The organism is Amycolatopsis albidoflavus, from assembly GCF_039525725.1.
Taxonomy (GTDB): domain Bacteria; phylum Actinomycetota; class Actinomycetes; order Mycobacteriales; family Pseudonocardiaceae; genus Amycolatopsis; species Amycolatopsis albidoflava.
On the sequence record NZ_BAAAHV010000015.1, the window covers coordinates 233,356 to 291,026 of the forward strand.

The window sequence follows — 57,671 nt, forward strand, 5'->3', positions numbered from 1 at the left end:
TTCGCCACGCGAAAGCCGGTTACGGAGACCCTCCTCTATGACACGCCTCGCTACTTCGTGAAAGGCGCGGCCACTAATGCCGCGAAAAGCGCTGCCGAGCCCGGGGCCACACCGGCCAGCGTGGCGCGGCGCGCCCTCATCGGCGGCTCTACCAGCGCGCTGCGCGGCGCCCTCAACTCATTCGCCGACAACCTCGTCTACCCGAAGAGCGGCATCGAGGAGACCCTGTGGAAGCTCGGTCTCAAGGGCGTCGACAACTTTGTGTCCGCGAAGGTCAACCCGACCCCGAATCCGCCTGCCATCTCCTGATCGGCCCGTTCCGACGGAGTGCACTCGAACACCCGCACATGGTTCCCTACCGCGCCCTGAACATGCGCGCCGGGCGCATGACGGTCCGCGCCCCGTCTACCGTGCCGTTGAGCGGCCGACGGCGAAGGAGAACCCCGGTGCCCGACGACAACATCAAGGTCGAACCGCAAGCGCTCGGCCGGTGCGCCAAGGCGCTCAAGGAACAGGCCGGGCCAGTCGGATCCGCAGCTGACAATCTCCCCTCGGACTACCAGAACGACGGGCTCGGTCAGGGCGTCCTCGACGGCGCGGAGACCCTCCGAGCCGCCGTCGCGAAGTTGCTGACCGCGTTGAAAACGGATACAGCGACTCTCAAATCGATGCTGGAGGACAGCGAGCGAGCGCTCGACGACGCCTCGAGAAAGTACTCCAGCACATCGGACAAGATCGGCGACGACGCGAAAACAGTCAACTCCTCGGTGTCGGACAGCGGGGAGTGAGTCCATGGGCGAATCGTTTCCCTACGCCAACAACCCGAACTACCAGGAATACGACCAGGTCGCGAGCACTCTCGCCAGCGCCGATCCGAGCGTTCCGGGTTCGCTTTCCACCGCTCTCCAGAAGGCAGCGCACACCTTGGAGGACGTCGGCGGCCCGGTGAAGTCCGCGCTCGCCGACCTTGCGAACGACTGGACGGGCACCGCTGCGACGACGTTCCAGAAGTACGGCAGCCAGCTCGCGCCTGCCGCCGAAGTGCTCCGGCTGGCGTTTGCCGACTCCAGCATGACGCTTGACACGGTGAGCAAAGCCATGGACTACGGCAAACAGGCAACCGCCAGCCTGCAGAGTGAGATCGAGAGCATCTACCAGGACCTCTCCGCTCTGTCCAGCCAGGTGGACAAAGGCACGATCGACGACTCGGTGTCGCAGCTGTATCGGAACGCGACCGGCCTGGCCAAGCAAATCCAGTCGACTGTGAGCGGGCTGCTGACCAGTGCGACTGACAAGATCAACTCGATCCTCGGTGCAGTGGACAGCGCGTTCGGGGCGATGAAGACGATCGGCGGCGACGACCAGACCCTGAGTTCACCGGAACATCCCGCCCTACGTCAGCCCGACCATGCTGCCGACAGCAACGACGGATCCGGAGACTCGAAAGACGACGGCAACGACAAGTCCGCTAAGGACGGTGGCGACAACCACCACGACTCCGAGCACAGCCACGGCAATCATAGCGGCTCGGACACAGACACTGGCGACGGCAACGACAGCTCCGACGACGGCGAGAGTACCGGAGACCGTCGTGACGGCGCGGCGAAGACCGGTGCCGACAGCACTGGCAACCACCCGGATAGCGGCTCCGGGACTGGGAATTCCTCTGGTTCTGGCAGCGGTTCGCCGCATTCCGCCGCGCCGCCCACCGGAACTGGCGCAGTCCCGACTACCAGCACAAACGGAGCGCCGGCCACCGGACACGACACCGCTTCCCCGGCGACCGGAACCGACAAGCCGCCAAAGGCAGGGCGCGGGACGTCGTCCTCGTCGCAAGGCGCGGCTCCTGCGAACGGTTCAGCCGTTCCCGCACCGGGCGAGGCCGGCCACGGCGAGCCCGGCCGGGCGGGTGGTCCGGGCAACCAAGCCTCCGCGGGAGGCCACGCCGACACCAGCACTCCGCTCAAGCATTCCGGCGACACCGCCCACGGTGAATGCCACGATGGCTCCGCCGCCGCGACCCAGCCGGAACACGACGGATCGCACGGTGGTCGGCCGCCCGGTCCGGATGGACATCCGGCGACTCAGTCGGGGCACACGTCCGCAGTGGGCGACACCCGACCAGGTTCTAACTCCGACCCGCGCGGGACCCACGCCTGGACAGCCGATCAGACCAAGCACATCGCGCCCCCACCGAACAATCTTCACCAACTCCGGACGGAGACAGTGTCCGCGTCAGCCCCCTACCAGCCGCCGCAGGGAACGGTTGACGACTGGGTGGACAGTGCCCTGGACGTGCTGCGCCATCACGGCGTTCCGGTGGATCAGATCAACCGGGCAGACCTGACGACCATGCTCAACAGCGCATCTGCCAGCGGTCCTGCAGCCACCGGCCCGGGTGTGCCGACGACAGGATCCCCCGAAGGGCCGATGCAAACGCTTCCTCAGACGTTCGATCGCTACCACTTGCCCGGCTACGACAACATTCTGGACCCGGTCGACAACATCGTCGCCGGAGTTCGGTACGCCCTGGACACCTACGGCTCGCTCGCGGACGCGCCCCAGGTCGTCGCCGCCCACCAGCAGGCGGTTGCCGGAGACGTCTGATCCGGCGCCTCCAAGCGGCAATGCCGGGCATCCCATCGGATGCCCGGCATTGCCGCTCGTTGCGCCCTAGTCTTCCTGCTCAATCTCCACCTCCAGTTCGCCAGAGTTCGCGTTCTGGCTGAAGCGAGCCGGGAGCGCGGCAACCGTCGCGTCGTCGCCGAGGGCCGCCGAAAGTTGCTCAGCGAATGGCATGGCATGGTCGACTAGCAGGACCAGCGGCCTGTCCGGAGTCCAGCGACTGCCGTCCTGCGCCCGCAGCGCCCCGTCGGTGAGCAAGCGAGCTGTCTCAGCCGCGTCGATCGCGCGGTCGACGAATTCCTTGCCGTTCCAGAGGTTCGCGTGCACGCGGTCGTTGCCGGCAGGTGCGGCGTCGAGCAGGAAGATGTTCGAAGGCAGGTCCCAGTCGGGGTCGATGGCGATCGGCCTGAGGTAGTAGGGGTCTCGGCGCAGTGACACTCCGGGCAGCGAACCAGGAAGCACTGCACGGCCACCCGGCCGGATCGCCCGCCACCGATGGTCCACGCCGGGCCGTCCTTCGACGCCGACAGTTCCGTCGGGAACGATCACCGCTTTCGCCGAGGTGACCCAGTAGGACGCGCCCGGCAAGGCCAACTGCCCGGCAAGTTGTTCCCCGAGGTCGCCGGCACCGAGGTAGCAGCACATGAGGACGACGTTGAGGTCCGGATGCGACCGATGCAGTGCACGCACGGAAGGGCCTACGAGTTCTGCGAGATGATCGACCGTCGTCCTTCCTTGCCGGCCGTCGGCCGCCGCAATTACGACATGATCCGGCTGGCCGTGCACTACCACGTAGACGACTGGACCACGCCATGGCACGGCTTCGGTGCCGATGATGAGGCGCGCTGTCGTGGTGACGACATATCGCGCATCAGGTGCTGTGGTGTTCCGCAGCATGAGGTCCTTCACACGCCGAAGTTCGTCCGCAGCTGCGATGATGATCGCCGTGTTGCCGTCCGCGGTGCGCACTACGCTCCGGACGTCCTCGCCTGCGAGGCGTCGGGCCTCGCCCGCGCGCTGTCCGAATCGGATTCGAACGTAGTCGCCCAGATCGTCGCGCTGCACCGCGAGAGCATTCATCACCCGGTCGACAGCCGTCCGGTCCGGATGAGCGGCTCCGTTCTGTTTCGCGACATTCAGCAGATGCCGCCACGTGCGCAACACCAGGATGTCTCGTGCGTATCTGGCGCTTTCCAGATGTTGATGTTCGATGGTGACGACGATCGGGCGGTCGGAGAATTGAGCTGTCAGGTCCTCTGCAATTCGGTCCAGCAAATGGAATTCTGCCGGGTTGATTTTGCCGCCTGACACCGCTGCCGTCAGCAGGGCTTGCACCGTGGGGTCGGCCCCCTTGACCTCCGCCGGAACGTCGCGCCCGGCATGGATCGGCAGCATCGGCCGCCAGTTGACGGCGACGATCGTCTCGCTGGTCGCCGAGACAAGGCCAAGTTCTGCGGCGAGCAGGGTGTCGGTCGTCCGAATCACATCTTGCCACGCTGCCGGGATCGGTATCGCGAGCAGTTCGGAAGAAAGCGGGGTCGCTTCCGGCCCCAACACAGCTCGCAGGGCGTCGTCGATCGCGTCCCGCACTTTCTCTGCCAAAGGACCGTGCACCGCCGTCTGCGGCGCGTCCAGGCCCAGAGCACGATTGGTCCGCAGCGCGTTGATCAGCTTCCAGGCAATGGCTGTCAGCGCCCCTCGGTGCTGAACACCGAACGGGTCCGCGGCGTCCGGACGAATCGCTAACTCCACGGAGAACGCGTCACGAGGTCCCTTGCTGCTCCTGCTGAGTGCCCACTCCGAAGGATTGCCGTCGTCCTGTCGCACCTGAAGGCGCCCTCGTGAGTCCACGAAACTTCGGGTGCCAGGCGCGGCCAACTGCAGCCAGGAATCGGGCAGCCCATCACCCATCCAGTCTCCGATCGTCCTCAGCTTCTCAGCCTGTGCCGTCCACCCGTGAACGTGCACAGCCAAGCTGGGGCGCTCTCCTGGGGCAGTGCGTTCCTCGATCAGATCCTTCAATGCCTCGACAGGGAAGTGCTGTGGGTCGAAACTAACGTCACCGCTGGGCAGGCGCGGCACGAATCGGCCGTCCGCGACGGGCAGTATCACAACCACCAGCCGTCCATGTTCGCTCATGTCGAGCGAACGCGCTTCCCGGATCTGCTCGGCCATCAGCGCGGGATCGTTGTGCAGCACCAGGAACACATCGTTCACCACGGCCGACACGACCCGGTCCGACGGAACCCAACGGCCGGTCCAGTCAGTCGTGCCGAACACGCCTTGCCCGGTTTCCCTCCAGCGCGCGGTTCCGGTCACGACCGGGTCGCCGAAGTCCGGGTGCACCGTCCAGTCCGCCCCGATCGGCGGAAACGCCACCGGAACCGCCTTGGCCGCCGCGAACCGGGCAAGCGTCTCGGCCGTTGCCTCGGACATCAGACCCTCCGGCAGCACCTGCAGCGGGCCGCGCTCCCACTCTCCGTCGGCCAGCCACTCGGCGAACGCGTGTTCATCGACTACGGCCAACGAGTTGTCCACGAGTCCCTCGGACGTCGACTGGACGACCGTGATATCGGCGTAGGGGCTCAGTCGCATTTCGGCACTTCGACGGTCGTCCTGGAACAAGGGTTGCGAAGGAGCCAATGATTCGGTGTCGTCCGAACCAAATGAGATGGGAGACTCAAAAGGATCGTCCAGGCCCTCCAGATAGGCCTCCACGTCGGCGAACGCCTCCGCCGCGCGATCACCTTCCGAGTAGTACGGGTACTCGGCACCTGCGGTCTGGCCGATCTCAGCAGCCGCCCGGTACCCGGCATCCACATCTTCGAGCAGCACTGCCCGCGCGACGGCACCGAAAGCATCAGCCAGGCCATATTCGCCAACGATGTGGTTCGCGGAAGCAGCAACCCAGCTGAGCATCTCGTCGGCGTAGTCCACGCCCGACGTCACCACCCACGCCGCCACCCTGCTAACCATCTCGTGGTCGGTCGCGAGCAATCGATCTGCCAAGAGCGCTGCGGCAACATAGTTTGGCTGGCTCGCCTCGCGTTCGAGAAACGCAAGATGTGTACCTTGCTGCAGTTGAGCGGTCATAGCGTGGTCCAGGCTCGTCGGCCGGCTCTGTCCTTCAATCCACCGATCGGACCATCGCCTAACGTCTGAGGGCACTGTCGCGATCCCTCCCGCCTGCTGCGTACGCGGCGTGGCTCCGCGCTCTTTGCCGAACCTCGTGGCGAGCACCTCGGCTGCCCGGTAGCCGCCGTCGGACAACGCCTGGCGCACCGCACTAAATTCCGCGTCCCGTCTCGCGCGGTCCCCCTCCGGCAGGTCGGCTGGGTAGGGATTGAATCGGGTACTGATCCCGGAGGCGACGAAGTCCAGCAGCGAGGGTTCAACCGACCGCAGCGAGAAGTCGGGCACCGCCCTTGACGAACCTGGTACCCACCGGACCTGCACCATCGGCAGCCGAGCGGCGACCGCGTCGGCGAACGCACGCACCTGGCCGTGCGGGCCGGCCACTACAGTCGGCATCGGCAGGCGTTCAGGCCGGCCCTGTTGCTCGAGCACCGCGTTGAAGGCTGCCCGATGATTTGCCTCAATGTCGAGAAGGTGGGCGAACGCGGCCAAGTACGGAGTCCGCGATATTCGCAGACGAACCTCGATCTTGGCGGAGGCGGGCGTTCCGGCACCGTCATGAGCCGTCTTGAAACTGACCCGGCTGGCATTGACCCGGCCCGCGAGCGCACGCACGAGGTGGTCGACGAGCTGCCCCGCGTGCCAGCCCATCGCGGGCGAAACCCGGGCGACGACGGTCAGTTCAGCGGAGCCGGCCAGCTCTGCGATCAACGGGGCAAGGTCGTCCAACCGGTTTCGGGCATCGGCCGTGAGCTGGTCTCCCACCCATACACGCTCGACCACAGTCGACAGCAGCAGCCTCTCATGGGTTGGCAGCAAAGCCACCCCGCCGTCAAACGCGGCCGGTGCCTGCAGGTAGCCGTCGTCAGTCCACAACGCCCGATCGTGGTCGATGTTAATCGTCGCCGCGATTTCGTCCGGCACCACGAGCGGTTCCCGCCTCCACACGGAGTTGAGATGCACGGCCGTCACGAGGGAGCTCAGTTGCGGACGTTCTGCCAGAAAGCGCATCGCCGCGGTCAGCACCGCTTGAGCCACTTCAGGTTGCAGTCCGCGCATCGCTTCGCTCGCTTGGACGAGGTCGAGCGTGCCGTCCAGGTTGCTGATGCCGCGAATCAGCATGGCCACGACGCGCTTCGCCAGTTCGGTCAATTCCGCCTCGCCGCGCATCGCCCACGCGGCGTCCTGGGCAGGCAGCCCCGCCTCCGCGGCACCGCCTGGAACCCACGAGTTCGTGTGCCCGATCGTGATCGAACCCGGCTGGCGGGCGGACGGCCCGGACATCGCGAATCGTCGCGGCCGGGCGCGGAGGCTCGTGGAATAGCGATGAGTCGTGCCGGGAAACATCTCGTCGGCGTAGCGCCTGAGTTCGCCGCGGGACAGCTCGTAGCGGCCCCGCACCCTAGCGGCGACCAGATCCGCCGCGGGGTGTCCGAAAGCCATGATGTGCGCTGCGTTGGTGCCGCCGTAATAGGCGATTCCACCGTGATCTTCGGCGGTGATCACCAGGTCCTCGACCAGTCCAGGCCCGATCTCGTTGTCGAGATCGCTGTAGACGCCCGGCAGTTTGATCCGGAGATGGTCGCTTGCCGATGCGAGCTTGCGCGGGACGAGCTGATTCCATTCGGACAGGAATTCCGGAGTGAGCGCGGTGTTGAAGACTTCGAAAGGATTGACCAGCGTGAGCTGAAGCTGTTCTGCTTTCGCCAGCATCTCTCGCAAGTCGGCGTACCGATCGTCGTCTGCCTCCGCATTTACCACGTCCTCTCGAGAAACAGTCGTCCACAGAACCTGGGCGAATTCGTCGTAAAGCTCGTGCGTGCGAGCAATGTTTTGCCACGCAATCGCACCGGGCCCCGCAGCAGGCAAGGCATGGCGGAACCAGATGCGGTTGATGACGAGCGGAATTTCAAGGACCGAGGGCAAGGCGGGCAACCCCTTGGAACTCCATCCGATTTCGAAGGCCGTCGCGCGCGTGCGTTCGTACGAGACGACCGGGCCGGAAGCCAACGCCGCAGGCAAGATCTCGTCACGTGTTGGTACTGGCCGCCGGATGTCCATCCGATGCAGGAAGCCGGCCCACTTGTCCGCGGTCAGTTCGCCCCAGGGATAGTCGCGCAGGAATTCAGGTGCCGGCGGCGGTTCGAGGAGGCCGAAGACGTCCGGGCCGAGTTTGCGCAGCGACGGATCGTCGTGGAGCTTCAGTGGCCTCGCGACGCGGTTCAATCCGTCGAGCAAACGCTGCGCTGGGTCGAGTCCAAGGGCTCTGAACCAAGACGCGGACGGGCCGGGCACCGAGTGAGGTGTGACCGCGGCGGTCGACGACTCGCCGTCCTGCACCTGCTCGGCGAGATCAGCCTGACCGACGGCTGCGTCCGGCAAGGCCCCCCGGGCATCCCCAAGCTGACGAGCGACATGCAGTCCGCCGCGGATACCGTGCTGAGCGGCCGCCGCCGCGACCCGCCGGAGATCCTCGTCTGCTGCCTCCGACGCGGCACGCGGGTTCAGACGAGCGTTCAGGTTCGCTGAAATCTCTCGGAGGACATGGTCGTCGGTACGCAGGCGGAAGTCGGCACCGAGATGAATATCCCTACGCCCCGTCGAATGATGGTTGACGGCGAACTCGAATGGAATCGCAGTGCCGGTGTCGCCGAGCTGATCTCGTACCAGATTCTCGATGTTCGCGACTGCCAGGTCTCGCTGTTCCCGAGTGGCGCTATTCCAGGTCGCCGTCAGCTCGACGGCGGGCAGGTCGGCGGACACCACGTACTGGAACTCCTTGCGCAGGCGGATCTCCTCGGCCAACGAAGCGATGAAGTCGCGGTAGTCCGACGAGATTCCCATCTCGTCCGGGTCCAGGTACACGTGTGCCACTGCCGGGTAGGCGGAACTCAGCGTCGCATGGTTGGCCGCACCCGTGCCCGCTGCGCTCGGCCGCCACAACGGATCACGCTCAGCGAGCACAGAGTCGATCAGGTCGATCTGCGTCGTCCCCGCCGCTACCCGTTGTATAAGGACTTCGCGGAGCCACATGGGGACGTCGCCCGCTGCCCCGGCCGTTTCGCGATCGTCGTCGAGCACTCCGCGGAGTCGGGCCAGATGGTCGTCGGCGAGGTCGTCGAATCGAATCACCGGTCGAGTGACGCGATCCGTCAACTCCGCATAGGCAGTCTCGTCCGCGGCGTTCGCCGCGTTGGCCGCCCGCTTGCGCGCAATAGTTTCGATCCGGTCCCACGCCTGCCGCCAGAAGTCCCCGATCGCGGCGGGCGGGTCGAGCAGCCTGCCGTCCACGCTGTGCATCAGCGGGGTGCTGCCGTCCCGGCGCACGTGGAGCCAGCGACTGCCGTTGACCGGACGTACTCCGCTGAAGTCGGAACTTCGCGCATCGAGCTCCCATTTTCCGTCGCGTGGCAGGTAAATCCACTCCCGATGTTGCGACAGCAGACGAAGAACGGAGGACCCGTCGACGGCAAGATCTCCCATGGGCAGCACGACCGAGGGAAGCCCGCCTGAGTCGCCGAGCATCCGGCCGACCAACTCTCGTGGCAACCGCGCCAAACGCGTCAGCACGTCGGACGCCAGGGGCTGGCCGCTGCTGCCCAGGACGATGACCTCGCGTCCCGCAGGGGCCAGGTCGCGCAGATACGAGCGCAGCTGCGCCTCCTGCCACGGCCGAGAAGAGTCCGAGTTGCGAATCCACAGTGTCTGTCCGACCTTTTCTACGACGAAGCCCTCGCCAGCCGATTGCACAGCTACCGGCTGCGTAGCGAGTGACGGGAGCTGCGGCACGATCGCGGTGACCGGCAGCGCCCGCCACTGCCAGTTCAGGTTCCGCCGCTGTCGAACCGCCACCTCATGACTGATCTCCCGGCCGAACGAAGACACCGCGGCGAACTCGTCCTCGATATGGCGAGCCAGCCAGTCGCCAGAGGGATGCCGCGCAGCGCGTTCGCGCTCGGCCTCCAGGGCGGCTGCGTGCTGCGCGACTGCCTCGCCCAACTGGTGGAGCAGCCAATCCGGGTGATCAGCCGACGGAGGCCCGAATGGTGTGTCGGCGATCCGTTGCCGTTCTTCGGCCGCGTACCGGTCCGCTTCCCAGGTTGTCTCCTCGACGAGGCGGCTGCGCGACTCGCGCAAGCGAGACCAACGAGCGCGCCAGTCCGTGTATGCGCCGGCGACGCCCAGTTCCAGCAGCGAGCCACTGTTGAGCCGTAACCACGGAGTTGTCCCCGGACGCCGGTGCAGCATCCATTTCGCGCCGTCGGCACGGCCGAGTTGCCCTGGCCAGATCCGGTGGAAACCGGGATTGGCCGTTTCGTAATACCAGTCGCCTGTGTCCGACGCCACAGCCTGGGTATTCAGAGTGGATGCGACGAGGTCGGCGATCCACCCCACCTTGGCGGAGTCCAAGGCAAGCACGTAGACCGGTCCGCCACGCCATCCCGCCGCGTGCAGGTCGGAGGCGAGGCGTCCGCTCGTGATCCGCTCGGCGACTCCGCCGAACTGCGCGTCGGTCAACCGCCGATCGGTGCCCAGCAGCACGGTCGTCGCGTCCGGATGCGGAGCCATCATCCTCAGCCGTGCCAGCATCAGCTCTCTGTCCGACACCGGCTGCTCAGCAGGCGAGACCCACACGATGCGCGGGCCGACCTGGACGAACTCGACCTTCTGTCCACTGTCGACGACCGGTACCGCCCGTCGTGCTGCTGCGGCCCGTGACGTCTCCCCGGCCGCAGTCGGATCCGGCTGCACAGCGACCCCGCGCGAATGCTGGGCACGCAGGGCACGCAGTGTGGTGACGAACTCGCCGCGCGCCCGCTCGACCTCGCGCAGCCACGCATCGATGCCGTGCTCAGTCCGTTCGTGCCGTTTAAGGTCAAGCAATCGCTGATAGCCGGGATCTTGGAAGCTTTGGTTGCGCACCAGTCTCGCCCACGTTCTCTGGTGGATCTCCTGGCCGGGCCGGAGGCCGAGCGCGTTCGCAAAGGCGCCGCGCGCACGCAGGTGCATCGCCCGGTTGGCCACGACGTTCGGATGCAGATACCCCGGCAACACTTGATTCTCGTCTGACTGCAGAAGGTTGGCGGTCATCCGCGGCAGCGCCCGGACGCCAGGGAAGTGTTCGAGGATTTCGGCGTTGCCCAGCAACTGGTCCTTGCGCAGATGGTAAATCTTCGCCAGCTCTGCCGGGGTGAAATCAGACATCGGTGCCTGGAAACCGCCCTGGAGACGGGTGAAGGCACGTCGCTCGGGATTCAGCACCACGGTGTGGTCTGTCCTGCCCTCGACCGCCACCGCGTACGGGCGTTCGCTGCCGTCGTCATAGCGGAGGTGGGTGATCTGACCGCCGCTGTCCAACCTGAGCTGCGCAGGGAACCTGCCGTCGACGTCGCGATGGGCCAACACGATATGCGTGTCGTCGCCAGCGGCACCGATCTGCCGTTCCCACACGACGTCATCGTCGAGGACGGCTGCGACCGGCCTGCCGGTGCGGTCATAGTGCACCTCGTCCACCGCTGGAGTCTTCAACCGCGCCAACGGCGAGCTCATCGCGTCGTCGATTCCGTCGAGCACCGCGTCCGCCGCAGTCGGCGAGTCCTCAGCCGGGAGCCTCATGCCGTCGGAACGCACTACTCCGACGGCTTTCGGCCTTTCGACGTCGGTGACGGGCAAGTCCGGCAGTGTGCGCCCGCCGTCGAAGACTTCGACTTCGAAACCGCGGAAAAGATCGAGACTGCCCTGCTCAGCCAGCCGATCCCACATGAGGTCCACGAACCGGTCCCGTGCCTGTTCCGCCCGCCGGAACGCACGACGCGCACGCACGAACCGGTGCCCGTTGCTGACGCCGGTGAATTCGACGCGGAGCCGATGCTCCGGCTCGGGTCCGCGATGGACGAGCAGCCGCACGACATCGTCGGCGAAACGGTCCAGATCCGGCGAGCGCAGGTCGATCTCGCCGGATCCGGTGTCAACACCCAAAACCACCGGTGCCACGTACTCGGGCGTCACCTCCGGCTGCGTGGTGTCCTGCGGCTCTGCCTCGCCGTGTTCGCCCGGCAGCGCCAGGCTGAGATCCGGGCCGTCGCCGAAGTCGAATGATTCCCACCCGAGTACGGCAGGTTGGTCCTGCGGGACCACAACCGCGCTCGCCCAACGGCCATCGGCACCCGACGTCGGGCCCAGGGTGATTTCGGACTGGTCAAGCCGGGGCGAGGCAGGCCGGGTGTTCGACGGCGTCGGCACCGCGGTCGTCGTCTCCGAGACATCCGCATAGACGCGAGCTGGCGGACGAGTCGGTGGTTTCGGCGCTTTGCCCGGGGCGAGCCGAGGCCCGAGCGCGCCGCTCGGGGCGATGAGTCCGGATTCGACAGCTGCGGCTCGCGGCACAGTGAATCGGATGGCTCCCGGCAGGTCCACCTCACGCGACAGCGAATCGCCGATGATCCGGGTCGGCGCATCGCCTTTGCCGCCGAATGCACGGCTGATCGCGTTGACGATCTTCATGCCTTGCCGATAGACAACGTTGTGCCGCTCCCGATGGGCAGTCAGCAGCAACCGCAAGTCAGCGACGAACACCGGATCACCGGCGACGGGGTCGCCCGCCGTCCGGTTCGGAGTGCCTGGCGCGAAACTCTCGAACGCGCCTACCCATAGGTCCTGCGCGTCGGAACGCGCGCCGCCAGTCCCCACGCCGCGGTCCAACTCCGCGCGCAGGCCATTCGCCGGAGTGATCGGTCCCCGGGCGATCACCCCAGTAGTGGCATTGGCCCCCTTGTCCCGCACGTTGAGCCGGACTGTCTCGTGCACTCGTTGCGGGCCGTGCGCGGTCGCTGCGGCCGACCAATCGACCAGCTTCAGCCCGCTCAGGCGACCGAGCACACGTGCTCGGAACTCGTCGGTCATCCATGGGCCGTCATCGAGCGCGACGACGTCGTGCAGCGCGTCCTCATCTCGGCCTGAATAGATCGTTTTCACCAGGCCGGGCAACAGCATCGGGCCGACCTTGGCCCACAACGCGTCCTCGCCTACCGTCGCCGGCCCGAATACCTTGCGCACTGTTTCGTCGGGTTCGCGGGTCTGAGGATTCGGCGTGCGGATCATTAAGTCGCGCAGCACAGGCGCGATGTGGCGGGCCGACGGCGTCAGATCGACATCGGCCAGCCGGACGTTCGTCAGGTCAATGCTGTCGTCCGGTTGCGACCAGGCCGCAGCCGAGGTCCACTCTCCTGGCACGACCGGCGGGAACGCTCTGGCCGGCTGGGCCGCGGGGGTTTCGCTGAGCGGTGCGGTGACGCGGGCGGTGCTGGTCACCACGCGATCTTCGGGATCGAGGGCGATCCGTCTGGCGTGCTGTCCTGGCTCGACGAACGGCGCGACCAGCCCGGCCGTCAGCTGGTCGGCGAGATTCGGCAGACGCCACGTCTCGGCCGCGGACAGTTCGAACGTCACGTCCACCACATACGAGGCGTTTCCTGGCTCGTGTTCGACCGAATCCGTGAAGCGGTCGGAGCTGACTACCTTGACGCCGGTGACCGAGGTCGCCGATGCGGATACTCCGGCCGCGGGGCCGACTGCCGCGCTCTGGCTGTAGGCCGCGGTCGCATCGGGTGCCGCCACCGCGTACCCGATCGAGGCCGACCCGGCCACCGTGCCGCCTTTCTCCCGGCTCGCCGTCGTCTGATTGTTGATCCGCCGGCTGTCGGCCGACGTCGCACCCCGGTCCGCGCCGCGGAAGAAGTACCGGTCTGTATTCGGCCGCGCTCGAACGACCACCTCGAATGCCCGCAGACCGCTCGGTGTCTCGCGCACGAGTCGCAGCGCCCAGCGATCGTGTGCCATCCGCCGCAACGCGACATCGTGGGTTCCCGGGCTGAACCTGTTTCGCACCAGCCCGACTGGCCCATCGAGAACAGCGTTCTCGACATATGAGCGGAGGTAGGCCGGAGCGTGCTTCTCCAAGACACGATAGATCGTTTCGTGCAGCGGGCCAGCGTCGTCCAGAGTGATGTCGACGGAGGCAGGCAAGGTGGCACCGAATCCAACCGGCAGGTACCGGGGCGCGTCGAACTGGACCGGAAGGCCATGCCGTTCCGCGACGTGTTCGCGCACCAGGAATTTCGCCGCCCGCGGTGCCTGAACGATCGATGTCGGCAACCGGCGTTCCGTCTTCGATCTCGGGTCGATGAGCACCGGAGTCACCTCAAACGCGACGTCAGCCTCGTAGCGGTGGGCGCGTACCTGCTCGGTCGCGGCCAAGCCGTGCGTCTCGAGCAACTCCCGAGTGCGTTCGTTGACCACCAGGCCTTGCCATCGCGCATCTGCGAACCGCTTGGTGATGTGCACCCTCCGGTTCTCGGTGGTCAAGACGTCGGTGTCGGAGTCGCCCGGCCGGTAGTCCAGTTGGTCGTCGAAGACAGCGGCGAGCAGTTCGGAGAGATCCGGCGGAACGCGCACCTCCACCGCACCGAGTTCCTCGAACGGGACCGCCAGCGGGCCGGGAGCGACAGTCGCCGGGTGACTCTCCCGGACGCTCGCCGGCAAGGGCAGGCCGAGCCGTTCGGCGTCCTCGTAGCTCATGTAGTACTGGACGCCGTTCTCTACGAACACATCGAGCACGCGCACGCTCGGCTTGGGCGCGAACACGCCGTGCTGGGCGACCACTGCGGTAGCTCGGTAGCGGACGCCGGCGACGTACTTCAAGTGCGTCCCGTCGCGCAAGACCGTGTTGGTCTGCTTGTAAGTACGGTTCATGCCCTTGCTCGCGCCCGACCGGCCGTACAGTCCGCCGTCGAATCCGCCGAAGGGCGTGGAGAGCGTGAAGCCGAATCGGCCGTGCAGATCGTCGCTCTGCACGTGTTGGAGGACATGGTAGGCGGTATGCGCCGCCCCGGACCGGACGCCTTCCCGCACGACGGCCGGAACGCCTGGGTACAACGTGCCTTCCAGCATCCAGGTCTCGCCTCGATGCCGCAGCACACCGGGGACGATCTCGGTGTCGCCAAAGAGCCCAGGCAGCCGCGGGTCCGACGCGAAAATCTCGGGGAAGTCGTTCAGCACGGTGCTTTCCACCACCCGCACGCCCTCAGCGACCGGCCGCCACCCGGACACGTCGTGGCGGCCCTGAGCGAGCAACTGGTCGAGCAATGCTTCGATCGTGGCCGCGCCGGTCGCCCGTACCGGAACCGCGGTCCCGGGCGGCAGCTTCACGCCGGTTCGCCCGGCGGCCAGAGCAACCAGCTCGGCGTGCGAATCGAGGACATGGACGACGGTCGGCCCGATCTCCGAACCCGGCTCGAACTCCAGATTGGGCTCGAGCCGCCGGTGCCGTACGACGACGCTGTCCGGATCAGCAACGGCGACGCCGGCAGGGACGAATCGCCGCACCACCGGCCACACCTGGGCAACCGGATCCGCCACCGGTCCGATGCCGAGGTAGTACCGGACTTCCTGCTGGCGCACCAGCATCGGCGCATTGACAACCAGCGTCGGCTTGACAGCACCGCCGGACGCGGTGGTGAGCTGGTGCGCATTCCCCCCGCCGAACCCAGACCAGAATCCCCCGGCGAACTGGAGTCCCGGAATCCAGTCCCCGAGCTGAAAACGCACCAATGCGTCGACATCGAAACCGCGCTTCGGAGCGTCGCCGACTGTGACGGTGTCAATGCGCCGCATCTCGGTGTTGTAGGCGATCCGCTGCGGCGGCTCCTGCCCGAGAAGCCTCGGCCCGCCGACCGCTTCGGGGACTACAGCGAGCTCGTACGACTTTCCCGCAAGGTCGAACCGGACTCTGCGGGTCTCTTGCTCGCCGTCGGTGAAACCGTCGAACTGGTCCACGGACAGAAAACCCGCGATCCGGTGCCGCGCCGCTTCGACGTGCTCGACCGGGACCCGCGTGCCGCTTTCGGCCAGCCGGGTCACGAGCTGGTCAAGCAGATCGAAGGCGACCGGTTCGACCTTTTCCGCTCCCGGGCTCGTTTCCGGCGTCCACAGACCGCTCGGGACCGCGGGTTCCGGCACCTGCTCCAGAATTTCACGCAGCCATCCGCTGTCCGCACGCAGCGTTCCCGCGACCAGTTCCTCGAATGCGGCCGCGTACCTCGAGGGCACATCGACGTCCACTGTGGACCGTGTGGGCGCGGGCGGCCGGTACGGCCCTTGACCGCCGACAAGGTGAACGCGCGGAGCGGACACCAGCGAGCCGAAGAAGCGGAACCGGACCATGTCGGCAGGCGGCGTGGTCCGATCGATGGTGGTTTGCTCGTGCCGCCGGCCGGCCCTGCGCAGCTGGTGCTGAGTCTCGACGCCGATTTTCGCCCCGCCGCTGACCATCAATACCTGTGTGCCGTTGGCGGACTGGTGCGCCGTGCCCAGACCGTCCACGCCCGCGCTGATCTTGCCGCGGTCGGACACGGCGTAATTCTGATCGCTGACCAAGCCGGTGAAGTGCATCTGGTTGCGAGGCAACGTACGAACGCCAGGCAGCCGGACAACCAGGTCAGGGACGTACCGCAAACCCAGCGAGACGGTGTGCCGTGCGCCGTCGCGGCCGATCGTGAACGGCAGGCTTACAAATCCGTTCAGCAAAAGCCTCTTTACCTCGTGAGGAAGCAGTTGCGGATCGTAAAGCCGTTCTGCGGCGTCGACGAGTCCCGATTTAGCGGCTAGGTCGGAATCGGTGGCGTACGGTCGCAACGACTCGATCAATGCCGCGCGCGCGACGTCGAGCCGCGTCACATCGGCCCCGCTCAACGGCACCTCGCCGATCGCGCGCACGTCTACCACCGGGCGAGGCAGGCCTCCTTCTGCTGGCCGCACCTCGGCTTTCTGGACGCCGAGCACCGTTGCCAGGGCCTGGTCGTCCTCCACCTGCTCGCCACCGATCGCGTAGGTTCGGCGCACATCGACCAGGACCTGCTCGCGTTGCAGCCCCTGACCAGCCGCGATCGCGTTCACGATAAATGCGACGCGAGTGTGCCCGATTTCCCGCGCCTGACCCGATTCGACGGTGAGCGCGGGCAGCACGAGCGCCTGGCCAGCCGCGAGGGACAGCAGCCCGAGCGCGTTCACCGCGACGTTCGTCGCCCGCGTGGCTGAGGTGGACCTCGCAGTCACCACCGACGTCATCGCCTGGGTGTTGTAGACCGCAGGGTCCGCGGCATGCGTGCGGTCCGCGCGCCGCGGGCGGCCGACGCGCAGTCGGACGCGCACTGCCACGCCGTCGACCGTCGTATCGACGCCTTGCGTGAGCTTGAGCAGCGCCGGCCGGACGCCGAAGCGCGCGATCAACTCGTTCGCCACGGCATTGAGCGGACCGGCGTGTTTCTTTGGCACGTCGGAGGTGAGCAGCGCGCGCAGCGCTTCAGCTGCCTCGCCCTTGTGCAATGGAATGCGGCCGAGGTAGCTGAGTTCGCCGTCGACGTGCCCCTGAGCCAGCAGCTCGCCGCCGATCGGTTCACCGGCGCCTTCAAGCGACAGCCTGCTGGCGGGGGCACGCATGTCCGCGCTCGATTCACTCCCCTCCATGACGACTGACAAGCCGCCGTACGAGGAAGCCCCGCCCAGTGCCCGCGGGGTAAGGATTTCTGGGTGTGCCGCGAGAAGGTCCGAAAGGGCGACGTTCGGCCGACGGACGATCTCGTCGGCGGCCCGGCGCAGCACCGCGGAGAAGTCGCGGTCGCGGGCCGGGTCTGTGCTGTTCTCCCACGTCTGGCGAAGCAGCGCGAGCTCGTCGGGAGTCAACGAGCGGCTCCGGATCGTCAGCTCCGCGCTTTCCGGGACCGGCACCTCCGCCACATGGCCGTCGTTGATCAGTCGGTAGGCGCCGAGCACTCGGTGCGAGCGCTCGCTCGGCACCAGCCCGATGACTCCGTCAGGCGAGATCTGGTCTGCGGGCACCAGAAGCCGCACCACCAGCTGACCGGGCTGCCACCAGTTCGCGATGTCGGACGCGCGCACCGCAGCATTGACGAGGCCTCCGCGAGCCGTGACAACCGGATCCCACTGGCCGTCAGGCGGCAACGGAATCCGTGCGAACACCGCGACCTGTCCCTCTTCGGCGGGAACCCCGCCCGCGATCAGCTCCAACTGCCTGCCAACGCTCTCCACCCACGGCGCGTCGTCGTCCGCCCCTCCGAGGACCTCCCCCACCGTTACCGCGAGCGGTTCGGCGGCGACGTGGATGACCTGGCCCGGGAAAACCGTGTGCAGTTGCTCGCCGCTGAGATCCTCGACGAGGTCGGTCACCTCCTGTATGCGCGCCAACGTCGTCTCCGCCGGTATCCCGTCTGCGTTCACTCCGGCGACGACTGTGTCGTAGACGGCACGCGCTCGGCCGACGTTCACGGCGGTGTGCAGCACGATGAACTCCAGCGGCCCACCGGCCTCGCGCATCTGGTCACGGACCCATGCCATAAGCGCTTCCGGCGACGACGGCCGGTCCAGGTCGATCTTGAATCGGTCGGATGGCGGCTCCTGCGCCAGGTCCCTGTGGGTCACCACGACAACACCCGGAGCCAGCACGAGTGGAACCGCAGCGTCGAAGTACTGGCCGACCCGCACGCCGTCCAGGGAAACCTGCGGCGAACGCTCCGAGCGGAACAGCACCTCGCCGCCCATTTCTATCGGCCCGAGCCGCCTCATCGCTTCGCGCAGGACTGCTAGAAACTCCGCTCGCACCTCCGGTACCGTCTCCGCGACATCACCGAGGGCGAGAAGTTCGACCAGCCGCCGACTCCGGCCCCGTTCGGGCACCAGCGGCACGAGCGAGTTCACGAACTCCGCCAGCCGCTGCTGCCAGTCCCGCAGACCTACCGCCACGCCATGCAGTGCGTGAGACCGGTGACGAACCGGGTTTGCCCTCGCTGTTCCACGAACGAACACCGTCGCCTGGAGAACGGGTTCGTCCCGGGGAAATCCGTGCAACTCCAACGCTCGGTCCAGTCCGTCGACCAGCGCGCCCAGGTCGAAGTAGCGCCCCGCAGAACCGGAGAGCGACGCCGGGCGGTGCCCGAGGTCGAGCAGCGGTGCCAGCGCCGCGCCGAGCAGGTCGATCACGTCCGGCGGAGCGACAACGCGCAACGTAGCCGCAGCACCGCTACCGCCCATCCGGTCACGTGCTTCCGCGGTCACCGCGACCACCTGGTCGATCAGGTTCCGCAGCGGCCGCATCGACTGCGGGTAGCCGGGATCGAAGCCCGCCGTTCCCAACGTCACCTCGATGACCGGCCGCAGACCTCGCCGCGGGGACTTCTCGCCCAGTTCCGAGCGCAGCGTCGCGAAGATCGCGTCGCTGCGCGGACCGCGCCGCAGAATCCAGCGGAGAGTCGCGGCCACCCCGTTTGCCCGCAGCATCCTCGTCGCGCGTGCTGCGTCGCGAGGGCGCGGGGCCGTACCCCGAATTTCCTGCCAAAGCCGCTCGACCAGTTCTGGCGGGACGACGATGCCAGGATCAGCGTTCGCCGTGACCCTGGTGTCGCCGATTTCGACTACATATGTTCGCGCCCGCGAGTTGCCGGTCTCCTGGGAACGCACGTCCACAATCGGGCCGCGGAGCGCCCAGCGGAGGATGTCGGCCGCCTTGTGTGCACTGTCGAGAGTGCCTCCGTTCGGGGCCGCCACATTGACGGACGGCGGTTCGAGCCCATAGTGCGCGCGGACTGTCATCTCTTCGTGAAGGTCCTCCTTCAGGCTCTTCGCGATCCGCTGAACCTCCCGCCGCTGCACCTCGGTCAGGTTGTTGTGGATGCGCTGCAGCGCTTCGCTCGTCGTCCGGGCGTAGACGCCGGCGTTGTGCACCCCGGACTGGCCGAGTTCCGCCGCTACGGCATCGCGGAACGCCGCCTCTTCAGATTCGGGAACCGGGTTGTTCGCGATGATCGCGTCGGCAGTGGCCTCGAGTTGGGCGGGATCGGCGTGCTCGACGCCGAGGCGAGGCGTGATCGTCAGCAGCGGCTCAAGTCCGATTGCAATCCGCAGGTCGACGGCGGATTGACCGCCGATGCGCTGGCGCAGCAAGGTCTCCAGAGTACTGATGGCGCGTTCGTCCGGAGACGAAGCCTGAACGTCGAGCCGCAGCGGCGGGAGCCCGTTCATCGCGCGCAGGTGGATCTCCGGGGCCACGGCGGTGAACCGGTGCAGTTCGCCGAGCACTGGCGACAAGTCTCCGGCCGGCGACGTCGGCAGGTGCAGCTCTTCCAAGCGAATCGGCAGCGATGCGGATTCGACATGGGCATGCACGTGCACAGAGTTCGCTTCCTGGTCGTTGTGTGAGAGCGTGAGCTGCATCGTTTCCACTACGACGTCCGCGGTCGCGGGCAGGTCTCGCAGGAACTGCGAAACAGCGCGCGTGAACCGGGTCACGAACCCCCGCTCATAGTCGGCGCCGTGCGGTACGTTCAGCGTGAACAGAAGCCGCAAGGTGTTGGGAGCAGCGGTAATCCGGCCGTGCACAAAGGTTGCCAGCTCGCGGGCGACGGCCCGCACACTGGAGGACTCCGCGAGCGCGGCGGAGAAAACACCATTCTCGGTCCGGCCAAGCGGACCCGGCGATGGCGACGCCGGCTCATGGCGGACCGCGAAAGCGCGAGCCGGGTCGATCGGTGCCAAGGCATTCAAGAGCACGGACGCGTCGAGGAGAGTCAGCGGCCTCGCAGGCTCGACGCGAACAATGATGTCTTCCCGCTCGAACCGGTCAGACACCTCGCTGAGCGCTGAGACGAACCGCGCACCAGCGTCATCCCCGAAAGACGTGATAACCACGCTGCCCTGGCCTGGTCCGTGCACGTCGCCCCGCCACATCGCGTCGGCCACGGCTTGCACGGCGGCACGCAGTTCGGCGTCGGTCTGGACGAGGTGCCCGGCGAACGGCGAATCGCCGATGCGAACGTGGTTCGCTAGGTCGACGGTGAGCTGTGTCTTGGCTCCATCGCGGATCATCCGAATCACTCGAGGTGCACGATCCGCCCGCAGGTGCCGCCGAAGGCGTTCGGCGAAGGCGTCAGCGAGTTCTGCCGAGTCGACGTGGATCCCGACCGTCACGTCAGTTGCCGGGACCCCGGCCGCGGCGAACTCCTCCATCAAGGCGCTGACCCCGTCTGCCATCTCCGGAAGCTCCGACGCTTCGTGATCGGAGACGAAAACGCGGCGCGGGACAGACGCCATGTTCACCACCGGCTGGTGAACCGGATCAGTACCGGTGCCCACCTCGACGTGAATCACTTGGTCGGCGAAGAGGGTGTGCAATTCCTCGCCGTCCCGGAACTCCACCAGGTTTTCAGTCGGTCGCAGCGCCACCCTGGCACCGGTCGACGAGATCGCGTTCCGCACCTCCCGCGCCTCGGCCTCGCGGCTCGGATGGTGCAGAACCGCGAAGGCGGCTGAACCGTCAGCCTGAAGGTGTGCCGCCGCCCACTGCGCCGCTTGGTGGGCCCGGCCCAGCTCGTTGAGATCAATCTTGAACCGGTCCGAGCGCCACGGTGCCAGCGGTTCGGTGTGGACGAGGGTCATCCCTCGCCCGATGACAAGCGGTGCCGGAGCGTTGAACCGCTCGCTGATGTCGAGCCGGCGCAGCGGCGGAATGACCGCGCGTGGACGGAGCAGTACCTCGCCGCCGAACGCCATCGGGCCAAGGCGCGCCATGCTCGTGCGCATCCCGTCGACCAGTTCGCCGAGCACCGCGCGAGCGTGCCCTTCCGTAATGTCGTGCGCCGTGTATTCGACCTGGTGGTATCCGCGCCACGGCTGCGCGACCAGCGGTGCCAGCGAGTGCACGAATTCGGACAGACCCTCTCGCCAGTGCGGGCCGCTGACGCCATGCCACGCCGACCGGTCGCTCGTGCCCGGTCGGAGCTGGCCGCGGTCTCCAGCCCCGATCGCCTGTGCGGGCACGCTCAAGATGGCGTGCACGTCAGCAGATTGAGTCGGGTTGCCGTGCAGGACCAGCGCTGCGGAAAGCCCGGAGGCCGGTTCGAGCGCGCGGCGGAAGTACTCCGCCACCGCAGGTGCCGGCGGCGCGAGCGGCCGTGGCAAGTCCACGAGCGGGCCGAGCACGGTACCGAGGAAGTCGATCAGCTCCTGTCGCGCGGTGATCTGCAGCAGCACGGCTGGCTGATCGCCGCCGGCACGGAGTCGCGACTGACTGACGGTCCGCGCGACAAGGCCGGCAAAGTCGCGCAGGAACGCCATCTCCGGCGTGGTGACGTCAGCCGGATCGAACCGTCGCACGTTCGCCGACACGTCGGCCACAGGGCGCAACCGGGGCGACAGCGGATCACCGCTGACCTCGTGGCGCAAGAGTGCGAGCAGGTCGCCCTGAGGGGGCCGATTTCCGCGCCCAGAACCGATCAGTGCCCGGATCGCCGCGGCAACGCCACGCGTTCCCACGGTGGACAGGACCCGGCTCAAGTCGGCTTCGGTCGGCGATCCGTGGCCGCGCACGTCCCGCCAAAGCCGCTGCGCGAATGCTTGCCGAGCCACGTTGAGTCCATTATGGACGGTGATGGAATAACGGTCGTCACCCGCCGCCATGACCTCCGATCCCGCGGTCGGCGCCGCAACTCGGCCCGTCACCACCTCGACGTCCGGACGCGGGCCGTTCCGCCATCCAGGCCGGGCAAGTGCGGAACCCAGCGCCCGGACCCCGATGTCCGCACGAAGGCTCTGCGGGCCGACCGGCGCGATCGTGATCGGCAACGGGGGCAACCCGTAGTGGTCCCGGACCGCACGCTCCCACGCGGTCTCGGCATGCAGCCTCTCCGCGATACCTCTGATCAACCGCTCGGCCGGAGGCGCGGCAGGCTCGAAGTCCCATGCCGTCACATAGTTCTCGGCGTGCCGGAGCGCGACCTGCACACCCGCCATCCGCAGGTTCGCGACGACTTCCGGGGTCAGCTCGGAACGCTGCGATTCGGTCAGGCTGAAGGCGGAAACGATCCCGTCCGCGACCACAGCAAGCTCGTCGTCGGTCAAGGCGTCCAGTCCGAAGCGGACAGCCACCGCGACGTGCGGAAGTCCGTGTGTGGGCGTGACCGCGCCAGCATTTCGCCCGAGTGGAGTGTGTATATGCACTGCGGGTTCCGCGGTCCGGCGCGCTTCGAACATCCGCGCCAAGACAGCTCGGATGCTCGCGATCGCGGAGTCCGACGGCACCGGATCGGCTGCCACGGGCACGACCGCCACGCGCAATGGCTCGTCCACGCCATAGACATAACGCAGGCGGTTTTCCTCGGCGGCGCGCGCCGCTTCGTTCAGCCAAGCCGGTTCCCGGGTGAACACGTCGGGCCGCCAGAGCGGAAGGTGCATGACCCCGCCGGTCGGAATGGCCCGGTCGTGCTCGACGTGCGCCCGGACGTGCAGCAGGGTCGCGGAGAGATCCTGCTCCGCGGACTGCACCCACGGCAGCGCGGGCAGGCTGCGCTGGAAGTCCACCAGTGCGCGGAGATTCCCCATCGACCAGAGCAGGCTCAGCAGCGCGTCGAGCCCGCTGAGCAGCCACGTAACCGACGGATATGCCTGAGACAGGCTGCTGTAGATCAGAATCCGGGCCAAACTTCCCACTGCGACCTCGCGCCAACTGTGCCAGCTGCGTTCGAGGCTGATCAGCCGCTCGCGAACGGCAGGATCCGCCCGGAGCAGGGCTTCGACCAAGTGCACAGCGCGCACGGAGTCCGGCTCGCGTCGGGCCGGGTCGAGCTCGACCGGTTCGACAGCGATGTCGGTCCCGCCTGGCAGGCGACGCAGGAAGCGGCTGACGAGGGAGGAGAACTCGTCCGACCAACGTTGCTCGTATTCGGCACCGGCCGGCAGGACCGGCGCGAACACCAGGCGCACCGAACTCGGGCCGCGTGCGGCGCGGTGCGCAAACGACGCGAGCGCTGCCGCGAGGTGTGCCGCGTCGGCAGGCAGCGCTCGGGACTCGTTCGACAGTACCACCGTGCCGCCGAACACGTTGCCCGGCAACTCCCAGCCAAAGCGGCGCGAGACAGGATCCGGTACATGACGGACGAAGAAGGTCCGTTCCGGAGCCAATGGAGTTGCCCGCCCCAGCAGGGTATCGACGTCGAGGAGATTTAACGGGTCGCGCTGTTCGACTGTCGTCTCGACGGCCGAGCCGTCGGAGAGTCGGCGTACAGCTGAGATGAGCGAAGACTCCAGGCGCGTCGTGACGTCACCTGCCGCCCCGTGCGCAATGAGGTTGATCGTGCCGCCCTCGCGCACGGCGTCTGCCATCGCTTCGGCGGCCTCATCCAAGCCGGCGTACCCGCCTGGCGTCACCTCCACGACGTGCTCGACCGGCGTCACCGAGGCACCATGCGCCAAGTGGAGGCGCAGCGCTGTATCTCCCTCCGTACGGAGGATCTCCGGCGCGAAGTCGACCAGCTGACTGTCCAGCCGCTCGCGAACCGTCTCCGCAAGGCCGCTGCTCTCCGGTGCGACGACCTCCACCGTCACCTCGTCGGGCGGGATCCCGGTGTCGGCAAGCTCCTCGATCAGCGAACCCACGCGATCCACGACCCGTTCCGTGTCGGCTTCCCGGACGGACGTTTCGAAAACCGGACGGCGCGGCTGGCTGGTCAGGACAGGACGCGCCATGTTGACGATCAGAGTGCTCAGATCGCCGGCGTTTTCCAGCAGTCGCGCAATCTGATCGTCCGCACGCAGCGCGCGGCCGCTGCTTACTGAGATCTCCACGGCCGGCGGACGTCCGTCGACCACGTACTGGTCGACCGGATCAACGGTTCGGGAAAACTCCCGTATCGTCACCGCGCCCCGGCCTGCCACGATTGTCTCGACGAGTGTCGCGGCCTGCTGAACCTGCTCGAGCGGCGTCTCTGTGCCAAAGGCCGGCCGCACGGTGAAGGTGAGCGGCCCCCTTTCCTCCGCTTGAGCTTCCACCCAAGCTGCCACACGCGGCGACAGTTCCTGAAGCAGCGGCGCTGATGTCGGCGTCGGAGTGAAAGGAGCGTCGAGCGGACCGTCCAGATATGCCCGTACTTGGGTGCTGAGGTGCCGACGGACGGCGGCGTCGCTGGTCGCCGTCCACAGCCGGACAAACGTGTCGCGCGCGCGGCTCACTGGCGTTATGAGGTCCACGGCAGGGACTTCACCGACCGCCGACAACGACTGCTGCAAGTCGAACTCGATCAGTGCACCGAGCACGTCGTCGTCCTCGACCTGCTGCGGCCCGCCGGTCGCCAGCTGGACAGGCGTGGGCAGGACGGCACGCTGCGCAGGAGGAACGCGGTGCACGCGCAACCTCAGCCAGGCACGGTCCGCAGTCTCCCCACGACGCTCCCTCCCCTGCCGCATCGGTGGTTGGGCCCGGACCACCACGTCAGTCGCTCGCAACCGTCCTTCGCCGACGAGCTGCTCTAGTTCGTGCGACAGGTAGCCGGCGAGGTTCGACGACCGGCGCTCGGCACCGTGCCCCCATCGCGAATTACTGACTGCGAACACCTCGACCGTCATCAACGGCGACGGAAGTCCGGAGCCGCGCAACCGTTCAGCGTGTGCGGCGATCAATGTGAGGAGATCGTTTGCCGCGGCGCGGGTCTCAGGAGCTCCGAGGTCGTACTGCGTACGCCGGAACGGCACGGCGACGGTGGAAACGGGACCCTGCACCGAAACCTCCACGCTGGACAACGCGGTGTCCTCGGCGGCCATCGTCACCGCGGCAAGCTCAGGCCCCGGCGCGGCAATCACCGACTGTCCAGGCACAACGTGTTGCACACGCAGCCGGAACCAAGCTCGGTCCGCGGTGGCGGCACCTTGCCGTTCTCTTGGCTGGCGTACCTCCGGCTGTGGCCGCACCGCGACGTCGCCGCCGGTCAGCACACCGGCGTCGACGAGCCGACCCAGCCTTTCGGTCAGATGACTGACAAGGCCAGTCGTGCGCTGCGCCGCGCCGTCCCGCCACCTAGAGTTGCTGGCCGCGAATACGTCGACGACCATCAACGGCTCCGCCAAACCCAAGCCGTGCAACCGGTCGGCGTGCATCGCCACCAGGCCGAGCAGGTCGTCCACCGCTGCTTGCGTCTCGGGTGCGTCTACACCGTATTGCCGTCGCCGGAATGGCACGGCCACTGTCGAAACCGGCCCTTCGAGCGAGAGTTCCCCCGTTGAAGACGCGGCCTCCGCGTCCGCGTCGAACACCAAGTCCATCCGCACTTGGCCGTCGAAGCCTCCCGACTCGTAAACAAGTCCGTGGACGGCTTGTTCGGGGTCGAGATCCTCGCGCTGCAGCAGCGCGAACTGGTGTTCCAGCACATCGCGCATGACCGCGCTGAAGTCGCGGGTCACCGCGTCGGCCGATTCCGGTGGCGCGTGCACGACCAGCCTCGGTGCCGGGAGGTCCGCGACCGGCATCCCCGCTGCGAGGCCGAGGCTGAAGGCCGCCAGCGCTCGCTCGACGATGATCAGCTGTGCCGGTTGCAGCGGCAGCGCGACGCTGTAGCGGTTTTGGACGGGCCGCAGTTCTCCGTCGTCAAGGAGCCCGGCGGTCGTCATCACTTGCTCGTGTCCGAGCACGACGTCCAGGGAGGGGAACGAATCCGGCACGAGCCACAGAACAGCGCGCGGCGGCCCGTCTCCGCGCACGAACGCCAGATCGGGAATGACTGGCACACCGCGGGCCAGCAACCGCGCCAAACCCGCGGTCACGTCGTTGGCGGTCTCGCCGTCGTATTGTCCGCGCAGTTCGACCCGCGCCACGTCGTCCTCGCCGCCGAGTTGCGCTTCGAGCAACCGGGCCATGCGCTCGACGCGACCGAAGAACTCGCGGATCGCGTCCGGTCCGGTCAGATCGTCGCTCGCCACCAGGGGCACCCCGGCGAACGCAATGGTGAAGTCGAGGTCGGCAACACCGGAAACGGGCAGCACCGCTGGATTGCCGGTACCGTCGAACCCCATGTCCTGCACCAGGCGCCCGGCGGATTCGATCGAGACGTCGTAGCCGACCGCTCGCACTTCGCCGTCGAAGGTCAGTGAGCTCCCGGCCTCCTGACGCGAAGACATCCAGCGAAACAGAGCCGCAGCGAGCGCAGGGACGGTGAACTCGTGTTCGCCGTCCTCGTCAATGCGAACACGGAGCGGGACAGTGACCTGTCCAACGCGAGGCGCGTGAGAGCGGAACTCCACGATCGCGGTGAGCAGCTCCGGCAAACCGGGCGGCAGCTCGAGGCCGCCTGCCAGATGCACCGAGACCCGTCGTTGAGTGTCGTCGACCCGAACCAAGGCGCGGATGTCCCGTTCGTGGAACGCCTCGCCGGCTTCCGCGTCAGCGGGCGTGACGACGTCGAAGAGCGGCACGTCGCCGGCGACGAACTCGGCGATCAGATCGTTGAGGTCAGCCAATTCGTCCAGGAACGCATTGTCGACCGACGACGTGGACAGAAGCGTCCGCGGCGGTCGCACGGCAGCCCGGGGCAGCGACCGGCCGGGCGGCGCCACGCGAATGACCGGGTCGCCGGGTTCGTCCGTCCGGAGCACCCGGAGCGGCGTTTCGCCGAGCGTCTGCCTCATCTCGAACAACTGGGCCTGGTGCTCCGGTCCGGCGGTCACCAGGTATTCGGTGTTCCGGCCATGTCCCTCGACGAACCATTCCAACCGCTGCTGCCACCATTCCGCTGGCAGAGCCGTCAGCTCGGGCCGCTCGGCGGCGCTGGACGGCGGGTGGTGCTGGATCGAAATCGTACGCAAGGTCAGCGGTGCGACGCGGTCCGCCAGCTCTGCCGGGGACGGCAGCGCCGGCCGCACGTCGGTGGTCATCGCCACGTCTCCGGGCCCCAGCGCCAGCTCGAATTCGGCGCTGGCTATGGCTCGAACCACGTCGTTCAGTGCGTGGCGGACTGTCGATGCCTCCGCTTGGTGCGCAGCGCGCGCAGCAATGCGAAACATGCCGATGTCGCCGTGCTGCTGCAGGTTGGCACGCATCTCCGGCACCAAGCCGCGCACGTACATCAGTACGCCGGTAACCCAGTCGACCTCATGGGTGTCCAACTCGTGCTGGTGCGGCTGCGGGCCGGAGGTCTCGCCGGAGGCCACCAGAGTCATCCCGGCAAGAGCACCGGCACCGGGGACCACTTCAGCGTCCAGGTGCACCGCGTTCGCCGCGTCTTCAGTGAGCGCGCTGCCGAGCACGTCGCGGAAATGCGCGATGACGGCCTCAGCGAATGAACCGCCAGCGCCGAAGCGAATATTCAGTATCGGCTGGTTCCCTCGCGCGGCCAGGTGCGCGGCTAGGCCGGCCGCTGTCTGCGCGAGGTCGCCGACAACGCCACGGTCTCCGTCCGAGAAAACGTCGGACAGCCTGAGGTGATGATGAAACACCGCGCGGAGCGCCATCGAGTCGTCCCTCGGCGCGCTGCGAAGCAAAGGCGACTCGTCCAGCATCGGAGTGACCGTCCGCTCCCGGGCAGTGTGGCCCAGGTAGGCAGGCAGGTTCTGCGTCACGCGGAGGACACCATGGGCCACCAACGCCGCGGCCAGTTCTCCGAGGTCGTCGGCGTGGATAGCGTCCGCGCCATCAGAGTTCTGTCGCACGAGCTCCGCAGCCAACTCGACCAGCCGGTCGACTCCCACTGCCGGCGGCAACCGGTGATCCGCCGTCACCACGATCCGCGGCGGTGCGAGCACCGAGCGCACCGCAGTCTGTGTGACGGAAACGCTCGAACCTAAGTGGTGCGAGAGGTTGGCCTCCAGCGCTGTCCGCTGCTCTTCCGACAGCGTATGGGGAACGCTCGATACCCGCGCTGAGATCAGCGCGGGTGGCAAGCCGTGTCGCCGGCGAAGAACGTTCTCCAGAGCGGTGTCGTTCCGCAGTGCCTCGATCGCGGGGAAGAACACCGAGGAAATCCCCGCGCCGCTGAACGGGATCACCGCTGTCGGCCCATTCACCCGGCGCACGACCGCCCGCACCTCGAAGATGTCGTCGGAGATCTGCGCATCTACCACCGGCCGCACCACTGCGATCGTCGCCCCTCCAGGGACGCTCATGTGCGGTGTGATCGCGGCGCGAAGCGCGTCGGCTAGTCGCTCGGCCCTCGGGAGATCCGCGGTCGTCATCTCGTCCGGCACAATGGGCGCGACGGTCAGCAGCAGCGACGGCTCGTCAACTCCTTCCGACACGATCCGGTTCAGTTGACCTGCCAGCGTCCGTACGAACCGCCGCAGTCTCGGCTGGTCCGCCAGCACGTCAACTGCCGGTCCCGGCGGAACGACCACGGTCGCCCAATACCCACCGGCGCCGTCGGTCTCCGCCGGCCGCACGGACTGGCTCAACCGCAGAGCGAACACACGGGTCGGATCGAACGGGCGGACACTGTGCACCGCGTCGGCCGAACTCGACCACCAGTCCCGGATGTCCGGCGGGCTGGAGTACACCCCGACATCGTCCGCCATCCATCCGTTCGGCAGGTGCTGCCGGATCGCACCGCGCAACGCCACGACGAATGCCTGCCTGTCTTGACGACTCGCGTGGTAGTCGGACACGACGACCGAGGGTGTCCCGCCACGTCCTTCAAGGGCCAGCAGTTCAGGCACCATCACCCGTGCCCATTCGTCGAGCCCGATGCGCCAGGACGGGTCTCCCAGGTCCGCTGTATATCGATCGGGCCGCGGGATCGGCTTCTCCGCCGCAGGCAGTGCGCCCGCGAACCACACATTCGCGCGCAACTCGGCGACCGGCCCCGCCACCTCGCGCACGACAAGCTCGAACTGGAGGCCTGCAATGCTCCCGACTGCGGCTGTCACCGTTTCTCTCGCACGGTCGGCCAGGACACGGGGATCCGGTGCAGCTATCACGAGGTCCGCGACCACCGGCGCACCGTCCAGCCCGTGTTGCGGCACACTCCTTGCCGCCGCACCGACCATGCTGGCCAGGTAGCCCACATTGCGTTGTTGCGCGTTGATTCTGCGCCCAAGAGGCGTAGCGGTCGTGAACAACAACCGATTCGACGATTGCCGCGCCAGTCCAGTTCGATCAACCGACCGGGACGGTCCACCGCGCCCGGCCACTGGTTGCCGCACTGCCGGCGGCTGTTCGAGCCGGTTCAACCATTCCGACGCCGCGGCGGGCGTCCATCGGTGGGCCGCCACCAAGGCCATCACTCGTTCGATCGCACCCGCACTGTCGGGGAAGCGTTGGACCAGCCGCTCCACCTGCGCAGAGTCCACAAACGACAGCGGAAGCCGAATCCCTGGATTCTCCGGCTCGGCCAACTGCCACTCGAGAGGCTGCTCGAATGCGGCTCCGGGCGCCGCCACGTTCGGCTGGGGTTCGGGTCGTTCCTCGCCTGCCGCTCCGCGACCCTGGTCCTCGTCTGGCCCGGACGATCGCCAATCGGGCGGGAACCAGCTCGGGTCCGCACCGATCCGGTCGCCTTGGAAGGAAGGGTTATCCAGAATGCCTAGATTCACCGGGCTATCGCCGTACATGCCCCAGTCGAGAGGCGGGAGGTACCTGTCCGGCCCCAGCCGGTCCGGGGCCACAACGTTACCGGCGGGGTTGAGCTCCGCAGTGTATTCCCGGTCGAACCTGTCCCAGTCCATCCCGTTCTGCTCGTCGTACGCCCGCCCGGCGATACCGATCAGCGTTTGCACGAAATGCTCGACTGAGGGAAAACGGTCGTCGAACCCCCTGAAAAGAGCTGGAGCCTCGTATTCGAGCCCGTCCACGATCTCGCCCCATGACGCGATCGGGTCTCGATCCCGGTACTCCGCGAGCACCTCCGGTACCACTCGTTCCCCGAACCACATCATTCGGGGAACCGCATCGTCACCGGTGTCAGGCCGCTCCGCCGCGGAAAGCACGACCCACCACTCGGGTCTCAACCACCGCAGCCCGTCCGGAACCCGCTCCGGCGCCACCATTCGACCGTCGAGCGCATGCCGGAATTCGACTTCCGGCCCGAGAGCGGACAACCGCGCTGCCAACACTCCGATGAGGACGTCCGCCCCGAATTCTTCGGCCGCTCCGCGGCTGTTGTGATAGCTCACCGCAACCGGTCCGGAGACTCGGTCCAGGAACCCGAGAACCTGGCCCTCAAGCGATCCCAGGTCGTGTTGATTGGGCATGCCGACAATCGGCAGCACCGTCGTCAGAACGCCGTCGCCCTCGCGAAAAGGCTCGCTGGTGATCGGCGCTGTCACGAGGGGCGCGCCGTGGTCGACGATCAGATCGAACGCGACCGCCGCCCCGTCCGCGAACTCTCCCCGCGTGTGCGGCGGACCGGACAGGTCGAACCGCCACCCTCGGATGAACTCCTCAGCGAGCGACTGCGGGTCCGTCTCAAGAACGGCGAGCTGCTGCGTGATCGCGTCGTGCGCCACCCGCCTGATCACGTCAGCCGCACCGCCGACTACCACCGAGGCATGGTGCGCGCTCGGCGCGGTCACCGGTGCTGCCAGCCGAACAGTCACAGCCGGGCGCAGACGACCGGCCAGCCCCGTCGCGAACTGACGCAACCGCGGCACCCACTCGCGGAACCACGGTTCCGACATCGTCAGGGATACGGCACCGTGCTTGACCTCGATCTCGACGTGCAGCCGCTCCGGCTCGAGAGCCGGCGGCCGCTGCGGCAGCGTGGGCAGAAGGGAGAGGATGTATCCCTCCGCATCATTCGCCACGACCAATCGCATCTCGACCTCAGGACTTTCGCTGTCCTCGGCCGTGGTGACAATGCCGCTGGGCAGCTGGCCGTCTAGCCGTACACGGACTTCCTCCGCGCCAGACCCACGCACCTGGATTTCGAAGGTCAGCGGTTCCGGCGCGTAATCTGCGTTGATTTCGTGCGCCAGGGCCGCCGCCTGCGCGGCGAACAGGTCGACCAACTCGGTATCGGAGGAGCGCACGACGTGCGCGATGAGCACGCCTTCTGTCGACGCTGCCACGTCTGCGGGCACCAGGCCTTGGATGTCGCCGTCCAGCTCGGCCAGCAACGCTGGGTAGGTACCCGGTTCTTCGTAGACCGGAACCAGCGCGTTCGTCGCCGCTGCCAGGAACGTGTCGTACAGCCGCATTTCCGCCGGCGTCCTCGGCTCGCGACCGAGACGGTCCAGGAAATCCTGCCGTGCGCGGACAGCGGCCTCTGCCCGCGGCCCAGCAAGCGTACGGTCACTGCCGCCTGCCGCCGCGTGCTGGCGCGCCTGCCGCAGATGCGTTTCCACGCCCAGCTGATCATAGGCACTGCCCAGGTCTCGCAAGACTGCCTCGATCGGGCCGGCGACCCGTTCGGCCCGCTGCCCGGGAAGGTCCAATGCCTCCCAGCGCTGGCGCAGCGCCTCGACCGGACCGTCGTCGCCAATGTTCTCCGGCAGTGGCCTCAGCCGCGGGCGCAACCCTCTCGCGCGACTGGACGAGAGCTGGTCCAGCAGCTGATCGTACGGGTAGTCGAGGACATCTAGCCCATTCGCGGCAGGTTGTGTCCACTGAACGATCTCCCGGACAGAACCTTCGGCCCACTGGTAAAGCTGGTGGCTCTGTCTGCTGCTCGCCGGATCACCCACGTACTGGGCGAAGTCCTCCCACAAGGCTTGCAGAAGGGCATTCTCGATGGCTGAATCATCCCGTTCGCCCCGCAGCCATAACGGCAACCGCTCACTGACCGCCAATCGCTCTTCATCCGACGCTTGCGGGAAGTCCATGTGCTCCCGGCGGACGCTTTCGAGCGTTCGCTGGAGGCTGAGGACAGCATTGCGGTACTCCTGGTCGAACACCACCGCGGCCACGTCGTGATCTCCACGAGGAAGCGTGAAAAGGTCGTCAAATACCCGGGTGACGACTGATTTGAAATCCTCGAATGCAGAATTCTGCTCGACCGTCGGCGACACGTCGCCGACAATCATATAGAACTCGACCTCGGCGATCTCTTCCATCCGCGCACGGAACGCAGCAAGATCATCCGGAGACTCATATTCCAAGTGGTCGCTGATTCCGGATAAACCACTGAACCACACCGCGCCACCGGTTTCCCGCGAGACCGGCGGCGGCCCGAATCGCCGCTCCAGTCCCGCTAGGAGCCATCGGTACTCCCGACGAAGCCCAGCCGAGACCGCGCCGTCGGAAAGAAGCGGGAAGTCGATCAGCACATCCATCAAGTCGAGGACGAATTCAACTCCGACAACCTTCGCGTGATCGTCCGAAGTCCAATACCGCGCGAATTTCTGCCGAGAGGCCGCCAGGTCTCCTTCGACGCCGAGCGCGAGCCACGCCTGCAAGACGCCAAACTCGTCCGAAACAGACCGCGAACGCGGGTAGGTTCTTTCCATATAGTCGCGAATCCCGTCGCGGAATCCGAAATAATGGGTATTAAAATTGGAAATATCTCCGCCATGCATGACGATGACGCCAAAATGCTGCTGAAGCGACAGTTGATAGTGTGCCAGCAATGTCTCGTACTCGTAAGGAGGAAGTTCGTACTCGGAAGAGATTATCCGGAAATCCTCTTCGAGCACCATTCCGGAGAATAGCCTCCAGTCCTCGTCCGGCATATCCATGATCGGCCGCGACGAACGCCCGAGGACGAGCACACGGGACGTGAAGTCCTCAGTGGAAAGGCCTCCCTGCGGGGCCCACATCGAGTCCTCGCTGCCGGACTGGTCGTCCCCGTAACCGGCAGAATCAGCTTCCTGGCCTTGCTGGTGCTCGTGGTAAATCAGGCTGCCGCGGAGGTCGTTCCAGGCATTCCAGTAGTCCTCGTCGAAGCTGTTGTCGCTACGCCGCTGCCACCGGCCGCCGGTGCCAAGCGGCCATTGGAATACCCGGTCGAAACCAATCCAGATCTGAGTCCGGAAGAACTCGATTGCGGCGTCGTCTCCGGCTGACGGTGATCGCCCGCCGAGCAGCAATCGGACATCCTCTTCGACGATCTCCCCGACCCGAGCCCGCAAGGCGCCGTACCCGTCCTCCGTCGAGTAGGTCATCAACTCGCTCACCCTGGGCAACTGGCTGATCCGCACCTGCCCCGACGTCTCCCGCGTCGGATCCTGGTGCGCGTTCCGCCACCACTGCGGCAAGTCAGCGCGAACCGACTCATACGCTTCGCGCAACTCGGGACTGACTTCGCCGTCCTCGCCCAGCGGATGCTCGTGAAGAAGGTTCTGGATCGCCGACATCAGCCGGGACCGCACTGTCTGCTCCGCGTCGGAAGCCGGAACCTCGCGCGCCAACTCGTCACGGAGACTCTGGAGATGCCGGCCGTAGAAAGAGTCCAGGCCGCTGCCAATAGAAGCGTTGGCCGTACGGTGCGCGGCGACTTGGCCGCGCAGAACTTGGCGGAAGGTGCCGACGAACGGTGACTCTGAAAGCCCCACCGCAGTCAGCGCTGCTTCGGCGTCCTCGTCGAATATCTCTAGTACCGCGTCAAGAGTGTCGGCACGGAGGCGTCCGCTCAACGGAACGTCGACCACTGTGTGGCCGCCGCGTGCCATCCCGCGGTCGGCCACGGCAGGCGGCAGCGACCGCTCCGCAAGCGTCGCGGGTTGGCTGCCGCTGAACCTTCGCACCAGCTGTTCGTATTGAGTATCGAGCACCGGGAATAGCGGGGCATCGTGGTCTAGCGCTTGCGCCACCGTTGCGGCGACGTCAGCCGCGAACTTGTCCGGCAAGCCGAACCAGGCAGTGTCACGCTGCACGATCGCGTCGACATGCGACGCGAATTCATGCTGGTGTGAGCGGCTGTTGTCGCGCAGATGTTCCGGCAGCCAAGGCGACAGCACCGGCCGAGTCACGGGGAAGACAGGTGTCCGGTCCGGAGCCTCGACTAGCGTGGCTGGCACGAATTCCGCCAGGGTCGTGCCAGGCCGCGGCTGCGTTTCGGCGGTGATGCCAGCGGTGACGAACACCCGACCGCGGTCGTACGCCAACGGCCACAGCGGCACCGGAGCGCCTTCCACCTGGACCGCGCCGGACGACGCCAACTCCCCCAGCACCGTCCCGAGATGAGCAGGCATCCAGTCGCTGTCGCGCGCCGCACCGGGCGCAGGGTGCACCCGCACCACGAGCAACGGACCGGTACCGCCGCGCACCTTGGGTTTCATCCAGCGGTGCAGTTCAGCCACCTGGTGCGCGAACGCGTCCAACGTCGCGCTCTGCTGCACCGCGCCATCCGTCGGCACAAGCGAGAGATGCGCGACGCGGATCCCAGGATTCTGCGCTGCCCAAGCGAAGTAGGCTCGCGTCTCCGCGGGAGAGGCAACGATTTCGCCGGTCGATTCGGGCTCGCTCTGCTCGCCCCAAACACCGCGTTCAGCTGCCACCAGGTCGTTCCACGCACTCGTCAACTGGTCGACGTAGCTGCTGTGGAATTCGGCTTCGTCTTGTGCCGCCAGTCCGGCGACGCTCTCGCCGAACGCTTCCGCCGCGGCATCATCGTGGTCGTGATGTGCTCTGCGTTCAAGAATGCGGTAGTCGGCCTTCGCGAGTTCCGTCACCGAGTCCATCGGCATGGCGCTGGCATCATCCGGCGTGCTCAGCCGATCGCGGATGCTCAACCAAGCGTCGAAATTCGGCGGCCGCGTCTCGGCAGCCTGTGATACGGGCGATCCGGACTGGTCTCGTTGTTCGAAGCCGCGCACCACAGTAGCCATCATCTCGTCGTACGCCTGCACGAACCGCTGGGAATTCGGCGTTCCGGCGAGGATTTCGCTTTGCACCAGAGCGAAGGCTGCGTCAACGGCAGTGTCGAGCAAGTCCGATTGGATGGCCGGCGCCGCCGCCGAACCGTGCAACAGGGCCAGAACATTGCCGATCGTGTACTGCCCGACGCGTTCCGCGAACTGCCGCTCGGCACCGTCGACTTCTCCGACCGGGAGCCACCGGGCGATGGAATTCCCGGCGCGAGCCGGGGACGGTTCGCGGCCGAGTTCCGTCATCTGTCGCCGCACCGGTTCGGGCGAGACCAGGGAAGGCCGGACCCGGATGCTGAGCCGTCCTCGCACTCGTGGGGCGTCTGCTGTGGACGAGACGTCCGCTAGCCGGCCGACAACCTTCACCGTATCGGCCGGGAAAGCTCGCGGAACGACGTCGTTGTAGTCCGTGATCGCTGCCGCCACATCGGCGCGCAGGTTCCTCAGCCGCTCGGCGGCGGACCGACCGTTGCTCGAGGCTTCCACCAAGAGCTGGAGCGGGTTGCGCACGCCGTCGAAGAGCGGTGCGAGCAAGCGGACTTGCGACGCCGCCCGGGAGACGAAGTCTCGTACCTGCGCCCGCTGCTCTGGTGCTCGGGTCTCCTTGCTGTCGTAGACGAGATCGAGCGTCGTCCCGCTCGGACCGCTCGCAACCGCCGGTCCGACGTCTGCCCCGTGGTGCCGGAACCAGTGCTCGATCCACTGCGCCGGACCGAACTCGCCGATCGCGGACACGACCGCCGCGTTCACCGCTCCGGCCCGCTCGGCGGCCCCGTCGGGTGCCGTGGTCCGCTCTTCGGCGATGCTCGTCCAGTGCGCGCGCAGCTCACTCGGTGTCCACGTCGCCAGCTCCAGAGCTGCGCCGAGATTGCTCACCAGCCCCTCGTACCGCTGCAAGGCTGCCAGCGCGGAGGATTGCTGGGCGAGCTGGCTGGCGAAGGAGATGAAGCGCGTCTCCACCTTCGCGACCACGACGTCCGACGCCATGGTGCCCATCCGGGCGACTGCGTCGCGGAAATCGTCGTGCATCCGTTCCGAAATCGGCAGCCCGCCCGGCACCAGCCGCCGCATTGGCCCCAGTTCGGTCAGCCGGCTGGTGATGTCCTGGTCGATGCCCAGTTGGTCAGCGCCCGGTCCCATCGCCTCCGCAAGACCCGACACGTCGTCGAGCACCTCGGGCAGACGAACGGTGCGAAGGCCCTCCAGCCGCTGGGCAAAGGCATCCCGATCAAAGCCTCCGCTGCCGGTCGCGGCCTCCAGTTCCTGTTCGACCGCGTGGCGATACCACGCCTGCACCCGGTCGATCCCCGCGTCGGTGAGAGTCGGCTGCGCGGCCTGCACGCGCTGAACAACTCCGCCGACCTGCGCAGACCAGGTCCGCCATGCGGTCACCGCAGCAGCGGTGTCCGCCGCGATGTCAATGCCTAGGTACGCTCGTGCGGCGTCGAAGTCGAGTGTGCGGGCATTGCGGGCGATCCACTCGTGGACCGGTCCTCCCGACGCCTCGACCTCGGCGAGTTCGAGAGTACGTGCCGGATCCGCGAGAATCAGCCTCAGCTCCGCCGCGCGTTCCGCCAACTCGTGCACGGCTTGGCGCAACTGCTCGAGAGAGGAAGCCAGCACGGCATCGGGGACGTCAGATCGCAAGTGGCCGACCAGCGGGGCGGCCGCATTCCCCGTCTGCCGGGCGAACCACGTGTCGACGTCGCCGGTATCGGCGGTGATCGGCTGGTCGAGGACAATGGTTTCGGTAGGCGGATTGAGCGTCGGGACCGGGAGAGGATTCCACAGCTGGGGAACGTCGGCCCAGCGCACCGTTTTGTGCGTCGCCGCAGGCGCGGGCTCGACATCCGTTGCGGGAGAGACGTCGACCAGGCCGTCGGCCAGGGCGTTGATCCTCGCCACGAGCTCGGCCAGGTCCGCCGTTCCCTGCCGCACATCGTCCGCTGCGGCACGGATCTTTCCGCGAATCGCGTCGTCGGCTTGGGCGCTCGGACGTAGATTGGCGCGCGTGTTGAACATCAAGTCCGCGAACTCGTCGAGCTCGGGCTCCAGCGCGCTCACCGCGAATCGGCTCGTCGCGCCCAGCAGGTCAGCCCGCAGCGCCGTCATTCCGGCAATGTCGACTGCTTCACCTCGCTGCGGCGTGAACTCCGCCATCCGCTGCCGCACTTCGGCCCGCAAATGATCCGAATCGGACAAAAGCCGGTCCCGAAGCTCGCGGAATACCCCGATCGGCAGCTGCGAGCGGAATTGGTCGGCATAGTCGGCCAGAAGCTCGTCGGCGAATGCGTCGTGCAGCTCGTCGAAGGCCGGCGCGGAGACGACCGGCGAAGGAAACTCGCCCCGGACCGCACTTTCTACGCTCGCCAGCAATACCTTGCCGGCGACGAACTCGTATACTCGCGGGTCGATCTCGCCTGAAGGCATCGCCGACGCGACTACCGCGCGATCGACCGCGCCATCGAGCCAATCGGCGTGCGCGTCCAGCAACTCAGCGTCAACGGCCACGCCGCTGGCGGACATCGCCCCGGCAAAGTCTTCGACAAACTGTTCGCGGGCCACATTCCGGCTCGCTTCCAGTTCCATGACGTTGTCGAGCCTGGTGCGCAGGTCCTCCGCGTCGGCCTCAGCTCTCGAAGCTTCTCCGTCGAACCACTCGCGAACATGGGCAAGGACGCGATCAGGAATCTCGTCGACGTAGTGCTCAGCGAGGTCGCTGAAGGCTTGTGCGGTATGCAGCCGCGTCTCGAGTTGGCCTGCCAAGCTGGCGCGCTCGGCGACATTGCGCACGGCATCGTCGACCGTGAGAGGCTGCTGGATCCGCTGGGCGTAGTCCGACACGAACTTGTCCCGCATCTCTTGCACCGGAACCTGGACACGCCCGCCCGGCAATTTCGCCTCTACTGTGCCGAACAGGGCTGTCGCCTCGCTCACGGGGTCCGGCGCCAGGTCGCGTGGCAACGCGACGGTCGGCGGCTCGACCGGCCTTGGCTCGTCGCCGGGCGTGGGCGCGTCCGCGCGTCCGCGGCCGAAAGCGTCATCACTGGGGACCAGCGAGTCGGATCGGCCTTCATCGGCCATCCAGCGTTCGATGTCCCCGAAGCCGAGTTCAGCGTCTACGGCGACGTGCCGGTTGAATGCGCGCGCCAGCTCCTCGCGGTACAGCCGCGCATTGCGCTCGACCAGGCTCTCGCCGAGACCGAACTTGTCGAGCGCGGCGAACCGCTCGCCACCCTCGTGAAGCTCGTCCCCAAGCCGCCGCTCCAGCCCAGCCCGGCCCGTCACGTTTCTTCGCAGGTCATCGAGGCGTTCGTCCAGGGGCCGATGAGCCGCCTCGGCCGGCAGTTCGATCGGCCCGGCCTCCGTGCCGAGGTAGTCGACCGTCAGTTCGTCGAGCCGCTGTTTCACCGCATCCAGCGCGCGGAGGACCTCGACTCGTTGCTCCGGAGCCAACGGACCGTCGATCTCCGGTGCGCGCAATCCGTCCGGAGCGAGCAGATCGAGCGCTGGAACACGCTGGATGCGGCCGAGTTCGGTCACGATTCCGTCGAGCTTCGCGCCGCCCTCAGCGAGGTCCGCCTCCATCACTCGGCTGTGCAGGTCGGCGAGAGCGCCGTCTAGCCGAACACGCGGCGAGAGTTTGTCGGCGATCGCGTTCAGCTCGGCGTGGTGGCTGCTGTCTAGGCCTTTCACCCGATCGACCGCCGAGGTGAAATCCTGTACGGCTCGGCCGACATCACCGGAGAACTCGCCCGACCTGACGTCGACAAGGCCCTTCACCGCGTCCCCGAGCCCCCTGTTTGCGCGCCAGGCGGTCTCGTCGCGGTAGATCGAGCGAAGTTCGTGCTCCAAGTCGATCCGGACGCGCTGTCGCTGGCTGGGACTGAGGTCGTGGCCGGAGAGGTCCGGCAGGTGATTTTGGACGAACCGTTCGCGCTTCTCGACGTCCCGCAGCAGGTCGGGCAGCCGGCCGGCGTGCTCGTCCAACTTCTCGGCCACCGGCCGCCGGTCGCTGAGGAACGTCCGCTCGAATTCCCGCTTAGCCGTTTCACGCAGATACGCCAGCGCCCCGGCATCGGGGTCGTGGAAGACCTGGCGGCCGTCCGGCAGCGTTTTGACCTTGTCGCTGAGGAATGCGTAGAGCTGCCCCTCCGGCGCGCCGTCGCGCACTTCGGCGATGGTGGCTCTGAGCACTGCGAGTTCGCGTTCGTAGTTCGACCGCAGCTTGCCGAGCCAGGTCGTCGCATCTTCCGCTTCGGCTGGCGTCAACCGGTCCGCTTGGCCCTCCAACTGCCGGAGGACGTCCGCGAATCCCGGGTCGAGATCGTGATTGAACGGGTCGCGCAGCCGGCTCTGCTCCAAGCGAAGCTTGCGCAGCACGTCCTGGACAACAGCTGGGCGCTCGCCGCGCTCCGCGTCCGAAGTGCTGTGGAGGCGTTCGGCCAACCGGTCGATGCCCGGCTGCATCGCCGCGATGTCATCGGCGAGCTGCTGCGCGGCTCGCACCGCAGCGCTGTGCCCCGCCTCGGTCGGCCCGGTGCCGAAATCTGCCAGGCGGTCGTTCAGGCGTCCCAGCTCACGGTCGAACTGTGCGGGCAGATCCGCGGCGTGCCGACCTATCGCTTCGGTCCATTCCGCGGGCTCGGCGGACTCGACCGCCCGCCGGAACTTCTCCGCCACCTGTTGCGCGAAGCCAGGCACCCCCAGCGACGGATCCAGTTCCAGCTGCCCGATCCGGTCGTCCATCCACGACGTGAGTGCCTTGTCAAAAGCTTGCTGCATTCCTTCGTGGCCGAGGGACACAGTCACGTCGCCGCGAGGTTGCGGGCGCACTGCGCCGGTGTGGACCTCCCACGCGCGGGCGAAGGCGTCCTCGACGCGGAGGTTGTCAGCATGCTGCCGCTGCCAGGCGTCGAGCTTTGCAGGCAGCTCGTCCAGATGCGCCCGTAGATGCTGGTCCCAGGCCAGTCCCTCGCGCAACGGTTCCGGGCCGTCCGGCAAGGCGTCATGCAGCTTGCGCCATGACCCCCGCACGGAGTCAACGAACTCCTCGAAGCCTTTCTCGGCAACCCATCCGTTGTCCCGAGGGCGGTTCGGACCGAGCAGCTCAGTGATCGGGTCGTGCGTCACCCAGTCCTGCAACGCAGTGTCGAAAGCGGCGCGCACCGCGTCCGACCCGTGCACGCGACTCGCCACGGTGGCAATCTCACTGGGGAGCCGGCGCAGCCACTCGATCCGCGCGTCATGCCAGGCATCGCTCGGGGCGGTTAGGGCTCCGTCCGGACCATGCAGCGTCGAGTCGGCGAGGTAGGTGAACCGACCGCGCAGTTCGTCGCGGACCGCACTAAGTTCCGCGTCGGACAGTCCGAATCGCGCCAACCTGCCGTCGTCGAGCAGGCGGTCGATATGCCCGTTCGCGATTGTCTGATCGTTTTCTACGACGCGATCGTGCTCGAGCATCCCCTCGAATCGGCGGTGCACGGCATCCCGCGCCCCCTGCCAGCCAAACTCCCGCTCGAACGCGCGCACGACTAGGTCCGCGCGGTGTACGTACATGTCCTCTAGGTGGGGCCCGACTCCTTCGCCAGCGCGCAACTCGCGGATCTGTTGGGCAAGGTCTGTCAGCCGATCCTGTCCTCGGAGCGGGCGGCCATGCTCCCACTCCGCCTCGACCTGCGCGATCTCCGCATTCCGCAGCTCGTCGAGCAGCGCCGGGTCCGCTGGAGTGCGGACGCCCGCGAGCTCGCCGAGATCGTTGACGAGATGGTTCAACGCCGTCAGGTCCGAGCCTGGCAGCGGCCCGTCACCGACCAGGCTCTTTAGCGCGTCGACGCGGTCGAGCAGCGACTGGACAGCTTCGTGCTGCTCGCCCTGCGCGGCTGCGAAGCGCTGATCACGCAAATCCGTGACTCGATTGCTGAGTTCGGTGAGGTGGGCTTGAGACTCGCGATACTCCTGATCACGAGCGAGCAGGTCGGCCAATCTGTCGATCTCAGCGCCGAGGCGCTGTTGCTCGGCGAGCCCGTCCGCAAGATCGGATTCCAACTTGTTCTGCAGTTTCGCCCGCTCGTCCCCAACGATCTCGCCAAGGCCCCGATGCGCGACCTCGTGGTCAAACGAGGCAAGCTCTCGATCGACGACGCCACGGAGGGATTCCTGCGCACGTGCGTGGAAGTCGGCAAGCCGGCCGTGGAGGCCGCGCAGCGCCGCCGCGTCCGTGTCGGAAAGCTGGCCGCCGTAGCGGTCCACCAGTTCGCTGATCGCTCCCGGCGGCGGCAGCGCGTCGCTTTCGAGTGTCGGCCTCAGGGTCTCGAGAGGATCTGCCGAACGCGGCGGCTCAGCCGGTGCGAGATCCTCGAAGAAGCCCGAAAGACCATTGTGCTCACCGTTTCGCGCGCTCTCGACGATATGCGGGACGGCACGCACGAGATCGCTGCCGTAAATATCCGCAAGGCGCTGGTCGACGCCATACCACGGGTCGCTCGACCGTGCGATCGCGTCCTGCGCCGCGTATGTGAGATCGCTGTGCAGCCGCGTCGCGACATCCTCTGGCAGACCCCGCTCGCCCAGCGAGAACTCCAGCTGGCCGTGCACTCGCTGCGCAAGCTCCGCGGCCGCGGTCGCGATGTCGCGTTCTGTCGGCGTCGGCTCCAAGCCGCGCGGCTCCGTCGTCCCGCCGGTCACGTCGAGCAGCCGATCGGCTAGCGAGTCCCGCAGCGCCTGGTAGCCCTCCATCAACCGGGTGGTGTCGACCTGCACCCAGCCGTCGATGGACACATCTTCGGCGAGTCGGCCGACATCGTGCATCACCTGCTGGTACACGCTGTCGAGGTGTTCGCCGGTGAGGCGCATCTTCGTGACGAGACCGGTATTCTGCACCGCACGATTCAGGTCCGCGCGCAGCACTGAGTCCAGAACGGACATCGCTGGTGCGTCGGGGAAATCCGCTCCCTCCTCAGGCATCGGCGGGCGGGTCAGATTGTCCCGGATCCGGGATGCCGCTTCCGTCAGACCGGCCAGGTCTCCGCTGTCCATCGTACGCGCTGCGATCTCGGCAAAGTGGTCGCTCACTGCGAGCCGTTCGGCCGCGGTCGGAGAGATGCCCAGGTCGGCGAGAGTGCCTTCCAGCTGGTTCCAGAGCATGTCCCGTGCGAAGCCTGCTCCATGCGCATGGTCGACCTGCGACTTGAGGCCCGCGCGAATCCGGGCGTAGTCGTCGGCGAGCACAGTCACGTTGACGTGATCGCCGTTGCGCGCCGCGTCGATCGCGCCCGCGACCTCCGCTTGGAATGCGTCAGCGCCGCCAGGGGGCGTGTATTCAGGGAACTCGTTGGTGATCGTCGTATAGTCCAGCTGAGCCATCGCCGGAAGTTCGTCACGAACCCACTGGGTCATCAGTTGATCCGGTGCGGCAATCAGCCGGTCCCGGAGATCGCGCACAGCCCCGTCGTCGATCGGCACGCCTTCGCGCGGCGTAACGGAATCGACCTCTGCCCGGATGTGCTCGCGCAACTGCGAGTGGACGTATTCCATCGCGGGCGCGAAATGTTCTTGCCACCGGCCTTCGAAGGCGTCCTCCAGATATTTCGCGGACAGTCCGTCGGACATGTGGTCCAGCAGACGACCCACTCTCTCCCCCGGTTCGCCGCCCACCACTTCGGGAAGCAGACGGTTCACAGTGACCGCGTCGACCTCCCCGGTCGGCAGAGACGACGCGATGATGAGCCTCGCGACCTCCGGTCCTCCCTGGTCGAGCGTCCCGAGAAAAGCGTCGAGTGCGCCTCCTTCGACCGGCAAGATGAAGTTCTCTTCCGGCGGTCCCTTGACCGTCGGCACCGTCGCCGGGTTCCACAGGTTTTCGCTGAGACTTTGGCGGACATCGTCAAGCAGCCTGTGGTACAGCAGATCCGGGTCGCTCGCCGAGCTCTCGGCCGCACGCGCGACCTCGTCGAGAAAGTTGTTCCGGATCGCCTCGGCGCGCTCAGCCCCGACGTGGCTGAAGCCGGTCAGAATCTCGTCGAAGTCCTGGTTCGCGACGTTATCGTTGTGCATGTGCCGCGCGTCGTCGCGCAGCGTCTCGAAGGCTTCTTCGAACGCTGGAAAGTCGTTGCTGTGCAGAAGGTTCTCGCGCAAGACCTCGAACTGCTCGCGGAAGTACCGCTCCAGACCGGCGTCGAATTGCTCACCGACCAGGTCTTTGAGGGTCGTGCGGCTGAACGCTACCGGATCGGCGTCGAGCACCGCCGACACGTCGGACGGCTCGAGCGGCGTGTGGTCGTCCAGAAATCCGCGCGGATCCGCGATGAACTCGTCGAACCGCTGGTGTGCCCCGCCGCTCGCCCCGCCGTCCGGACCTTCCACGTGTTCCCACGCCCGCCTGATCTCGTGCGGCTTGAGCCCGGCACGGAACCCCTCGTCCCACGCCGACACTTCGTTGACGCCGGGTACCCGCGGCCGACGAGGCAGCGCGCCGCCTGTCGTCTCAACAGGCATCTCCTGCGACGGTTCCCCGTCCGACTGCACGCCACGCTCAGCCTCGGACTCAAGCGCCGGCCGTTGGTTGGCCAGTTCGACGTCGACCGTGCCCTTGAACTTCTTCCGCGGACGCGAACTGGTCTCCGGTCGCTCTGGCGAAGCCGGCGGCACGGGCGGGTCGTCGACGCGTTGCGCCCGCAGTTCCTGTGCGTGCGTCGGTGCGCCACGCAGCAGGCCCTCGGCCTTTGGCTGTTCAGGCTGTCGAAGCGCACTGACGTCGGTCGATCCGGACTTCAGTGCCTCGAGCGCCTGGGCGTGCAAGGCCGCCAGCGGACCCGCTTCGGAGCCAGGCACGAGGGGCATCGGTTGTTCGGCCCGCGGGCTCGCCGACGTCCCAGCGGTCGCAGCTGGGACGTCGGCAGGGTGGATGGCCGAACTGGTCGAACCGGCCGGACGCAGTGCGTCCTGACCGAAGCTCCGGTCCGGCACCGCTGAGTCGCTGCGAGCCGGGCTGGGGCCTGGTCCGTCTCCCGGCGGCCCGCCAACGGCCGGCTCGACAGCAGGCCGCACTGCGTCGGAGCTTCCAGGTGCCTGGGTCGCGGAGTTCGCATCGCCGCTGGGACGCGCGACTTCGTGTGCAGCGCTCGGCTGCGCTCCAGACGACGGCTCGCCACCGGGCCGCGTGGCCTCGTGCGCAGCGTTCGACTGCGTCGGGATCGGCTCCCTGTGCTGAGGCGCCGCATGCCCAGCTCCCGGTTGTGTCGCCGAGGCCTGCTCACCACCAGGATGACCGACGTCATGCGCGCCGCTTGACTGCGTCGCCACGGCCTGTTCACCGCCAGGCTGCGTCGCCTCGGGCCCGCCGCCCGGCAGCGCACTCGCAACCGGCTCGTCAACAGGCCTGGATGCCTCGAAGTTGCCCGGACTGTGAGTCGTGTCCGCGCCAAGCGCGGCACCATCATGACTGGCACTCGACTGCGCGGTAGCGGGCATTTCTCCCGCTACCGGCCGGGTGCCGTGCCCCGAATCCGCTGGCGCCGATTCGCCCGCGTGGGTAGCGATCGTGGCATCGTGCCCGGACAACAACGGCGTGGACTCCGAGGAGTCGTCGAAGTGGGACACCTCCGGCCGGTCGGCCGCAGAATGGTCTTCGCTGGACACGAGCGACTCTGTCGAGTGCAAGTCGCTCGAGGTCCGGACAGACGCGTCCGCGTCAGAAGGCAGCGACGTGTGTATTTCGCCGGTCAGTGTGTTCTCGAAGCCGATGTCATCAGTGGAGACAGGCGGGTGGTCCGGCAGGGGCTGGAAGCCTTCAGCCTCCGGAACTTTGGGCGCATCCGAACCGCTGAACGCTTTTTCCACCCTTGTGAACCCGTCGACGAGTGCCTTCTCCGCGCTCGTCTCCAGGCTGGTCATCGCATCGCTCAGGCTCTTGGGCATAACCTTGCCCAGTATCTTTTCCATGAGCCCGGCCGGATCGCCCATGTTCCCGATCGCGCCGGCGGTGAACGACGACAGGAGGTCGAGCCCGCTCACCTCCATGTCCGGGTGTGCTGCCTTCTCGATCCCCAACGTACCGAGACCGGCGATGCCGCCGCTGCCCATGTTGAACAGCAACTCCTGCAGTCCGCGCTGGATGGGGTTCTTCCACTCCGGCAGCAACGCGCGCACAGGCGCCAGCAGTCCGAGAATGCCGCCGAAAGCGGCTGTCCCGAGGAGAGTCTGCAGCAATGCATCGCCGTCGATGTTCTGGCGGTGGTGCTGCCTGGTCTGGATGCCCTGGGTGATCGCGTCGATGGTGACCATCGGCAGCGACAGCATCGCGGCCGTCTTCACCATGCTCACGAGCATCTTGGCGAAGAAGCTCTTCCACGTCATCTGGGTGGCCGCGACCAGGCGCTGCCAGATCGCCGCGGTCAGCGCAGCAGCGACCGGATTTCCCGTCGACAGGAACAAGTAGAACTGCCATGACAGGGAGGCGAACTGCACCGCCAGGAAGGCACCCATCATGTACGCCGAAACGCGCATCTGCTGAACCTGGGATCCGTACGTGCTGATGAACCAGCCGTACTGCTCCAACTGTTTGGCGATGTCTTCGCCGTTGGAGACCAGGTCGCCGAGGTTCGCCGAGGCGGCCGAGCCGCCCTTGCCAGCCATCGTGTCCGGAGCTGTCACGCCCTGCTGGATCCTGCGCAGTTCGTCGACGATCGAAGTGACTCTGGCCGCGAGATCCCTGCGCTGCTGGCCGGCCTCCCACAGCTTCTGCTCGTCCCCGGTCGGGCGATCGGACCCGGTCACCAGCTTGACGAACAGGTCGAGGCTGTGGTTCTCGCCGTGCAGAGGATCGCTCATCGCGCTGCGCCAGTCGTGTACGAGGCGGTCACGGTCGTCCGAAAAGGTCGCCGAGGTCGTCAGGCAGCCCGGGGCTCATGGCTTCCCAGTCGGTCTTGCCCTTCATCAGATCGTCGAACGAGAGTCCCTCCGGGACGAACGGCGCCATCACCTCGGACATCTGCTTGGCGACATCAGCGCGAGCCTTACCGATCGTGTCCTGGATCAGCGCGGCCAGTTCCCGCGGGGCCATCGTTCGGTATGCCTCGGTCGGGAACGCCAGTTCCGTCACCTCGCCCCGTGCGTCGACCGTCACGGTGAGGGCACGCTTAGGGCCGGTCGCGGTCGCCGAGATCGCCAATGCGCTGCGCCGAGCCTCGACCATCGCTGCCTGCTGTTCGCGAAGGGAAGCGAACAAGCTTTCGAGCTCGGTCCGGGGATCCATCGCTCCTCCTCCGCACAATCGCAGGTTCCATCTGGTGCTGTGCATGGTGTCGGCGGGACGGACCGATCAACATCCCCGACGCCGCAGACTGCCCTGTCGCACAGCGAACTACTACCCTCGAATGCCCGTAGGCGACGTGCTGCGAGTCAATCGCGAAGACGACACGAAGCAGTTCCTCCCGGAAGGCGATGCCGGTGCGCCGCGACGACCCGGTAGAGCCCGCCGCAGATCGTACGCACGAACGGCAGTTGAATCGAACGGCCAAACAGCGACCAGATACCGCCCCGTGTCCGGAGCGCGGCCGCGATGGCGGCCGCGCCACCAGAGACCACACCGTCGTCGCCCAGCCACAACACCTCGCGCCGGGCACGCTCTTCGCTCACCCCCGCAGCAGCGAGATCGAGCCGCTGCCACGGGTGTATGTCGGCTTTGATGCCCCACCGGGCCGCGAACTCCGCGCACCTCGAGCAGAAGGCGCAGTCACCATCGAACACCAGCAGCGCCATCGATCCTCCTCTCGACCATGAACGACGCCTTCCCGCGACCAGCCGCAGGAAGGCACCGTTCGCACGGGCCTCGCCCATCAACCGGCGATCCGGTCCTCCGCATGGCTCGTGGTGCCCATCAGCTCCGGAGAACGTTCTCGCTGCCGCGGAATACGTTGTGCCGCCAGGACCGAGGTCCTTGGGCGCTGCTTTCGCACGACAGCACGGAGGAACACACCGAGCACTCCTCCGTAGATGAGGTGGCCAAGGAGGCTGAGCGAGAAGCTCGCCGGCGTCAATGCGAACAGCAGTTCCTCGCCTCGGGGTGCGACCACGACAGTGACCAGCAGCCCGGTCCAGATGAAGATGCCGTAGCCGACGGACAACGCCACGGGACGCCCGGCCACGAGCTTCGGACGGACAACCGCCAGCGCGCCGATGAACAGAAAGTACGCGCACCCGATGCCACCGCCGTCCCCGAGGAATCGCCAGACGTATCCGACGAACACCTCGTTGGTGTAAGTCCCGAGCACCCAGCCGCCCATCCTCGGGATGAAGTCCGGCCACACGTTCGTCGCCACCAGCGGCAGCCGCACCGCGTCGTAAGCCGTGACGGCAAAGCACCCGGCGACGACCCCGCGGCCCGCCCACACGGCCTCTGGCGAGCGACGGAGAATCAACACCGCCGCGGTCAGTGCCAGTGGGATGACCAGGAAGGCCGCGGCGACGGTCATCGGCAGGACACCGAAGACATACAACGAAATCGACAGCACCGGCGCCGTGCCGGCGGCGAAGAGAATTCCGAATCGGAGGGTCGACAACAGAGGCGGCCGGGGCTTCCGGCCGAACATGACCGGGAGTTTGGGTTCGAGCTGCGGTTCGGTCGGGGCCTTCGTCACGGCGTACTCACCTCATTCTGCTGGTGCCGAGAAAATCGGTCGAGATGCGGGACTTGCTCGGATGCCGGCAATTGCACGGCAGCTCCGCACCGGACGGGAGGGCCCGCAGACCTATCCTGTTAGGTCGCTCACAGCTTCCGAGTTCTTTCGTCGCCGCAACGGGTTCCCTTTCGCACCGGAGAGGTCGGCTGCTGCGGCTATGCCGCCAGCTCAGCCGGGTTCGCGTCAGGGCAAGGAGCCGGCCCCGCAGGGATCAGCCGAATGGCCCAGTCTCTGCGGACGCGATTCCCCCTGAGGGCAGGAACATCCCGGTCGGCAGGGCAAGCCCGTCGCGGCACCAGGATCCGCGGTGCCGCCCGTTGCTTCCCTGATCGTGCACAGTCAGGCAGCGCAAGGAGGTGCGATTTCGTGAGCGCCGCTTCCCGCCGGTCAGATGCCCCGCCAGCACGGCGAGCAATAGTCCGTTCGGCGCGAACCGCGCCCGCAAGCTGCTCGGATCGGGTAGGGCTTTCTGCAGCCGGGCACCGGGCAGGCAAGCCATTTTCTGTTGGGCACAGTGGCTTTCTCATGAGGTCGAGGTTGTTGCGGTCGTCTTGCCGGGACGCGCACCACCGTTCCGAAAGCCTGTCATTTGCCTCAGCTCGCTCGCCGACGCGATCGCTGCCGTCGTCTTCGCAGGCGTCCGCCGGACGCGAGTCAGATCAGCCCCTCGTGCCGCGATCTCCGATTTGCCTGAAGCCGCTTCTTCCCTCACGAACAGGTTCTGGTTTCGACCGCCCTCGCCGAAGACCTCGCCTTCCCGCCAGTTAGGACATGCCATGATCGATCACCCCGCTCTCCGTGAGTCCTGGAGGATCCGCGCAATCCAGCAGACCGATCGACCGGCGCTCTGGGCAATGCTTGCCCGTTGCTCAGAAACTTCGCTCCATGCCCGATTCCTCGGCTTCTCGCGGGACGCCGGCGTCGCCCACGTCGAGGAACTCGTGACCCGTACCGATCACCTCAGCTTGGTCGCCGAAGCCCAGGACCGCGACGTCGTCGCAGTGGGCTCGGTCCTGCTGGACGGCAAGACCAGCGGCGAACTGGTCCTTTTGGTCGAAGACCGCTGGCAAGGAAAAGGAATCGGATCCCAGCTGATCGACCGCCTCCAGATCGCCTCGGAAGCCGCGGGCATCACGACGATCACCGCCCAGGTTCTGACTACGAACGTCCGCGTACACCGAATCATCGCCAGAGCGTGCCCGCAGGTCACGTTCTCCACACCCGACTGCGGTGTCGTCGAAGCGGTGATCTCGCTGACCGGCCCTGTCGGCAGCGCACACAGACCGGCCGCCGCCTGACCTCCTCGGCGCACCGATATCGCTTGCGGCGCAGAGACGAACAAACTTTTCGAGTGTGCTCGGGCAAGGTGGCAGAACGCGGGTTTACGACCCCCGCGGGACTCAACATCCTTGGCGCGACCGAACGCGAATCATCGACCTGCGTCGCGGAAGTTGAGGTGGCGAATGCCTGCAAGACCTGCTGTGCCCACTAGCCGAAGCAACGGTCAGCACAAATCACTCAGGCGAACTGTAGGGTTCTACGGCCTGATGTTCGTTTCACTGGGATCGATCATCGGCTCCGGCTGGCTGCTCGGAGCGCTCAAAGCGGCCAAGGTGGCCGGGCCGGCGTCACTGCTGTCCTGGGTGCTCGCGGCGATCATGCTCGCTGTGCTGGCTCTGATCCACGCCGAACTCGGCTCCGCCTATCCGGTCGCCGGCGGAACCGCGCGGTTCCCGGCGTTCGCTTTCGGCGCTCTCGCGGCATTCACCGCGGGCTGGGCCGCCTGGCTGCAGGCGGTGGCGATCGCGCCGATCGAAGTGGAGGCGAGCCTGGCCTATCTGGACAACATCCCATGGGTCAAGGACCACCTGAACCTCCTGCACGCGGACAGCACCCTGACCGGCAGCGGACTCGTGTGGGCAACCTTCCTGATGGCCGTCTTCACGGTGGTCAACATCGTCGGCGTCAAGCTGATGTCGGAGAGCAACTCGGTAATGGTGATCTGGAAGATCGCGGTTCCCGTGCTGACTGTCGTCGTTCTGCTGACGCTGAACTTCCACCCGGGGAACTTCACTGCCGGAGGAGGCTTCGCCCCGTTCGGCGCGCACGGAATCTTCGCCGCGCTTCCGGTCGGCGTCGTCTTCGCGCTGCAGGGATTCGAGCAGGCAATCCAGATGGGCGGCGAGGCCCGCAACCCCCAGCGCGACGTCTCTCGCGCGGTCATCGCCGCGATGGTCATCGGCACCATCGTCTACATCGCGCTTGAGGTCGCCTTCATCGGCGGTCTCGACCCGGCGAATCTGAGCCACGGCTGGACGGACCCCATCGCCAAGGACGACTTCGGACCGTACGCGACTCTCGCCACTATCGCAGGCGCGGGCTGGCTGGCATACCTTCTCTACGCCGACGCGGTTGTCTCCCCGGCTGGCACCGGCCTGGTGTACGTGGGCACGTCGGCTCGGCTGTCCTATGCGCTAGGCCGCGAACGCGTCCTCCCACAGTCCCTTGGGCGGCTGAGCGTCCGGGGCGTGCCGCTCTGGTCGATCGGCCTGGCCTTCGTGATCGGGGAGATCTCGTTCCTTCCTTTTCCCAGCTGGCAGTCACTGGTCGGTGTGATCACTTCGGCGACTGCGATCATGTACGCCTTCGCGCCGGTCTCCCTGGCCGCGCTCCGTCGCCGTGACCCGGCGCGGCCGCGCCCGTACCGGCTGCCGGTGCCCTGGTTGCTCGCTCCGGTCGGCTTCGTCGCGGCGAACCTGGTGATCTATTGGGGCGGGTTCGACGTGACGTGGAAGATCCTCGTGGCGATCGGGGCGGGCGCGGTCGTCTTCGGCATCAACCGCGCGATGACGCCCCCTGCCGAACGCCCCCGGCTCGACGTGCGGTCGGCCGCTTGGATCGGCCCGTGGCTCCTCGGAACAGGTCTCCTCGGCTACTGCGGGCGCTACGGTGGCGGCGCGCAAAACCTGCTCCCTGAGTGGGTCGATCTGGCCGCGGTGGCCGTCTTCAGCTTGCTCGTCTTCCGCTTGGCCGTCGCATCCGCGCTGTCCGCCGACGCTGTAGCCAAGGCCGTCGGACAGGACGAGGCCGCCCCGCTCGAACTCGTGACTGACTGAGCGAACCGGACGTCCGCTCACGAAGGCGGTGGGGGCCTTCTCCGCGTTGGCGGTTGACTCCTCCACCGCCCTTCCGAGTCCGAAAGGGCACCCTTTCGACACCCGATCAGGCACATGTCGCTCGCTTGGCCCGCGCGGCGAGTGAACTTCCCGCACAGTGTCGAGGGTCCATGAAGGTGAGAACAGAATGCAAATCCGGCTTTTCGGCACAATCGAAGCCAGGGACGGAAACGGCTCGATCGCGCTCGGGTCGCTCCCGCATTATCGCGTGCTCGGCGTGCTCGCACTCAATCTCGGGAACGTAGTCCGCACCGACCATCTGCTCCAAGCGCTCGATTCCGACCTCCCAGGACCTCTTTCCCGCCGAGCCATCCAGAACGTCATCATGCGAATCCGGAAAGCCATTCCGCGCGAGGACGACGTTTGCGTGCTCACCGTCGGCAGCGGCTACGTGCTCAACGCGGCACCGGAAACCGTCGACCTCTACCGTGCGGTGGCACTGATCCACCGCTCCCAGTGCGAGGACGACACCGGGGAAGCCGATTCCAGTCTCGAATCCGCCATGGAGATGTGGCACGAGCCGTTGTTCGGATGGCTCGCCACTCCGGCTATGCGGGCGATGGCCGAGAAGAAGATCAGCCTTCTGCTCGACTCTGAGTACACGTCTCCGTTCGATCGGCCGGCCTCCGTTCGCTGGCCCTGATCCTCCCGGCCTTGCCTGCCCCGCGGCACACCGAAATCGCGGCCGCCAGGGCAACAGCAAGGCAAAGCCGCCGAAAATCCGGTTTGCGGTGCTGTCATGAATGCGAAGCGGACGCATTCTCCGTCCGCACCGGCTCGAGGCGGCGACCATGACCACCTTTGACATCTCCGTTCCCGGCCAGGCCTCGCAGGAAGCTCCCTCCGCGGCGCGAATCCTGTGCGATGCGTATGGCCGGCGCGGATCGGCAGCCATCCGCATCGGCGAGCGAGCCGACGCGATCGCGCTGCCCGGCAGCTTCGGCGCCCAAGTGGTTTCCCATCTGGTCAGGTGGATGTTCACGCCGGTGATTCTGCGGTACCCGGTCCCGCACGGCCGCTGGATCTTCCTGACCCAGCCGGTGACGCCGGCATCCGACCTGGAGGAGGACGAGTTCGTGTGCGCCCGGCGTCTCTCTCCGGGAGCCGAACTGGTGCTCCCGCCAGGCACAGTGGACGGGTCCCCGGTCAAGTGGGTCTTGGCACCCGACGGAGAGGCCCCGCTCCCGCCGTGGCAGGCCGTCCTGAACGCGATGCGCTCGGCTGTCTGAGTCCGCGCACGACCATGCCCAGGCACGAGCTGGGGGAAGAGCCAGCGAGAATCTTGCTGCTGTGCGCTGCGATCGGCTGCGGCACGGCAGGCGGCGTCTTGCTGTCGATCGCGGCAATCCGCACCAGGCAACTGACTTCCGAAAGCGCCAGCCGCCCGCCGTCGGCACTGGCAGTCGCGCTCAGCGTTGTCTGGGCAGACCGGGGAGCGGACTCCAGAACCGTCCTGTGTCCGACGTTACCTTCACGGTTTTCGACGGAAGAAACGCGGCCGGCCAGACCTGGAGCAAACACGCGCCGCGGGTGCACTCGAGATCGCGAAGGTGGTAACGCAGCCGGTATTCCCCCGCACCTGCGGGCAGCGCGGGCAGTTCCGCCACCAGCCGGTCGTCGTGCGAAAGAATCGCGAGCGCTCCGCCTTCGGAGCGGTAGCTGATCTCGACCACTTCGGAAAAGTCCGGCAGCACTGCGTCCGGAACGGTCCGCGACACGTCCACGACCACGTCGACGAGCTGATTTCCGAGCCCGGTGCGACACCTGATCCGGCCGCGTCCGGCGCTGATCAGCCCGTCCTCAGCCGCCGTCGAGCCGAGCGTTCGGTCCTCCGGCGCCTCGCTGATATAGAACCGCTGGAACCGCACTTCTACCAGTCCCGAGTAGCGGCTCGAGGCACGACTGGGACGCGCGAATTCGGACACGGCTGCGACGCTAACCGAGGTCGGTTTCGATCGGCGCGGATCCGCCCGCGCTCGGTACCAGAGGGCAGAGATCCGGCGTCCTCGCGGGCACCTGCCGTGCCGCCGAGAAACGCGTCCGCATCGACGACATCAGCAGATCGAACCTGCGCCGCCCCGCGTGACGTATGGCCACTGTGGACAATCCAGAGCTGCCCCGGTGAGGCGTGTCCGGCCCGGCCTATGAACCGGTTGTCCGTTTCAGTTGCACTGAAAGTGGAGCACCAGCCCTGTCCCGTCCCGAATCGGGTGGCGAGACTCTCGCGTTGCTACCCTTTCGCGAGGAGGTACTGATACCGACATGACCGACATGATTTCCGGAGAACTTGGTACTGCTGCGGAAGAATTGGCCGCAAGCTGGACTGACGTCACGGATCTTGAGCTGGTATTCGCCGTGGAGCGCGCCGAGCTTGGGACGACGGCTGCGACTTTGGCGTTGCTCGAAAGGCTTCGGGACAAGCCAACCGAGTGGGTCGTAGCCTGCCTCGCCGTGGCGGTGGCCGCCCTCGACGACGTGCGCCGCACTGGCCAACTTCCACCGGACGCGCACCGGGATGCGGCGCTGGCCGGAAAGTGACGCCGGACCGGTCGCGGGACTGACCCGGCGGCCGGGCCACTCGGACTGGATCAAAATGCCCGGAATGCCCGCGCCACCACCCGCAATTTCGCGAGATCCGGTACCGAAACGCGGGCACGACAAGCACCCGCCGGATCAGCCTTGATCAACCGCAGCAGTTCCTGGTAGATGCCCACTAGCGCGCCACAGCACCACGCAGACCGACGGTCCAGCAGGGGGATCAACTGCAGCCCGGTTTCGAAGTGCCCCTCAGCTCTGGCGATCGTCTCGCGATACAACACCGCGAGATGCTCAGGCGGATCGGTCAGCGCTCCTGCAGCATCGAGATCGAGTTTGACGTCGTGCTCGCGCAGGACGATCGCAGGCAGATAGACCCGGCCCTGTCTGCGGTCCTCGAGCACGTCCCGCAAGATGTTCGTCAGCTGGAGCGCAATGCCCAGCGAGTTGGCGAGTGCCGGGGCAGCGAGCGCCTCGCTCCCGAACACGCCCAGCGAGAGTCGGCCGATCGACCCCGCGACCTGGCGGCAATAGTGCTCGGTCTCGTCCCATGTCTCGTAACGGATCCCGAGGACGTCCGCAGCGCACCCGTCGAGCAACTCCTCGAACGCGAGCAGCGGAATCGGGCGGCTCCGTGCCGCGTCGAAGACCGCGAGCAGCACCGGATCGCCGGTCGCCCGCGCCGGGTCGGCGAGAGCGGCACGCAGTCGAGCGAGCTCGGCCAGCTTGTCGACGTCCGGAAGATCTCCGTCCGCGATGTCATCGGCGCGCCGTGCGCACGCGTAGACCGCGGCAAGCGCTCGGCGCTTCCCTGGGTCGAGCAGCCGTATTCCCCACCAGAAGTTCTTTGCCGAAGCCCTGGTGATCTCCTCGCACACCGCGTACCAACGATCCGGTTCCGACAGCTCTGACATCGCGGCACCTCCGAAGCCCAGCTCAGCCCAACGACCGGAGCTCATCTAGGGCCTCCGGGCCCAATCCGGTCCCACAAGCATGTCGACCTCGCGAGGGAAACAGCACCGTGGCCGTCGACGACGTGTCGACGGCCACGGCAAGCGGGGAACTCGCGATCAGGCCGCCGGCGTGAGTTCGCCCGCGATATTGGTGAGGAACCACTTCCCGAGATCCGCGCGATCTATCTCCTGGCTGAGCAGGAAGTGAAGCTTCGAATAGGCGGCCTCGAACGTCATGTCTTCCGCTCCGAGCGCACCGGCGCGGCGGAGGAACCCGGCAGCGGCGTACTTGGCGAAGTCGATGTGCGCGATAACGCATTGGCTCACAACCACTACCGGAATGCCGTTGCCGGTCAGAGCATTGATGGCCTCTTCCAGCCCGGCCTCGTCGCTTGGCCCCTCCCCTGCCCCGTAGGCCCGGTAGATAACCGCGTCGGGGGCAGGATCCGTCATGGCCCGGAATCGCTCGGCGCTCATCCCCGGGGCCGCTGTGATAACCGCGACGTCGTGCCGGCCGTACGGCCGGGGATTGACCCACCCTTCGCCAGCCGGTGACCGCGTCATCCCTTCGAGCGAGCCGTTCCAGTCGACCACGTCAGCGTGGGGGCTGACAAAACCGTGCATGTCGATGGCAGAGATCTTCGTTGCGCGCACTCCCGGCATCAGGTCGCCGTCGAAGTACACCGTGACCCCCGCCGCGGCACCCGAGCTGGCCGCTTCGAAAGCACCTTGGACGTTGTCAGGTGCATCACTGCCGGGAATCCCGAACGGGATTTGCGAGCCGGTGAAAACAACCGGCTTTCCGAAACCTGCCAGTGCGTAGCTGACCGCCGAGGCGGAGTGCGCCAGCGTGTTGGTCCCGTGCAGCACGACGAAGCCGTCGAACCGGTCGTGGTGCGCCCACAACTGATCGGCCATCAACTGCCAGTGCTCAGGGGTGATGTTGGACGAGTCGACCAGGTCGAATTCGATGAAGTCGATCTCGGCCGGCCCGCCCCGGAGGGCGAGCACAGCGGAGACTTCCGCTCGGACGTCGCCGCCGGTGTCAAAGCCATCCGGGCCGGCGACCATAGCTATCGTGCCGCCGGTGCAGATGAACAGGATTCGTGCTGGGGTGGGCATGAATTCTCCTGTATCCCGGGACGCTGCTCCCGGGAACGGATCGATGTGTCGATACGGGCAGGCTAGAGCTCGATGTCTCCGACCGTTTTCCGGACGCGGTTGCGCACCCGGAACCAGTTGAGCGCCAGGACAACGCCGATCCCGAGGAAGAGCAGGATCGTGGGCTTCCCGATGTCGTCGGCGAACCACATGCCGCCGATCACCGCGACGAGGAACAGGATGGTGACGATATTGACGTACGGAGCGCACCACAGGCGGTAGCCCGGACGCTTTACCAGCCCCTTCTTCGCACGGCGGACGAACGCCCAGTGGCTGACCATGATGGAGATCCACGTGCCGGCGATGCCGATTCCGGCCAGGTTCATGACGATGTCGAAGGCCTGCGTCGGCCACGCGTAGTTGATGAGCACCCCGACGAGGCCCAGGCCCGCCGTGATCAAGACGCCGGCGAACGGGACTTTGTGGCGGTTCAGCCGGGCCGCCACCTTCGGCCCGCTGCCGGCCATGCTCATCGAGCGGAGAGTTCGGCCGGTGGCGTACAGGCCGCCGTTCATCGACGAGAAGGCAGCCGTGATCACGACGAGATTCATGATCCCGCCCATGTTCGGGATTCCCAGGGCGGAGAAGAAGGTCACGAACGGGGACTCGGCCTTGCTGTACGACGTCCAGGGCAGCACCAGGGTCAGCAGGACCACCGACCCGACATAGAACAGCGCGATTCGCCAGAACGTCGAGTTCACGGCCTTGGGTATGATTTTGTGCGCCCCCTCCGCCTCGCCGGCCGCGACACCGACCATTTCCGTTCCGCCGAAGGCGAAAACGACGCCGAGGGTCAGAGTGATGACCGGCAGCAGCCCGTGCGGGAAGAGACCGCCGTGCTCGGTGATCAGTGCCGTCCCGGCAGCACGGCCGCCGACCTGGTGGTGTGTCAGCACCAGAAACGCCGCAATGGCCATGAAGCTGACGATCGCGGCGATCTTGATCATCGCGAACCAGAACTCGGCCTCTCCGAAGAACTTGACGGCGAGCAGGTTCAGCCCCAGCACGAGCGCGAGGGTGACCAATGCGAGCACCCACTGCGGGATGGGCTGGAATACCGTCCAGTAATGAAGATAGAGCGCGATGGCTGTCGTTTCCGCCATCACGCTGCAGCACCAGTCGATGAAGAACAGCCATCCGGTGATGTAGGCCGCCTTTTCGCCGATGAACTCGCGCGCATAGGAAACGAACGCGCCCGAGGACGGCCGGTACACGGCCATCTCGCCGAGGGCCCGCATCATGAAGAAGGTGAAGACGCCGCAAAGCGCGTACACCAGGGCAAGGGCCGGTCCGCCGATAGCCAGCCGTCCGCCGGCTCCCAGGAACAAGCCGGTGCCGATGGACCCGCCGATCGCGATCATGCGGATGTGCCGGCTCTTGAGCGACCGCGAGTAGCCTGCGTCGGCTGCGTCGACCGGGCTGGCGGCCTCACCGGCTTCGGCACTGCCCGCACTGACCGCCCGGGGGTCTGTACCCCCCTGAGGGCCGGCGTTGTCGGAAGGGAACTTCATTGGCGCCTCCGATATCGAGAAAAGCGGTCCGCACTTAGTTCAGGTCGCTGCAGATGCGGTCGCCTGGAGACAGCCGGGCGCGCACAAGGGAACCGCCCGGCGCGGTCGCGCCGCCGGTTGTCATTCGCGGCCTTGCCGACAACCGGCTCGACGACAGCGTTCCTCCTGCGCGGACAGTTCCGCCGGCCTCAACCTCCAGGACTCCAATATATTGGACTCTGCATACGGCAGGATACGGCGGGAGCGCCCCTCCTCCAGCCCTACTGCCAAGTAACA

At 66.9% G+C, this 57,671-nt stretch carries 16 protein-coding genes (1 of these 16 running past the window's edge); 8 read left to right on the forward strand and 8 right to left on the reverse strand.

Annotation, left to right across the window (positions count from 1 at the left end; genetic code table 11):
- The 3 genes from ABD156_RS25730 to ABD156_RS25740 form a co-directional block, all read left to right on the forward strand.
- Window positions 1-309 carry the end of a hypothetical protein gene (locus ABD156_RS25730; protein ID WP_344278747.1) on the forward strand. Its footprint begins 1,419 nt before the window's first position, so 309 of the gene's 1,728 nt are visible here — the last part of the coding sequence; the start codon falls outside the window, past its left edge; it ends in the stop codon at window positions 307-309.
- A gap of 137 nt (window positions 310-446) precedes the next feature.
- The gene (locus ABD156_RS25735) at window positions 447-788 is read left to right on the forward strand and encodes a hypothetical protein (protein ID WP_344278751.1); all 342 of its coding nucleotides are present in this window, start codon (window positions 447-449) and stop codon (window positions 786-788) included.
- Between the two features lie 4 nt (window positions 789-792).
- Window positions 793-2,607, forward strand: a complete 1,815-nt coding sequence (locus ABD156_RS25740) for a WXG100 family type VII secretion target (protein WP_344278754.1) — start codon at window positions 793-795, stop codon at window positions 2,605-2,607.
- A 66-nt stretch (window positions 2,608-2,673) separates the two neighbouring features.
- On the opposite strand, the gene ABD156_RS25745 is transcribed toward ABD156_RS25740, so the two are convergent.
- From ABD156_RS25745 to ABD156_RS25760, 4 genes are all read right to left on the reverse strand, one after another.
- On the reverse strand, window positions 2,674-46,209 hold the full coding sequence (locus ABD156_RS25745; RefSeq protein ID WP_344278757.1) for a hypothetical protein: 43,536 nt from the start codon (window positions 46,207-46,209) through the stop codon (window positions 2,674-2,676).
- Window positions 46,210-46,237: 28 nt separating this feature from the next.
- Window positions 46,238-46,633, reverse strand: a complete 396-nt coding sequence (locus ABD156_RS25750; protein ID WP_344278760.1) for a YbaB/EbfC family nucleoid-associated protein — start codon at window positions 46,631-46,633, stop codon at window positions 46,238-46,240.
- A 146-nt stretch (window positions 46,634-46,779) separates the two neighbouring features.
- A complete protein-coding gene (locus tag ABD156_RS25755) occupies window positions 46,780-47,139 on the reverse strand; it encodes a thiol-disulfide oxidoreductase DCC family protein (protein ID WP_344278763.1) in 360 nt (119 codons plus the stop codon).
- Between the two features lie 77 nt (window positions 47,140-47,216).
- A complete protein-coding gene (locus ABD156_RS25760; protein ID WP_344278765.1) occupies window positions 47,217-48,017 on the reverse strand; it encodes a hypothetical protein in 801 nt (266 codons plus the stop codon).
- Between the two features lie 983 nt (window positions 48,018-49,000).
- Here ABD156_RS25760 and ABD156_RS25765 point away from each other — a divergent pair.
- The 4 genes from ABD156_RS25765 to ABD156_RS25780 all read left to right on the forward strand — a co-directional run bounded on the left by ABD156_RS25765 (window position 49,001) and on the right by ABD156_RS25780 (window position 52,464).
- On the forward strand, window positions 49,001-49,357 hold the full coding sequence (locus tag ABD156_RS25765) for a GNAT family N-acetyltransferase (RefSeq protein ID WP_344278768.1): 357 nt from the start codon (window positions 49,001-49,003) through the stop codon (window positions 49,355-49,357).
- 165 nt (window positions 49,358-49,522) lie between these two features.
- Entirely contained in the window at window positions 49,523-51,175 is a 1,653-nt protein-coding gene (locus ABD156_RS25770; RefSeq protein WP_344278771.1) for an APC family permease, read from the forward strand.
- Between the two features lie 187 nt (window positions 51,176-51,362).
- Window positions 51,363-51,878 (forward strand): AfsR/SARP family transcriptional regulator, encoded by a 516-nt coding sequence (locus tag ABD156_RS25775; RefSeq protein WP_344278775.1) that lies wholly within the window; start codon window positions 51,363-51,365, stop codon window positions 51,876-51,878.
- Between the two features lie 148 nt (window positions 51,879-52,026).
- Window positions 52,027-52,464, forward strand: coding sequence for a hypothetical protein (locus tag ABD156_RS25780; protein ID WP_344278778.1), 438 nt, complete (start codon window positions 52,027-52,029; stop codon window positions 52,462-52,464).
- A gap of 180 nt (window positions 52,465-52,644) precedes the next feature.
- Here the strand turns inward: ABD156_RS25780 and ABD156_RS25785 are convergent, their stop codons facing one another.
- A complete protein-coding gene (locus ABD156_RS25785; protein ID WP_344278781.1) occupies window positions 52,645-53,160 on the reverse strand; it encodes a hypothetical protein in 516 nt (171 codons plus the stop codon).
- A gap of 337 nt (window positions 53,161-53,497) precedes the next feature.
- Here ABD156_RS25785 and ABD156_RS25790 point away from each other — a divergent pair, with 337 nt between their 5' ends.
- The gene (locus ABD156_RS25790; RefSeq protein ID WP_344278784.1) at window positions 53,498-53,773 is read left to right on the forward strand and encodes a hypothetical protein; all 276 of its coding nucleotides are present in this window, start codon (window positions 53,498-53,500) and stop codon (window positions 53,771-53,773) included.
- A gap of 50 nt (window positions 53,774-53,823) precedes the next feature.
- Here ABD156_RS25790 and ABD156_RS25795 read toward each other — a convergent pair whose 3' ends face one another.
- The 3 genes from ABD156_RS25795 to ABD156_RS25805 all read right to left on the reverse strand — a co-directional run bounded on the left by ABD156_RS25795 (window position 53,824) and on the right by ABD156_RS25805 (window position 57,395).
- Window positions 53,824-54,684, reverse strand: coding sequence for a phytoene/squalene synthase family protein (locus ABD156_RS25795; protein WP_344278787.1), 861 nt, complete (start codon window positions 54,682-54,684; stop codon window positions 53,824-53,826).
- 156 nt (window positions 54,685-54,840) lie between these two features.
- Entirely contained in the window at window positions 54,841-55,845 is a 1,005-nt protein-coding gene (locus tag ABD156_RS25800; protein ID WP_344278790.1) for an asparaginase, read from the reverse strand.
- A gap of 62 nt (window positions 55,846-55,907) precedes the next feature.
- The gene (locus tag ABD156_RS25805) at window positions 55,908-57,395 is read right to left on the reverse strand and encodes an amino acid permease (protein ID WP_344278793.1); all 1,488 of its coding nucleotides are present in this window, start codon (window positions 57,393-57,395) and stop codon (window positions 55,908-55,910) included.
- Window positions 57,396-57,671 lie beyond the last annotated feature (276 nt).

Bases quoted from the DNA above. Each gene is read 5' to 3' on its own strand.
- ABD156_RS25795 (WP_344278787.1), bottom strand. From the start codon at position 54,684: ATGTCAGAGCTGTCGGAACCGGATCGTTGGTACGCGGTGTGCGAGGAG.
- ABD156_RS25790 (WP_344278784.1), top strand. From the start codon at position 53,498: ATGACCGACATGATTTCCGGAGAACTTGGTACTGCTGCGGAAGAATTG.
- ABD156_RS25750 (WP_344278760.1), bottom strand. From the start codon at position 46,633: ATGGATCCCCGGACCGAGCTCGAAAGCTTGTTCGCTTCCCTTCGCGAA.
- ABD156_RS25775 (WP_344278775.1), top strand. From the start codon at position 51,363: ATGCAAATCCGGCTTTTCGGCACAATCGAAGCCAGGGACGGAAACGGC.
- ABD156_RS25770 (WP_344278771.1), top strand. From the start codon at position 49,523: ATGCCTGCAAGACCTGCTGTGCCCACTAGCCGAAGCAACGGTCAGCAC.
- ABD156_RS25755 (WP_344278763.1), bottom strand. From the start codon at position 47,139: ATGGCGCTGCTGGTGTTCGATGGTGACTGCGCCTTCTGCTCGAGGTGC.
- ABD156_RS25800 (WP_344278790.1), bottom strand. From the start codon at position 55,845: ATGCCCACCCCAGCACGAATCCTGTTCATCTGCACCGGCGGCACGATA.
- ABD156_RS25740 (WP_344278754.1), top strand. From the start codon at position 793: ATGGGCGAATCGTTTCCCTACGCCAACAACCCGAACTACCAGGAATAC.
- ABD156_RS25805 (WP_344278793.1), bottom strand. From the start codon at position 57,395: ATGAAGTTCCCTTCCGACAACGCCGGCCCTCAGGGGGGTACAGACCCC.
- ABD156_RS25745 (WP_344278757.1), bottom strand. From the start codon at position 46,209: ATGAGCGATCCTCTGCACGGCGAGAACCACAGCCTCGACCTGTTCGTC.
- ABD156_RS25780 (WP_344278778.1), top strand. From the start codon at position 52,027: ATGACCACCTTTGACATCTCCGTTCCCGGCCAGGCCTCGCAGGAAGCT.